48 protein-coding genes, 1 tRNA gene and 2 pseudogenes (1 of these 51 only partly in view) are annotated in these 57,671 nt (G+C 57.9%); 21 read left to right on the top strand and 30 right to left on the bottom strand.

Features of this window, described 5'->3' with window-relative positions; translation table 11 throughout:
* The 9 genes and pseudogenes from RYC17_RS18320 to RYC17_RS18280 all read left to right on the top strand — a co-directional run.
* Positions 1 to 319 carry the 3' portion of an ethanolamine ammonia-lyase subunit EutB gene (locus RYC17_RS18320; protein ID WP_002551875.1) on the top strand. Its footprint begins 1,076 nt before the window's first position, so only the last 319 of its 1,395 coding nucleotides appear in the window; its start codon lies off the left edge, out of view; its stop codon occupies positions 317 to 319.
* Positions 316 to 1,179, top strand: a complete 864-nt coding sequence (eutC, locus tag RYC17_RS18315) for an ethanolamine ammonia-lyase subunit EutC (protein ID WP_316903988.1) — start codon at positions 316 to 318, stop codon at positions 1,177 to 1,179. The genes RYC17_RS18320 and eutC overlap by 4 nt, the downstream gene beginning before the upstream one ends.
* Positions 1,180 to 1,262: 83 nt before the next feature.
* Complete coding sequence (locus RYC17_RS18310; protein WP_316890204.1) at positions 1,263 to 1,721, top strand: GNAT family N-acetyltransferase; 459 nt, start codon at positions 1,263 to 1,265, stop codon at positions 1,719 to 1,721.
* A gap of 190 nt (positions 1,722 to 1,911) precedes the next feature.
* A complete protein-coding gene (locus RYC17_RS18305; protein WP_058407845.1) occupies positions 1,912 to 2,559 on the top strand; it encodes a DedA family protein in 648 nt (215 codons plus the stop codon).
* A 3-nt stretch (positions 2,560 to 2,562) separates the two neighbouring features.
* Positions 2,563 to 3,372, top strand: coding sequence for a zinc-dependent peptidase (locus tag RYC17_RS18300; protein ID WP_316903986.1), 810 nt, complete (start codon positions 2,563 to 2,565; stop codon positions 3,370 to 3,372).
* A 110-nt stretch (positions 3,373 to 3,482) separates the two neighbouring features.
* On the top strand, positions 3,483 to 4,010 hold the full coding sequence (gene ppa, locus RYC17_RS18295; protein WP_002551870.1) for an inorganic diphosphatase: 528 nt from the start codon (positions 3,483 to 3,485) through the stop codon (positions 4,008 to 4,010).
* 356 nt (positions 4,011 to 4,366) lie between these two features.
* The gene (locus tag RYC17_RS18290) at positions 4,367 to 5,098 is read left to right on the top strand and encodes a helix-turn-helix transcriptional regulator (protein WP_058401244.1); all 732 of its coding nucleotides are present in this window, start codon (positions 4,367 to 4,369) and stop codon (positions 5,096 to 5,098) included.
* Between the two features lie 505 nt (positions 5,099 to 5,603).
* Positions 5,604 to 6,674, top strand: coding sequence for an alpha/beta fold hydrolase (locus RYC17_RS18285; protein WP_316903984.1), 1,071 nt, complete (start codon positions 5,604 to 5,606; stop codon positions 6,672 to 6,674).
* A gap of 58 nt (positions 6,675 to 6,732) precedes the next feature.
* A pseudogene (locus RYC17_RS18280) lies at positions 6,733 to 6,941 on the top strand (helix-turn-helix domain-containing protein).
* A gap of 92 nt (positions 6,942 to 7,033) precedes the next feature.
* On the opposite strand, the gene RYC17_RS18275 reads toward RYC17_RS18280, so the two are convergent.
* The 12 genes from RYC17_RS18275 to RYC17_RS18220 form a co-directional block, all read right to left on the bottom strand.
* On the bottom strand, positions 7,034 to 7,885 hold the full coding sequence (locus RYC17_RS18275) for an alpha/beta hydrolase (RefSeq protein WP_316903982.1): 852 nt from the start codon (positions 7,883 to 7,885) through the stop codon (positions 7,034 to 7,036).
* The gene (locus RYC17_RS18270) at positions 7,885 to 10,164 is read right to left on the bottom strand and encodes an autotransporter outer membrane beta-barrel domain-containing protein (RefSeq protein WP_230018788.1); all 2,280 of its coding nucleotides are present in this window, start codon (positions 10,162 to 10,164) and stop codon (positions 7,885 to 7,887) included. Before RYC17_RS18270 ends, RYC17_RS18275 begins: the two co-directional genes overlap by 1 nt.
* A gap of 192 nt (positions 10,165 to 10,356) precedes the next feature.
* Positions 10,357 to 11,400: a WavE lipopolysaccharide synthesis family protein gene (locus tag RYC17_RS18265; RefSeq protein ID WP_316903980.1), complete on the bottom strand. Its 1,044-nt coding sequence runs from the start codon at positions 11,398 to 11,400 to the stop codon at positions 10,357 to 10,359.
* 45 nt (positions 11,401 to 11,445) lie between these two features.
* Positions 11,446 to 12,051, bottom strand: coding sequence for a hypothetical protein (locus RYC17_RS18260; protein WP_058401239.1), 606 nt, complete (start codon positions 12,049 to 12,051; stop codon positions 11,446 to 11,448).
* Complete coding sequence (locus RYC17_RS18255) at positions 12,048 to 13,823, bottom strand: hypothetical protein (RefSeq protein WP_057402873.1); 1,776 nt, start codon at positions 13,821 to 13,823, stop codon at positions 12,048 to 12,050. Before RYC17_RS18255 ends, RYC17_RS18260 begins: the two co-directional genes overlap by 4 nt.
* Positions 13,824 to 13,826: 3 nt before the next feature.
* Positions 13,827 to 14,147 (bottom strand): hypothetical protein, encoded by a 321-nt coding sequence (locus RYC17_RS18250; protein ID WP_058401238.1) that lies wholly within the window; start codon positions 14,145 to 14,147, stop codon positions 13,827 to 13,829.
* Complete coding sequence (locus tag RYC17_RS18245; protein WP_316903978.1) at positions 14,144 to 14,875, bottom strand: glycosyltransferase family 2 protein; 732 nt, start codon at positions 14,873 to 14,875, stop codon at positions 14,144 to 14,146. Before RYC17_RS18245 ends, RYC17_RS18250 begins: the two co-directional genes overlap by 4 nt.
* Positions 14,872 to 15,510: an HAD family phosphatase gene (locus RYC17_RS18240; RefSeq protein WP_316903976.1), complete on the bottom strand. Its 639-nt coding sequence runs from the start codon at positions 15,508 to 15,510 to the stop codon at positions 14,872 to 14,874. Before RYC17_RS18240 ends, RYC17_RS18245 begins: the two co-directional genes overlap by 4 nt.
* A 7-nt stretch (positions 15,511 to 15,517) precedes the next feature.
* Entirely contained in the window at positions 15,518 to 16,132 is a 615-nt protein-coding gene (locus RYC17_RS18235; protein ID WP_058407852.1) for a hypothetical protein, read from the bottom strand.
* Between the two features lies 1 nt (position 16,133).
* Positions 16,134 to 16,895: a glycosyltransferase family 2 protein gene (locus RYC17_RS18230; protein WP_058401234.1), complete on the bottom strand. Its 762-nt coding sequence runs from the start codon at positions 16,893 to 16,895 to the stop codon at positions 16,134 to 16,136.
* 58 nt (positions 16,896 to 16,953) lie between these two features.
* Complete coding sequence (locus RYC17_RS18225) at positions 16,954 to 17,658, bottom strand: ABC transporter ATP-binding protein (protein ID WP_316903973.1); 705 nt, start codon at positions 17,656 to 17,658, stop codon at positions 16,954 to 16,956.
* The gene (locus tag RYC17_RS18220) at positions 17,655 to 18,431 is read right to left on the bottom strand and encodes an ABC transporter permease (RefSeq protein ID WP_316903971.1); all 777 of its coding nucleotides are present in this window, start codon (positions 18,429 to 18,431) and stop codon (positions 17,655 to 17,657) included. Before RYC17_RS18220 ends, RYC17_RS18225 begins: the two co-directional genes overlap by 4 nt.
* Positions 18,432 to 18,743: 312 nt before the next feature.
* On the opposite strand from RYC17_RS18220, the gene yghU reads away from it, so the two are divergent.
* From yghU to RYC17_RS18185, 7 genes and pseudogenes are all read left to right on the top strand, one after another.
* Positions 18,744 to 19,586, top strand: coding sequence for a glutathione-dependent disulfide-bond oxidoreductase (gene yghU, locus RYC17_RS18215; protein ID WP_010211665.1), 843 nt, complete (start codon positions 18,744 to 18,746; stop codon positions 19,584 to 19,586).
* Between the two features lie 200 nt (positions 19,587 to 19,786).
* A pseudogene (locus RYC17_RS18210) lies at positions 19,787 to 20,803 on the top strand (PDDEXK nuclease domain-containing protein).
* A gap of 85 nt (positions 20,804 to 20,888) precedes the next feature.
* Positions 20,889 to 22,055, top strand: a complete 1,167-nt coding sequence (metC, locus tag RYC17_RS18205) for a cystathionine beta-lyase (RefSeq protein WP_058401231.1) — start codon at positions 20,889 to 20,891, stop codon at positions 22,053 to 22,055.
* Between the two features lie 102 nt (positions 22,056 to 22,157).
* Positions 22,158 to 22,403, top strand: a complete 246-nt coding sequence (locus RYC17_RS18200) for an exodeoxyribonuclease VII small subunit (protein ID WP_002551852.1) — start codon at positions 22,158 to 22,160, stop codon at positions 22,401 to 22,403.
* Positions 22,400 to 23,287 (top strand): polyprenyl synthetase family protein, encoded by an 888-nt coding sequence (locus RYC17_RS18195; RefSeq protein WP_058401230.1) that lies wholly within the window; start codon positions 22,400 to 22,402, stop codon positions 23,285 to 23,287. The genes RYC17_RS18200 and RYC17_RS18195 overlap by 4 nt, the downstream gene beginning before the upstream one ends.
* Positions 23,288 to 23,447: 160 nt before the next feature.
* On the top strand, positions 23,448 to 25,340 hold the full coding sequence (gene dxs / locus RYC17_RS18190; protein WP_316903969.1) for a 1-deoxy-D-xylulose-5-phosphate synthase: 1,893 nt from the start codon (positions 23,448 to 23,450) through the stop codon (positions 25,338 to 25,340).
* 72 nt (positions 25,341 to 25,412) lie between these two features.
* Positions 25,413 to 26,627 carry an AGE family epimerase/isomerase gene (locus RYC17_RS18185; protein WP_316890185.1) on the top strand — a complete coding sequence of 405 codons (1,215 nt, stop codon included), beginning with the start codon at positions 25,413 to 25,415 and terminating at the stop codon, positions 26,625 to 26,627.
* Positions 26,628 to 26,669: 42 nt separating this feature from the next.
* Here the strand turns inward: RYC17_RS18185 and RYC17_RS18180 are convergent, their stop codons facing one another.
* The 6 genes from RYC17_RS18180 to RYC17_RS18155 all read right to left on the bottom strand — a co-directional run bounded on the left by RYC17_RS18180 (position 26,670) and on the right by RYC17_RS18155 (position 33,267).
* Positions 26,670 to 27,434: an SDR family oxidoreductase gene (locus RYC17_RS18180; RefSeq protein ID WP_005742971.1), complete on the bottom strand. Its 765-nt coding sequence runs from the start codon at positions 27,432 to 27,434 to the stop codon at positions 26,670 to 26,672.
* A gap of 719 nt (positions 27,435 to 28,153) precedes the next feature.
* On the bottom strand, positions 28,154 to 28,870 hold the full coding sequence (locus RYC17_RS18175; RefSeq protein ID WP_058401227.1) for an ABC transporter ATP-binding protein: 717 nt from the start codon (positions 28,868 to 28,870) through the stop codon (positions 28,154 to 28,156).
* The gene (locus RYC17_RS18170) at positions 28,867 to 29,742 is read right to left on the bottom strand and encodes an ABC transporter ATP-binding protein (RefSeq protein WP_003376366.1); all 876 of its coding nucleotides are present in this window, start codon (positions 29,740 to 29,742) and stop codon (positions 28,867 to 28,869) included. Before RYC17_RS18170 ends, RYC17_RS18175 begins: the two co-directional genes overlap by 4 nt.
* The gene (gene livM, locus RYC17_RS18165) at positions 29,739 to 31,052 is read right to left on the bottom strand and encodes a high-affinity branched-chain amino acid ABC transporter permease LivM (RefSeq protein ID WP_002551845.1); all 1,314 of its coding nucleotides are present in this window, start codon (positions 31,050 to 31,052) and stop codon (positions 29,739 to 29,741) included. Before livM ends, RYC17_RS18170 begins: the two co-directional genes overlap by 4 nt.
* Positions 31,053 to 31,054: 2 nt before the next feature.
* Positions 31,055 to 31,969: an ABC transporter permease subunit gene (locus tag RYC17_RS18160; protein WP_002551844.1), complete on the bottom strand. Its 915-nt coding sequence runs from the start codon at positions 31,967 to 31,969 to the stop codon at positions 31,055 to 31,057.
* A gap of 161 nt (positions 31,970 to 32,130) precedes the next feature.
* Positions 32,131 to 33,267, bottom strand: a complete 1,137-nt coding sequence (locus RYC17_RS18155) for a branched-chain amino acid ABC transporter substrate-binding protein (RefSeq protein WP_058401226.1) — start codon at positions 33,265 to 33,267, stop codon at positions 32,131 to 32,133.
* A 505-nt stretch (positions 33,268 to 33,772) separates the two neighbouring features.
* Here RYC17_RS18155 and RYC17_RS18150 point away from each other — a divergent pair.
* The 3 genes from RYC17_RS18150 (at position 33,773) to nadE (ending at position 36,855) form a co-directional block, all read left to right on the top strand.
* Positions 33,773 to 34,678 (top strand): LysR substrate-binding domain-containing protein, encoded by a 906-nt coding sequence (locus tag RYC17_RS18150; protein ID WP_005742976.1) that lies wholly within the window; start codon positions 33,773 to 33,775, stop codon positions 34,676 to 34,678.
* Positions 34,679 to 34,777: 99 nt separating this feature from the next.
* Complete coding sequence (gene pncB, locus RYC17_RS18145; protein WP_002551841.1) at positions 34,778 to 36,001, top strand: nicotinate phosphoribosyltransferase; 1,224 nt, start codon at positions 34,778 to 34,780, stop codon at positions 35,999 to 36,001.
* A gap of 26 nt (positions 36,002 to 36,027) precedes the next feature.
* Complete coding sequence (nadE, locus tag RYC17_RS18140; protein ID WP_004654655.1) at positions 36,028 to 36,855, top strand: ammonia-dependent NAD(+) synthetase; 828 nt, start codon at positions 36,028 to 36,030, stop codon at positions 36,853 to 36,855.
* A 213-nt stretch (positions 36,856 to 37,068) separates the two neighbouring features.
* Here the strand turns inward: nadE and azu are convergent, their stop codons facing one another.
* The 4 genes from azu to RYC17_RS18120 form a co-directional block, all read right to left on the bottom strand.
* On the bottom strand, positions 37,069 to 37,515 hold the full coding sequence (gene azu, locus RYC17_RS18135) for an azurin (protein ID WP_122258584.1): 447 nt from the start codon (positions 37,513 to 37,515) through the stop codon (positions 37,069 to 37,071).
* A 153-nt stretch (positions 37,516 to 37,668) separates the two neighbouring features.
* Positions 37,669 to 38,562 carry a transglutaminase N-terminal domain-containing protein gene (locus RYC17_RS18130; RefSeq protein WP_011167571.1) on the bottom strand — a complete coding sequence of 298 codons (894 nt, stop codon included), beginning with the start codon at positions 38,560 to 38,562 and terminating at the stop codon, positions 37,669 to 37,671.
* Entirely contained in the window at positions 38,562 to 41,057 is a 2,496-nt protein-coding gene (locus RYC17_RS18125; protein WP_316903966.1) for a circularly permuted type 2 ATP-grasp protein, read from the bottom strand. Before RYC17_RS18125 ends, RYC17_RS18130 begins: the two co-directional genes overlap by 1 nt.
* Positions 41,058 to 41,146: 89 nt before the next feature.
* On the bottom strand, positions 41,147 to 44,425 hold the full coding sequence (locus tag RYC17_RS18120; protein WP_316903964.1) for a transglutaminase family protein: 3,279 nt from the start codon (positions 44,423 to 44,425) through the stop codon (positions 41,147 to 41,149).
* 273 nt (positions 44,426 to 44,698) lie between these two features.
* Here RYC17_RS18120 and RYC17_RS18115 point away from each other — a divergent pair, with 273 nt between their 5' ends.
* On the top strand, positions 44,699 to 47,443 hold the full coding sequence (locus RYC17_RS18115) for an MFS transporter (protein ID WP_316903962.1): 2,745 nt from the start codon (positions 44,699 to 44,701) through the stop codon (positions 47,441 to 47,443).
* Positions 47,444 to 47,494: 51 nt separating this feature from the next.
* Here RYC17_RS18115 and RYC17_RS18110 read toward each other — a convergent pair whose 3' ends face one another.
* From RYC17_RS18110 to rnr, 8 genes are all read right to left on the bottom strand, one after another.
* Positions 47,495 to 49,810, bottom strand: a complete 2,316-nt coding sequence (locus RYC17_RS18110) for a YgiQ family radical SAM protein (protein WP_316903960.1) — start codon at positions 49,808 to 49,810, stop codon at positions 47,495 to 47,497.
* A gap of 107 nt (positions 49,811 to 49,917) precedes the next feature.
* Positions 49,918 to 51,312, bottom strand: a complete 1,395-nt coding sequence (gene dnaB, locus RYC17_RS18105; RefSeq protein ID WP_002551832.1) for a replicative DNA helicase — start codon at positions 51,310 to 51,312, stop codon at positions 49,918 to 49,920.
* 123 nt (positions 51,313 to 51,435) lie between these two features.
* Entirely contained in the window at positions 51,436 to 51,882 is a 447-nt protein-coding gene (gene rplI / locus RYC17_RS18100; RefSeq protein WP_002551831.1) for a 50S ribosomal protein L9, read from the bottom strand.
* A 19-nt stretch (positions 51,883 to 51,901) separates the two neighbouring features.
* Positions 51,902 to 52,798: a hypothetical protein gene (locus tag RYC17_RS18095; protein WP_004666401.1), complete on the bottom strand. Its 897-nt coding sequence runs from the start codon at positions 52,796 to 52,798 to the stop codon at positions 51,902 to 51,904.
* A 39-nt stretch (positions 52,799 to 52,837) separates the two neighbouring features.
* Positions 52,838 to 53,068, bottom strand: a complete 231-nt coding sequence (gene rpsR, locus RYC17_RS18090) for a 30S ribosomal protein S18 (protein WP_002551829.1) — start codon at positions 53,066 to 53,068, stop codon at positions 52,838 to 52,840.
* A 28-nt stretch (positions 53,069 to 53,096) separates the two neighbouring features.
* Positions 53,097 to 53,522, bottom strand: coding sequence for a 30S ribosomal protein S6 (rpsF, locus tag RYC17_RS18085; RefSeq protein WP_002551828.1), 426 nt, complete (start codon positions 53,520 to 53,522; stop codon positions 53,097 to 53,099).
* A gap of 213 nt (positions 53,523 to 53,735) precedes the next feature.
* On the bottom strand, positions 53,736 to 54,497 hold the full coding sequence (gene rlmB, locus RYC17_RS18080; RefSeq protein ID WP_004666402.1) for a 23S rRNA (guanosine(2251)-2'-O)-methyltransferase RlmB: 762 nt from the start codon (positions 54,495 to 54,497) through the stop codon (positions 53,736 to 53,738).
* Positions 54,494 to 57,124 (bottom strand): ribonuclease R, encoded by a 2,631-nt coding sequence (gene rnr / locus RYC17_RS18075; protein ID WP_316903958.1) that lies wholly within the window; start codon positions 57,122 to 57,124, stop codon positions 54,494 to 54,496. The genes rlmB and rnr overlap by 4 nt, the downstream gene beginning before the upstream one ends.
* 225 nt (positions 57,125 to 57,349) lie before the next feature.
* Here rnr and RYC17_RS18070 point away from each other — a divergent pair.
* Positions 57,350 to 57,436 (top strand) — tRNA-Leu (locus RYC17_RS18070).
* Positions 57,437 to 57,671: the final 235 nt, after the last annotated feature.

Genomic DNA, 57,671 nt, shown 5'->3' with positions numbered 1-57,671 from the left:
GCCGATGGGCTGCGACATCTGCTACACCAACCACGCAGAAGCCGATCAGGACGACATGGATACCCTGCTGACGCTGCTGGGGGTCGCGGGGATCAACTTCATCATGGGTATTCCCGGCTCCGACGACATCATGCTCAATTATCAAACCACCTCGTTCCACGACGCGCTGTACGCCCGGCAAAGCCTGGGCCTGCGTCCCGCACCGGAATACGAGGCCTGGCTGGAGAAAATGGGCATCTTCACCCAGACCGATGGCCGCGTCCGCTTCGGTGACAGCCTGCCGCCTGCGTTCCGCCAGGCACTGGCGCACCTCGCATGAGTGATCAGCCGATGAACGAAATACAAGACAACGCCGCACCAGCCAATCCCTGGCTGGAGCTACGCCGCCTGACCTCCGCACGCATCGCGCTGGGGCGAACCGGCACCAGCCTGCCCACCTCCGCGCAGCTCGACTTTCAAGCGGCGCATGCCCAGGCGCGCGATGCCGTGCATCTGGCCTTCGATCATGCCGCGATCAGCGCGCAACTGACCGAGAAAGGTCGTGAAACCATTTTGCTGCACAGCGCTGCTGCCGACCGCGACAGCTACCTGCAATGCCCGGACCTGGGCCGACGCCTGAATGAGGAGTCTGCGCAGGCACTGCGCGAGTACGCGGCGGCTCATCCGGGCGGTCTCGATCTGGCGGTAGTGGTCGCCGACGGTCTGTCAGCCCTGGCCGTGCATCGACATGCAGTGCCTTTTCTCACTCGCCTGGAGGAGCAGGCAAACGCCGAGGGCTGGTCCCTGTCGCCAGTGATAATGGTCGAGCAGGGCCGCGTCGCCGTGGCTGACGAGGTGGGCGAACTGCTTGGCGCGAAAATGGTAGTGATCCTTATTGGCGAGCGCCCGGGCCTAAGCTCACCGGACAGTCTGGGGCTGTATTTCACCTACGCGCCGAAGATCGGGCTGAATGATGCGCACCGCAACTGTATTTCCAACGTGCGCCTGGAAGGCTTGAGCTATGGCATGGCAGCCCATCGGCTGCTGTACCTGATGCGCGAGGCCTGCAGGCGGCAGATATCGGGGGTCAATCTTAAAGACGAAGCGCAACTGCAGACCCTTGAGTCAGACGGCTCTGCCGAGCATTCAGGCAAGCCGATCGGCAATTTCCTGCTCGACGGCCCGGCCGCACCACATTAGATTGTGCTTTCTAAAGTCGCCGGGCAGGATCGCGTAATCATCCCGGCGCACTGCATCAGCCCATAGGGAAGTTGAGGCCAACCATGCGGATTATCAAAGCGACTCTCGAACACCTTGACCTGCTCTGCCCATTGTTCATCAAGTACCGCGAGTTCTACGGTGAGACACCGTTCCCGGACTCCTCACGGGACTTTCTCGAAAAACGTCTGCGTCGTGACGAGTCAGTGATCTATCTGGCGCTGGCCAAGGATGACGAGAGCAGACTGCTGGGCTTCTGCCAGCTGTATCCCAGCTACTCATCGCTGTCGCTCAAGCGGGTATGGATTCTCAACGACATCTATGTTGCCGAGGACGCACGCCGCCAACTGGTCGCCGATCACTTGATTAAACAGGCGAAGAAGATGGCCAAGGAAACGCATGCGGTGCGACTGCGCGTGTCGACCAGCAGCAATAACGAGGTGGCGCAAAAAGTCTATGAGTCCATCGGTTTCAAGGAAGACACGCAGTTCAAAAACTACGTGCTGCCCATCAACCAAGACTGATCACCCCCTCGCCAGCACGCGGCAGCAAAGCCGCGTCAGCGCAACATACTGCTCCAGTCGTCACACATCAAAAACCCAGCGCTTATTCCCAAACCCCTTCTGCGCATTCTGCTTCTATAATGCCGCGCATACTGAACAGTCGTTTCTTCCGCATGCGACCCCGGACAGGGTTCTCGCCTCAGGTGCCTTAATGGATTTCAACCCGCTTGACCTTATTCTGCATCTCGACGTCTACCTTGACCTGTTGGTGACCAACTACGGTACGTGGGTCTACGCGATTCTGTTTTTAGTGATTTTCTGCGAAACCGGGCTGGTGATCATGCCCTTCCTGCCGGGCGACTCGCTGCTGTTCATCGCCGGAGCCGTGGCTGCCGGCGGCGGCATGGACCCGGTCCTGCTGGCCGGGCTGCTGATGCTGGCGGCGATTCTGGGCGACAGCACCAACTACGTTATTGGCCGCACTGCGGGCGAGAAACTGTTCAGCAACCCAAAATCGCGCATCTTCCGCCGCGACTACCTGCTGCGCACCCAGGATTTCTATGAGCGCCACGGCGGCAAGACCGTAACACTGGCGCGTTTCCTGCCGATTATCCGCACCTTCGCGCCATTCGTGGCCGGTGTAGGCAGAATGTCCTATCCGCGTTTCGTGGGTTTCAGCGTACTGGGCTCGGTGATGTGGGTCGGCAGCCTGGTGACACTGGGCTTCTTCTTCGGCAACGTGCCGTTCATCAAGCACAACCTGACCTTGCTGGTACTGGCAATCATCCTGCTGTCGCTGGTGCCGATGATCATTGGTGTGGTTCGCAGCCGTAGCGCGCCTCCGGCAGACGCACGCTGAATCATGTGGTCATTCAGCAACTGGCGCAGGCAGCGTACGCTCGCCAGACACCCGGTTGCTGACGAGCTGTGGCAGAAGGTGCGTGGACGTCTGCCGATCCTCGATGGGCTGAGCAGCGGGCAGCATGCGCAATTGCGTGACGCCTGCGTACTGTTTCTGAATGACAAACACCTCAGTGCACTGCCGGGCGTTGATCTGGATGACGAGCAGCGATTGTTTCTCGCCGCCCAGGCGCAACTGCCTCTGCTGAATCTGGGCGAACTGAACTGGTATCAGGGCTTTCACGAGATCGTGCTGTACCCCGACGACTTCGTCAGCCCGCAGCGCCATCGCGATGCCAGTGGCGTAGAGCACGAGTGGGACGGCGAACACAGCGGCGAAGCCTGGCTGCAGGGCCCGGTGATTCTGGCCTGGCCGGGCGTGTTGAGCAGCGGCGACTGGGATGGCTACAACCTGGTGATCCATGAACTGGCGCACAAGCTCGACATGCTCAACGGCGACGCCAATGGGCTGCCGCCGCTGCACGGCGACATGCAGGTGACCGAATGGGCGAGGGTCATGCAACGCGCGTTCGATGACCTCAATCGGCAACTCGACGAGAACCCTGAGGCGCAAACCATTATCGATCCCTATGCTGCAGAAGACCCTGCCGAGTTTTTCGCCGTGACCAGCGAATACTTCTTCAGCGCACCCGACCTGCTGCACGACAGTTACCCGGCAGTCTACGAACAACTGAAGGCGTTTTACCGGCAAGACACCCTCGCCCGACTGAACCTGCTGTGCCAGCAGGACCCGGCTTACCGGGACAACTGACAACGGCCAAGGCCATGCGTGGCAACCAAAACAGAATATGCCTATAATCCGGACCACTTTTTGGCGGTTCGCGCCAAAATCTGTCTGGTCAACTATGGGGGCAATGCCCAATGAGCTACAGCAAGATTCCGGCAGGCAAAGACCTTCCGAACGACATCTACGTCGCGATCGAAATCCCGGCCAACCATGCGCCGATCAAGTACGAAATCGACAAAGAAACCGATTGCCTGTTCGTTGACCGTTTCATGGCCACCCCGATGTTCTACCCGGCCAACTACGGTTTCATCCCTAACACGCTGGCTGACGACGGCGACCCGCTGGACGTGCTGGTGGTGACGCCTTACCCGGTGTCCCCAGGTTCGGTCATCCGTGCCCGCCCGGTCGGTATTCTGCACATGACTGACGACGGCGGTGGCGATGCCAAGGTTATCGCAGTGCCACACGACAAGCTGTCCCAGCTGTATGTCGACGTGAAAGAGTACACCGATCTGCCAGCCCTGCTGCTTGAGCAGATCAAGCACTTCTTCGAGAACTACAAGGATCTCGAAAAAGGCAAATGGGTGAAAATCGAAGGTTGGGGCAATGCTGACGCTGCCCGCGCCGAGATCACCAAATCGGTTGCAGCGTTCAAAGGCTGATCACTGATCTGGCGTTTCAGGGCACGCCACACACGTGCCCTGAAACACGCTTGACCCCTTCCCTGCCGCTGCTCCCCGCCAATACCGTTCCTTGAAACACACCCATCCGTTTTTTTTGCAGCGCACACGTTTAAAAATGCGTTCGACTTTTAGGCGCTCGATAAACAGTTCGTTAATGCCCGTATAGCAAGGGTAAACGCCCGGTACGTCGTTTAGCCAAAAAAGCGCTATTACGGAATCTGCCTACACGATATTCATTCAATCCGTAGTCCGGATAGCCGCCCCCCCTTGGGATAACGTCGATCTCAACACCTCGTTCATTTAAACGCCCAAGCGACGTCCGTAGACTTCGCTCTATGAATACATCAGGTGATCGACTCCGCATCCTCCTTCGGGAGTGCCATCTCACAGCGACTGACTTTGCGGCCAACCGCAAAATCACGCCGCAACACGTCAATAACTGGTTCAAGCGTGGCGTGCCCATGGCGCGGATTGATGAGGTGGCTGAACTGTTAACCGTAAACGCACGCTGGCTGCGCACGGGCGACGGGCCCAAACATCCCAATGAATCGGCCAATGAAAACACCGGTGACGACACCCGAATGGTCATCCAGCAGACCAGAAACGTGCTGCGCGGCGATGTGGAAATTCAGATCTACACGGAGGTCGAATCCACTCATGGCGTCGGCAAAACCGTCCTCTCCGAAGCCCCCGGGCAAAAAATCCGCCTGCCCCTGCAAGTTCTGCAAACCATGGGCATCGACCCAAAAAACTGCATGTGTGTCGCCATGGTCGGCAACAGCATGGCCGACAAGATCCAGGACGGCTCGATTCTCGGCGTCGACCGCGAACTGACCCAGGTCATCGACGGCGAAATCTACGCCCTTGAGCACGGCGGCATCCTGCGCGTGCGCTACCTCTACCGCCTGCCCAATGGCGGTCTGCGCCTGCGCAGCCATAACGACGCCGAATACCCGGACGAACTGTTCAGCGCCGAAGATATCGACCGGGAGAAAATACGGATTCTGGGCTGGATATTCTGGTGGTCGACACTCAACAGCCGGCGCAATGCGATGCTGCTGTTGTGAGGCGTTTGGGTTTGACAGGCATTCGGGCTGGGCATTGGCGGAGAATTTCAGTATTCTGTGCGCCATCCAGAGCACCTGACGCAGTCATGCGATGCGGTGTTTGAATAGGGCATGTGATCCATTTGCCCTGTTGCCTATTCGCGCTTCTTTAAGAGGCGCACCTGTTGAAGGTGATTGCGGTCTATCAAAAATAGATCGGAACCGCCTACGAGAAGCCGGCCACAAGCCGGCTTTTTATTTGTCCGAAATAAACCTGCCTTGTCGCCCGATCACGTGCGGCTGCTTTTCGCGTGCACCCAAGTCATAGGCACAGTGGTGCGGCGATGTTAAATACTGTTAATAAAAAACAACTTCACATAATCTGATCAATCGGAGAATATCCGTCCAACGCGCATGACGCACTGAAAAAACAGCGTTGCGGGAGTTGAAGGCGCGTGAGGTTACGCACACCCCGGCTGGCGATTGGCACAGGGGCTCATAAAACAAAAATAACAGGATACTTGCCATGCAACGTCTCAGTTCCCTGCCTGTGCTCGGGCTGTTGTTGTCCCTGTCTTTTATCGTCCCTGCCGCGAGCGCCGCGCCGTTACCGGCCGCAACCGAAGGCGACTGGATCGCCCCGCAATTCACCTTCCATACAGGTGAAAAACTCGACAACCTGAAACTGCACTACATCACCCTGGGCGATCCAAAGAACCCCGCCATTCTCTACCTTCACGGCACCTACCGACCTGGCAGCGATGTGTTGAGCAAGGATTTTGGCGGCGAGCTGTTTGGCCCGGGCCAACCGCTGGACGCAAACAAGTACTACATCATTTCCACCGACGGCATCGGCGTGGGCCAGTCAAGCAAACCCTCTGATGGCCTGCGCACTCAGTTTCCCGCGTACAACTACACCGACCTCGTTCAAGCCCAGTATCGGCTGGTGACCGAAGGCTTGGGGATCAAACACCTGAGGCTGGTCATCGGCAACTCCATGGGGGGTATGCAAACCTGGATGTGGGGCGAGACCTGGCCACACATGATGGATGCGCTGGTGCCGATGGCTTCGCAACCGACTGAAATGTCGTCACGCAACTGGATGATGCGCCGCTTGTTAGTGGAATCGATCAAGCAGGACCCGGCGTGGAACAACGGCAACTACACCGTACAACCAGCATCCTTGCGCTTGGCCAACGCGATGTTCAGCATTGGCACAAGTGGTGGCAACCTGGCTTATCAGGTCGCCGCACCGACCCGGGCGCAAGCCGACAAACTGGTAGATGAGCGCCTTAACGCCCCGCAAACCGCCGACGCAAACGACTTCATCTACCAATGGCAATCATCTGCCGACTACAACGCGGCTCAGGGACTGAATAAAATCCAGGCCCCGGTGCTCGTCATCAATTCGGCGGACGATGAGCGCAACCCACCGGAAACAGGCCGGCTGGAGGCGTCCATGAAAGAGCTCAAGCATGCGCGGCTGCTGCTCATTCCGGCCAGCGTTGACACCCGTGGCCACGGCACAACCAGCATGGCGAAGTTTTACAGCAAGGAGCTGGGACAATTTATGCAGGAGACTGAAAAGGCTCGCTAGATTGGCTGGCGGCGGGCGGCTCCGCGCAGCCTTCGTCAGGGCTACAGGCGCTATAGCGATGCTTGATCTTTTGCTGGAAGCGCGCAACGCAGCCGGTATGACACAAAAAAATTGGCCGTCAGGCTAGGGCGACCGCAGTCATTTGTCTCAAAGACCGAGAACGCCGAGCGCAGGCTCGATGTCATTGAGTTCATGGATGTCTGTCGGGGGATCGGGACTGACCCGTATGCGCTGCTCAGTAAGCTGGACTCTATGGCTCGCCTGTAATCGACAATCGCGAAGCTTTGCTGGATGAGCGCTTGCATAAAAAATGACTCATAGCGATTCAATGCAGTGCGTTTTGGTCAGCTGTAGGACTCTCACGGACACACATCTACGTCCCGTCCTCTCCACAGCTTCCAGACCTCCTCCCAACCGTCTTCATGACTCGGACCCGAGACAATAACCAGCTGACTGCACGCACCGTTGCCTAGCTGCTTGATGTAATGCTTTGCCAGTTCAGTCGGGATCATTTCGTCACGCGTTCCCGACAAGTGACGCTGAGGTATCAATGCCAGGCGCTGAATGTAATCGAGTGGGTCCAACGAGCCATTGAGAGGCGAAAGTCCTTTTAGTTCTGCCCACTGGTTCGGGGCGAGATTGCCAGCGATGGTCTGAATCAGGGTGATGTCGTTTCGTTGTCCCGCCAGTAGCAACGCGAGGGTTGCGCCGCCTGAATAACCAATCAGCTCGAACTCGTTATTACCGTAACGTTGTTTCATCTGGTCCAGCGCGCTGCTGAGGCTGGTGACCACTGCCTGGGAGAAACGGCGATTGGTCCAAAGGGCAGCGCTGCAGGCCGGGGCTGTGATGAATTGACAAGGTCGCGCCAGATAGACGTTGGGAGTCGGGTCGTTGATTGCCAGTCCAGGCACCAGCAAGTTACGCGGGCTCGGCTCGAGACTGGGTTGAGTGGCAGTGGCCCAGGCATGGCCGTCGCCTTCCAGATAGACTCGTAGGCGAGTTGTTCTGAAGGTATCTGGCGGCAATAGCGCCGCCAGCGGAAAGGGCTGTACCGGCAGAACCTGCATCTGTCGGCCGTGCTGGTCCGCCAGTTGCTGCAGGGCTGCACGTGGCGACTGACAACCCGTCACAAAAACGCTTAACAGCAACGCTATCAAGACGGGAGGGATACCGCCCCAGCGCTGCTGACCGGGACGGTGATCTCTCATCAGAAGTCGTAACGCACTTTTGCAGAGAACACATCGGCATCGAAGCCCGACTTACCGATGTAGTCGTAGTTGACGCCCAGTGTGACGGCGCCCAGTTTGTAATCGGCACCCACACCCGCTTCGTAACTGTCACGTACGGCTTTGGCACCGCTGGTCACAAACGGCGTACTGCCGAGCAGAAAGGTCGATGTGCTCTGTGCTTCGTCGGCGGCGAAGTCGTGGTAAGCCATCAGTTTGGCTTGTGGCTCCAGCGTTCCTGCGCCCACGAGGAAACTGCCAGCCACGCGCATGCCTGCGCCCAGCTCAATGGTTTCATAACGCTGGTCTTCAACCTTTAACGCAGCCGACGAGCCTTTCTCACGGTAGCCGTCGATGTTCACTTGGCTGTAACGCGCCGCCAGTCGTGGTTCGACCAATACTTGCGGGTTGACGTGATAGGTGTAGCCACCCACCAGATTCAGGCCCAGCAGGTCACTGTCGTAATCTGCCTTGGCACGCGTACCTGCAATGCTGCGTTTGCCCTGGTTGTCGTTGAGGCCGTAAGTCAGGCTTGTATCGACAAAGTAATTGCCTTGCTCGAAGCCGCTGTACAGCGTGAATGCATGGCTATCGACTTCGGTCTTGTTGCCACTTTTGCCATTCACGTCGGTATTGATGAAGCTGTACGCCAACCCCAGCGTCAGGTTGTCGTTGAGCTTGCCGTCAGCGCCCACCGCGACTCCGCTGCTGTACGCGTTATAGCCAGCAATTCCGTCACGCTGGCCTTGAGTGGCGTCGCTGTAGAGCGACTGGACCCAAACCCCGGCATTCTTGAAACCTTCGCCAGAAGACGCGCCGCGTATCGAGCTGGTGCGGCTGCCCGTTACGTTGCTGATCAGACCCTGGCTGGTAGTAGCGGCGCTTCTGGCCCCGCCGTTGACCTCCGGCGACAGCTGCGAGGCCAGCTTGGCAAGCTGCCCGCCGTCAGCGTTCAGCAAAAGCTGTTTGAACGCATCACTGTCGTTCAACTTACTGATGATGCTGTCGCCGGTCAGGTTGACCAGTGTGGTCTGTTCATTAACTGAACCGCCGTTGTTGGCAACTACCTGAGCGACCTCTTCCTTGCCCTTGGCGGTGACCACAGCCACAACGTCTTTGCCGTCAACGGTATAGCTGTCGATTTTAAGCAGCGCCGAGGTACTGACTACATCCAGTTTGCCAGCAGGATCGACCGCGCGCCCATCCTTGGTCAGCAGCTCGATCTTGCCTGCTTCGATAAGCGTGTAAGCAGTGCCGTTGGCATTGAAGTCGTCCCCCTTGGCCGCGAGCTTTACTTGCGCTCCCGGTTCGAACTGAGTGGTCCCGGTAACTTTCAGTACCGCAGTTTTAGCATCAGTGGCCTTACTCAGATTCAGACCGAGCGCCGAATTGCCGTCAACATAAAGATCGCCGTTAATGCTGCTGTGTGCGGACTCGAAAGTCATGGTAGTAGGACTGTCGGAGGTGCCGCCAACGTAAACCGATCCGCCGCTCTTCAGGCGAATGTTGTAGCCGTCTTTACGGCTGTCAGTACCCGTGAAGGAAGTATCCCCCTCCAGCTCGATATTGCTCACGTCGATCAGGTTACCGACAACGACGCTGCCCTTTCTCAGGATCAGCTCGACCGGACGATTGCTTCCAGAAGCGTCGATGGCCCTGTCAGCAGAAATGATCGAACCTTCGTTATAGATATTGAAGTCGCCCCGTTCGATGTACCAAGGCTGAGCGCCGATCATAGAGAATTTGGTGGTGCCCATCACGATAGCAGCGCTCTCGCCGCGGATCGTCCCGGTGTTGGTTATGTCCGCACTATTGCCTATCATGGTGGCCCCGTCGATTCGAAGACCTTGAGACCCCGCGCCGCTAGCGGAGAGGCTGCCATGGTTTTCGAAGAATTTCAGGCTCGTGGCGACGTCCAGGGCCGTCGCGCCTTGACCGGAAACTTCAACCAGACCGTGGTTGATGACGTTGCCGTTGATCTTACCGCCCTCCAGGCTGATGCCTTTGGCTCCTTCACCACTGGCAAAGGTGCCGGAGCCACTGATGTTCCCGTTGAGGATAAGGTTCTTTTCAACGGTCGAACCACTTAGCTGAATCGCATCTTTAACCGCACTCCCCGCATAGGCACCGTTGATCTCAAGATTGCCGGTATGGGTCTGACGCTCGCTTTTGTAGCCAGCGTTGGTCAGTTGGACTGTTTCAGCAAAAGCCGGAACGGCAGTTGCAGCCACAGCCATGGCGAGAAGGGTCTTGCGAAACATCACAGAGTTCACGATTCATTCCTTATGTTGGGGGCGCTGCCATGCTTGGCGAGAACCTGCCGCAGCAAAAAGTGGCGATTGGCCACACAGAAGAGCGCGGCGAGAATAAAGTAACCGACTTGAAATAACATCAACTATTATCGGCACAATCGCACTTCGCTAAAGTTGTGCAAGTGCTCGGGGTCGGGATGGCTAGACCCGATAGGACTCCGCATGCGCTACCTTCCTGAGCGTGCGCCAGTACGAGCGAACGCGCTTGGCAAAGGTCGGCGAGCTGCTGAACAGCACGATGGTCGCAAAGGACACCCACCAGCCGGGCCGCAGGCAGGTCAGCAAGTACTGATTGAGCCATATGCGCGCTATTCTCAGCCTGTAGCGCTTCGGATCAAGACCCTGCAATTGCTCTATCGCGGAGGCCTTGTAGAGTGTGCTCAATACGCGGCGACTGGTTAGAAAGCGTTCCGGGAAGTCTACGCCAGCCTCGGAGTGATTCAGGACTCTGAAGTTGCGCCTCAAGACGTTGTCCCATAACTTCAGATTGCTCAGCCCTACCTCGCAAGGTCGTCCAAGCCGGGCGTCAATGCCCTTCCTGCGCATGACACCCAGCATCAGCGCCTGCTCGGTCACCATGCGTGCAGACGTGTAGCCAATGAAGTTGCCAAACGGGTTGCGAGACGGCTTGTCATTGAAAAGCGCGTCCCTTTCGAATAGTGGTTGCTCCCACATGGCGAGCATCGCATCACGCGTGCCGAACTGAACAAGGTCCGATATGTGGAACAACATCGGTAACCGTTCAGGGTCACGAATGTAGAGCGTCGTGGTGGTAATGGGCGTCTCGAACAGCCGTGTTTCGCCAGGCTCGGCATCATCTGGCTGACCTATGACAGCCAGTGCAGGGCTGGTCAGGTTGTGGTCGGCGCGCATCTTCATGACATACGGTCTTGAGGCGGCTTGAATACCGCACAACGTCGATCGCAGCATGCGATTGATGTTGATCTGATTACCGGCATCGTCGACGAAGGCACCCGGATCATCCGACATGATGAGCTGATCCACCTCAACCGCAGAGGTATCTTCATGACGCCAGGTAGAGACGATAACCTCGGCATGCGGCAGGTGCGCCCTGACCGATGCGATACAGGCGAAGATATTCCGCTGGGGGCTCAGGTTGCGATAAAGAGGCCCTTGGATAACCACGCTGATTTTTCTGGAATCAACGGCCACAAGATGAGGCATGTTCTTAACCTTTAATGGGAGATGACGACAAGAAAAACAGATCAGTCAGGTGAATCTCGCAGCACGCCGAAAAACGCGCAGGAAGAGACGATGCATTCGACGCAGGACTCCGGCCAGCATTGGCAGGCTGATCAGCACCGTCTCAAGACGAGTGACCATGAATAACCTCCCGATTTGAGCCGAATGAGCTGCGGCTGTTGTGCTTGAAGGCAGGTTATTGAACGACGCATTGAGGGTTCGCGAATAGATACCCAGGTGCATGGCAGGCACCATGATCACGATGTTTCGGTTTCGAAGCCTTGGGCTCAAATAGTTGTAGCGAGCCATTTTCTGGATGAAGTCCATGCAGGTAGCCGAGTCATGCTGACCAAAATCAATCAGTACCCATGCGCTCTCGACTTTATCCATATGAAGCGCAACGCTGTTCGCCACGATGCCGCTCAGGCCATTCTCGTGAAGGAAGTCTTCCAGACTGAACTGGACGTGGTCCGTCGGTAGATCGCTGATGGGCAGTTCGGTCAGGTTGTAGCGGTCATCGATGACAACCACCGGGATAGTCTTTCTATACGCGTGCTGGATGTGGGACAGCTGACAGATCAGCTCATGACTGGCCGGCCTGGGGCTCAAATGAGACACGACGAATATCTTCATTTTGAACCTCTGGCATAGGACTTGAAGGGAGTGGAGTTGTAGATAGCCTTCACCGCAGCCCACACGCTTTCAAAATAGAAGATTTTCCCGTTGTTTCTGTAAGTACGAACCGCCGAAATCAAAATACCCGGGAGCGACAGGAGGTGGTGGTGAAAGTAATCATCCTGCTGACGAACAAACCATGCCTGCGTACTGCGTTGACGCAACATATTGCGCACTTCACAGCTCTGGGTGATCAGCGTCTGCTTGGCCAGCACAGGGTCTGCAAGGAAGCGATTGACCAGAAACGCCTGTCGGGTTTGTGTTAGCTGATCGAACAGCATCAGCCGCTCGAAATCAGCAAGAAACTCTTTGACTGCGTCGATATCATTTCTGAACGAGGACTGTTGAGCGATGTGATCGATCAGTTCAATCCAGGCTCGGACAGAGATGCAATCAAGACCGGTTGGAATAATGACCGCCGACGGATTGGCCAGGTATTTGTCAGCGAATTGCCGCAATCTGACCAGTGCGGTCTCGGCAGACAGGTTCAAAAGAGGTTTCTTTTTCAGCAGGGACACATAACAAGGCCCGGATATTCCGAGACATCCGTCAACGGATTCGACCGAAGCCTTGCCTCCCAGCAGTGCTCGGGAGGTCACTGACTGAGTGATACCGAAAGGGTTTATACGGTTCGGAATACCCGCTCGGGACGCTCGTAGCGCATGCTCGATGTCTTCGTATTCCACCCAGTGCAGAGACTCGTCCAGAGGGCAGGCATTCCACACATCCTTACGGCAAATATAGAGGCTGCCTGTGGGGTAACTGGCGTCGCTGTTGTGGCGCATCGGGCTGGCGAAACAGAACCCGGTCCGGTCAACTTCCGAGAATACTGACGGGGCAATAGCCTGCGCATTACCGCTGGTACGGTGCAGCCCCAGCAGCCCCTGCGCAACTTGCTCCATGGCCATGCCGTAATCCGAATAGCGGCGAGGGTGCATACTGAGCCGATTGTCGAAAAACATGCTTTGCAGTGTCATCAACGGATAGCGCGGACCAAAGCGACGTACGATTTCTCCAAAATTCCTGGGCAGAAATACGCGGTCATGCAGGATCACGAGATTGCTGAATCCAGCCTCCAGAGCGAGACGATTTTTCTTCTTGCAGATCTGCACTGGCGGAGCGGTAATGTCCTGCCCCACGAGGCGGACCTTGTCGAAATAGGCGAAGTTGCTTCCCGGCGTGCCGCACAGAAGTATCTCTTTGCGCGGAACATCGATTTCCAGAATGCGCTTCACTACCGCATTCAGAACCGTGGCGTCTCCTGGCCCTACAGGAAGGCAAAAGCTCCAGCCATCAAGATCGTCATCGGATTCCGCCGCCAGCCTTGCTACCTTTTTGTAGGTGACAGAGGTGGCCGAGCGTTCGATTACCTTGAGTGATCCGGCAAAATATTCACGGTCCAGATAGCACTCAAACTCAGTGTCTTCGATAACTGTAATCTTCTCGCCAACATTCAGAAAGTGGGCACCGTCCCACAGCAGCAGTGGCGCCAGCGGTGAATCACTCTGGACACCATAAAAGCAGTAACTACCCGCGCCATACATGGATAACGGACGCTGGGCGGCATGCAGGTTTTTGATTACCCGCTCCGGCTTGCGAAACGGATGGGCGCGGAACGAAACAAAACCTGAACATTCATGGGGCAGCAGCAGGCCCACCGGAAGGTTACGCAGGCTGCCCGCTGCCAGGTAACCAAGGCTTGGATGGTGCTGGAGATGAGTAGTTTTCATGGTTCAGACGACGTACTTGTCGGCAAGCGCGCCGGGCACCTTAACGACAACGGTGGTTGCATCAGTGAGCGCTTCGAACGCCGTAATGTCCCCCGGCTCCAGAACAATGATGTCGCCTGCATGCCAGACCTGATCGCGCATGTTGACGGACCCGGAAATGAGCACGGTGATCTCGGTGGCAACCCTGTGGTAATGGGCTGCTTCCTTTTCGCCTGCCGTGTAAGTCTTGACCCCGACCTCACAGGACTCGGTACTGAAAGCAGCAGGCTCGAAGCCGCCCACAAACCAGCCTTTGACCATGTCTTGCAGTCTTGCCGTTTTCATCGCATTTCTCCTGCTTCGAAAGCGTGAAGCTGACTATTGGTTTTCAGCGGCCGGTACTGATTGGGTTCGATCCGGTAGGCACCGATTCTTTTCTGTAACAGCACCAGCTCATTGAGGGCGGGTGCTATGTAGAAGTTGTCACTGACCCTGGCATCCTTGCGAATCATCTCTTTCGCCGCCGCCACGAACAGCGAGCCGGATTTGAACCAGTACACACCTGCAATGGCGTGGCGACTGATCGGATTTTTTTCGGCAGCCTCAATGACCCGGCAGTTGCTATCCAGACGTGCGAATGAATAGCGAGGGTGCAGTGAATTGAAGATAACCACGCCGGCATCTTCATCGTTGTCCCGAAACGCACGCACGGCATCGAGCAGCTCTATAGCGAGAAAATCACTGACACTGAGAATCAACAACTCATCATCGTTGTCGATTTGCCCGCTCGCCAGAAGCGCCGTGCAGGCGGCACCCCGGGTGACTTTATGAACGGGCAGAACACTGGCCGCTGGGTGCATTTGCTGGACCATGTTGCGAAGGTGCAGCCGGGTGACATCGTCGTTCGAGAATGTGCAGATGATCCTGCGCGGCTCAAGCGCGGCACAGTTGTCGATCAGCGTATGAATCAGTGGCTTGCCATTGCATTCGCACAGATATTCGGGGTACTCGCCGTCGTTGGGCGGCGTCTCTCCCTTCTTTGCCGACAGGAGAATGATGTTCAATGCGCTCACAGGCTAGCCACCTTGTCGACGTTGATCTCTTCGACCTTGCCAAGGATGTTATTGAGGTTTACATCGCAGGTTTCAGCCACGACCAGAACATGGGCGCCGGAATCTCTGGCGGCTTTGATACCATTTTCGTTGTCTTCGACGATCAGACACTCTTCGGGCTTCAGCCCCAGTTGCCTGATGGCTTTGGTGTAGATATCGGGAGCTGGCTTGGCATGTTTGACATCCTCGTTGGAGAGCTGCAAATCGAGGTATCGCTCCAGATCTGCCCTGTTCATCATGACCTCCACTGTGTTGCGAATGGAGTTGGATGCAACCGCCAGCTTGTAGCCCATTGTTTTCAACGATGACAACGCGTACTGGTGCACAAACGTCGGCTTGCACTGGGCGTACACGATCTCCATGGTGTACTGCTGCTTCATCTCGTTGATGAATGCGTGCAACGCCACCGGCAGATCGCGCTCGACGCTCAGCATGTCGAGTTTGCGCGAGGTGGGCAGACCGTCGTAGGCGGTGAGGTGTTCATGGCGACTGATGTTGTAACCGAACAGGCCGAGGGCTTTGTTCAGTGCATCGTAATGCCATTCCTTGGCTTCAATGAGGACGCCATCCATATCGAATATCACTGCCTTGATCATGATTGCCTCACTTGAAGAAAGTGGCTGCGTCTGCGGGAATATCAGTGCAAATCGTTAAACCGTTGTGCGCTTCGAGCTCAAGCAATTGCTGCCATAGGCCGCCATGTTCACGCCCGTGCAACTCGGGAGATACCACACACACCTGCTTGCCCTGAGATAGAAGATCGCCAATAACCTGACTGGAAAACCATTCCCCCTCAAAACCGTCAAGCCAGACACCTGATGCCTGTTCGATCCAGGCTGGGGACGGTTCGACTTCGCTGAGCCGGGTGTAAGTAATGACATTCGCGTGAAAGTAACTGCGCATGTCCGGTACCGCCATATCAAAGGCAAACCAGTTGGTATGACCGTATCGAGCGAAGGTTTTGGCGAGCGCCTGCGCCATGCCATCAGCCTTGATATTGATGGCCAGTGGCAGGTTACGACCCGCCATGATGTCGAGCAGCCCATCAAGCGTCAGCTCGCCGCCGACGGGCATGTCGTGAGAAATAACCAGTTGACCCGCTACATCACGGACATCGGTCTCTGTGCCGAAACCAAGGTCGAATGATCGGTGAAATGCTTCGGGCAAATTGCGCTGCGGCTTTTGCAGCCAGTAGCCGCGATGGCTGATGATGTGCATGTCAGGCCTGTCTTCCCGAGGCTGCCTGCCTGCTCAGCGGCAACGACAGGAATTGGTTCAGGTCTGCCGGTATACCCAGGCCGTACATGCCATGACCTTCTGCACCAATACTGTAATGAATCACCTTGGCACCGCGTCCGATGATCTCGTTGTACGCTGGCGCAACATAGAACTCGCCATTGACGCGAAGATCTTTCATGACCATCGTCTCGATGGCCGATATCAACTGACCTGCATTGCGAAAGTTGTAGATGCCAACAGTGGCTTCGTCAGAGATGACCTCTTTTTCCACTACGCGGGTGATGAGGCCTTCTGCACTGAAGCCCACAAACGACCACTTCGGATCGCTGGCTTTCATCGTCATGATCAAGCCCGCTGCGTCACCCTCGTTCATTGCCTGCAGATAAGCGTTTATGTCCACATCGACATACTGGTCGCTGTTGGCAATCATCACTTGCTGGCTATAGTCGAGCAGGTGCCTGGCGGCATAAACGGAGCACGCGGCGCCCCCCGTCAGCCCACCAAGCTCGACGATGTCGCATCCAGGTGCCCAGGCATTAAGCTTTTCCCTCAGCGAATAGGTTGCGACCTGATCCGCCTGACAGATGAAGATGAATCGGTGCGGACAATCCGGCGTCAGATTGTCAATCACGACCTTGATCATCGGTACACCGTGCACAGGGATCAACGGCTTGGGATCGGTGTAGCCCGCGACCGCAAAGCGACTCCCGGCACCCGCCATCGGAACGATAATTTGCAGCATGAAAATCCCTTTTGAATGGGTAATTTGAAGTTGACGAAGTGGCGCTGACTGCAATGAATCAATAACAACCGTGTTCGATTATCCGGCCACGCTCAAGCGTCAAATAACGCTGACAAAACGCTTTCCCCTCTTCTACCGCGTGAGTAACAAGAATCAGGGCCATGCCGTCATCCTGCAAAGTGCGAATTCGCTCGTGGCATTTGCGTTTGAACTCTTCGTCCCCCACAGCAAGCACTTCGTCAGCCAGCAGGACCTGTGGCTCAACATGAACCGCTACCGAAAAACCCAGCCTCATGTACATACCCGACGAATAGTTCTTCACCGGCGTATCAATAAAGTTTCCAAGCCCGGAAAAATCCACGATCTCGTTGAAACGCGAACGTACTTCCCTGTTACTTAACCCGAACAGGCTGGCATTGAGATAGATATTCTCTTCCCCTGTCAGATCAGGGTGAAAGCCCACACCGATTTCTATTAAAGGGGCTACACGGCCCACCGTAGTCAAACGTCCGCTGGTGGGAACAAGGATGCGTGAAACCAGCTGTAGGAGCGTGCTTTTACCTGAACCGTTATGTCCCACAAGTGCAAGCGACTCCCCTTTATGCAAGGTGAACGACACGTCGCTGACTGCCATGAACGTTTCGGCATGCTCACGGTATCGAGCATCGAACAGGCCTAGAAACTTGCTTTTCAAACCGCCCCTGTTGTGGCGAAGAGTGAACTGCTTGGTAAGGTTTTCCGCCTTGATGACGACGCGGCTCATAAATACTCCACCACGTCGTCGACCTTTCTGAATATCAGCAGGCCGATGAGCAACGAGGCGGCCCCCATCAACACGCAAAGCAGCAGATCACGGGTGTCTGGAACCACACCAGCATGCAAAATGCTGCTGAAACTATCGAAATAAAGAGCTACCGGGTTGTAGGCCGCTATGCTGGCGATACCTTCGGGCAGCGCGGAGGTGACCCACACAATTGGCGTCAACCAGAACAGCAAGGGCAGAAATACGTCGATGAAGTGTTTTGCATCCCTCACCGTTACCTGAATGATGCTAAGCGCCAGACCGAACCCCATGATGAGCGCCATGAACGCAATCAGTACAATGGGATAAAAAAACAGCGCGTGTGAAAACACACCACCCAGCATGGGGAATAACAATACATACACGAGCATGCAGCCCGCCCAGAACACAGCAATCGACAATGCTCCGGAGACGGGTAGCAATATACGCGGGAAGCGTAACTTCCGAATGAGGTTGCCATTATTGATGAGCCATTCCCCGCTCTGTGAAACTATTTGTGCCAGAAGCATCCAGTGGACGACACCTGTTACCAGATGAAGCGCAAAGCGGTCCTGATTGCTGGGCAGGATATAGGTGAAGACCGTGTAATACGTAAGTGTAACAACCAGCGGATTTCCCAATGACCAAACGAAGCCCAACGTCGCCCCCATGTAACGGATTTTAATTTCCTTGGACACGAGATTGATGATCAGGTCACGCCATTTTATAAAGCTTGTGCTGCGAGATGACGACATACGGTATCCAGCTATTGACAGGTAGATCAGAGAACGATTTTGACAATCAAGATCATAAATGGATAACCTTATGGCCTCATGCTGCGGGCATATGTTCTCTTCTTTCATAGAGTTACAGCTATAGGGCGACGCCTTAGTTACTGTAGGAATATTCCACAAACTACCGGCGGCAGCTAAAGGGCCCTTTCGAGGCCTCGCCACGCTCGATCAGAATCGCAAGGCACTTCCATCCGCGCACGTTGATCTATAACGTCAATGGTCATTCGCAATACGACCGGTCCAGCGATCACCCTTGAACAAGCGAGGCTACTCATGACCCAAACCCCTTACACCCCGCCGAAGGTATGGCAGCAGGAAACAAAAGCAGGCGGTACGTTCGCCAGCATCAACCGGCCCGTAGCCGGTCCCACGCATGACAAGGTACTGCCCGTCGGCAAGCACCCACTGCAGCTTTATTCTCTGGCCACACCCAACGGGGTGAAGGTCACGATCATGCTCGAAGAGCTGCTGGCGCTGGGGCATAGCGGCGCGGAATACGATGCCTGGCTGATCCGCATTTCCGAGGGCGATCAGTTCTCCAGCGGCTTTGTCGAGATCAATCCCAACTCCAAGATCCCTGCGTTGCTGGACCGAAGCCATGAAACACCTGTCCGGGTATTCGAGTCCGGTTCGATTCTGCTGTACCTGGCTGAGAAGTTTTCCAGTTTCCTGCCCGCCGACCCGGCAGGCCGTACCGAAACGCTGAACTGGCTGTTCTGGCAGATGGGCGCGGCGCCCTACCTGGGTGGCGGGTTCGGGCACTTCTACGCCTACGCGCCGGAGAAACTCGAATACCCCATCAATCGCTTCGCGATGGAGGCCAAGCGCCAACTCGATGTGCTGAACCGTCGACTGGGCGAGCACCGCTACCTGGCTGGCGACACCTACACGATTGCCGATATCGCGGTCTGGCCATGGTATGGCGCGCTGGTAAGGAACAAGGTTTATTCGGCCGCCGAGTTCCTGTCGGTGCACGAATACCCGAACCTGATTCGCTGGACGGAAGAAATCGCCGCGCGCCCTGCCGTCATCAAAGGCCAGAAGGTCAACCGCACCTGGGGCGAAGAGGCGGACCAGGTGCCGGAGCGGCATCAGGCGTCCGACCTGGATAAATAAGGCGCAAGTCAAGGCCTGCGCAAACAGAAACCTGGTGCTACAAACTCAAAAGAGATTCTGGGTCGGACAGTCGTGATCTGAACGTAAAGTAGCGTCCTTAGCCACTGCCCAAGGACGCGCCCTATGAGCCGGACAACTGCCCATCCAGATTTTCGCTTGCAACTCGACACCGGTTTCCCACGCAGTGGAGTACTTGCAGCATGAGTACTCCCAATGCCCCGCATACGCCTGTAAATGATCGCTTTGATGAAGTGCTCGCAATGATTCAGGGCGCTCGACAGCAAGCTGCACAGGCGGTCAACACTCGCCTGATCGAGCTTTACTGGCAGGTAGGCGCCTACATCAGCCGCAAGATTGAAAACGCCGAATGGGGTGACGCGGTGGTCAGCCAGCTTGCCGAGCATCTGGCTGTAACCCAGCCAGGACTGCGCGGGTTTACGCGCAGCAACCTGTTTCGCATGCGTCAGTTCTATGAGATTTACCGCGCAGAAGAGAAAGTCGCACCACTGGCGCGACAATTATCCTGATCCCATAACCTGATCATTTTCAGCCAGAGCAAGCGCCCTGAAGAACGCGAGTTTTATCTGAAAATGGCAACTCAGGAGAGATGGTCAAAACGCGAGCTGGAGCGCCAGTTCAAGACCGCCTTGTTCGAGCGCAGTATCACCCAGCCAGCCAAAGCCTCGGCAATGCTCAAGGAAACCCGACCGGCAGCACTGGATGTGTTCCGTGATGCCTACATGGTGGAGTTCCTCGAGCTACCATCGGGACACGCCGAAGCCGACCTGCATCGCGGTTTGCTGCAACGCCTGAGGGATTTTCTGATCGAGTTGGGCCGCGACTTCTGTTTTGTCGGCTCCGAGTACACGTTGCAGGTCGGCGGTCAGGATTTTGCACTGGATCTGCTGTTTTTCCATCGCGGCCTCAACTGCCTTGTTGCCATCGAACTCAAGGTCGGCCGCTTTGAGCCAGAATATCTGGGCAAGCTGGACTTTTATCTTGAGGCGCTGGACCGGAAGGTACGCAAACCCCATGAAAACCCGGCCATCGGCGTTTTACTCTGCGCCAGCAAAAACGATGAAGTGGTCGAGTACGCCCTGAACCGCTCGCTTTCACCCGCGCTGATTGCCGAGTATCAGACCCGCTTGCCGGACAGGCAGCTATTGCAGGCAAAGCTGCATGAGTTCTACGCGAGCGCTGCGCTGAACGATCAGTGATACCTGCCAGACGCACGATGCATTACGCTTGTGCGTGCCTGAGCGGCAGTCTGCCTGCTTGCCCTTTCCCTGACTGGAGCCTCCAATGCCGCACGATAAGGACCCTCGCGCCCACACCGCCCTGTCGCAACGCGGCCGCAGCGCCAGCAGCGGGCCTGGGCTTGCGGTCAACCCGCCGGTCGTGCGTCTGAGCACGGTGCTGTTCGACAGTCTGGAGAGTTTGCGCGAGGCAGAAATTCGCACCACAGGGCCAGAGCGCTCGCTGACCTACGGTGCCAACGGCAACCCGACGGCGTTTGCCTTGCAGGATCTGATTTCCGGGCTTGAGGGCGCGCACGGTACTTGCCTGTACCCAACCGGGCTGGCAGCAGTGGCGCAGATGTTTCAATCGTTTCTGCGCCCAGGCGACCACGTGCTGATTACTGAATCGGTGTACGGCCCCGTTCGGCGCCTGGCAAAAACGATGCTGACGGCCTTCGACATCCAGTTCGATTTCTACTCGGCCGACGGCAGCAATGTGGAATCGCTGATCAAGACCAACACACGGATGATCTACGCTGAAGTGCCCGGTTCGCTGACGTTCGACATGTGCGACCTGCCTGCCCTGTCACAGGTGTGCAAGGCAAGGAATCTACTGCTGGCTGTGGATAACTCGTGGGGCTCGGGAATTCTTTACAAGCCGCTGGAGCTGGGCGCGGACATTTCCCTGATGGCCCTGACCAAATACGTGGCCGGGCATTCCGATGTCATGATGGGCAGCGTCAGCACCACCGAAGCGCACTGGAAAACCCTCAAGACCATGAATACCGCCGTGGGCAATACCGTCAGCCCCGACGACGCGTATCTGGTGCTGCGCGGTGCCCGCAGCCTGGCGGCGCGCATGGCCATGCACGAACGCCATGCGCTGCAGATCGCGCAATGGCTGCAGGACCAGCCTCAGGTTGCCCGCGTGCTGTATCCCGCATTGCCGGGCAATCCGGGGCACGCCATCTGGAAGCGCGATTTTCATGGCTGCAATGGCTTGCTCAGTTTCGAATTCCATGCCGTTGACCGGCAGGTGCTGGACCGATTTACCGGCGCGTTGAAACTGTTCGGGATTGGTTACTCCTGGGGCGGTTTTGAAAGCCTGATCACTGAAGTCGAGCAATATGGCCCTGACCGCGGCATCGGCCCGATGCTGCGGCTACAGGTCGGCCTGGAAAGCCCGGAAGACCTGATCGCAGACCTGCAGAACGGGTTCGCTGCGGGTTAATCCTGACAACTGCTGCCCTGGCATTGCTCCGTCGCCGTTATTTGCCCAGAAGCCCTCGCTCTGCTAGTGTCGCGCGGTTTAACCTCTACCGGAAATGCCCCCATGGCCCGCAAGAAAGCTGCACTGGATTTCGAACAGTCACTCGCTGACCTGCAAGCGCTGGTAGAGCGGCTGGAGAATGGCGAGTTGTCGCTGGAAGACTCATTGACCGCCTTCGAGCAAGGCGTACGCCTGACCCGCGACTGCCAGAGCGCCCTCACCCAGGCCGAACAGAAGGTTCAGGTACTGCTGGAGCGCGATGGTGAACTGAGCGAAGAGCCGTTCGACGATGCGGAACTTCCCGAATGATCGCGAGCTATCAAGCGCAAAGCCAGACTCGCGTCAACGCAGCACTCGAAAAACTGTTTCAGGCACCGAGCCCTGAGCTGAACCGCCTTTACGAAGCCATGCGCTACAGCGTGATGAACGGCGGCAAGCGCGTGCGCCCGCTGCTGGCCTACGCGGCCTGCGAAGCGCTGGGTGGCGTAGCCGAAGATGCCAACGGTGCCGCCTGTGCGGTTGAACTGATTCATGCTTACTCGCTGGTGCACGACGATTTACCGGCGATGGACGATGACGACCTGCGTCGCGGCCAGCCGACCACGCACAAGGCCTTCGATGAAGCCTGCGCGATCCTGGCAGGTGACGGCCTGCAAAGCCTGGCGTTCACTGCGCTGCTCGCGCCGCACCTGACCTCACGCGATGCTGAAACGCGTCTGCAGATGGTCAACACCCTCGCAGCCGCTGCCGGCCCGGCAGGTATGGTGGGCGGGCAGGCGATCGATCTGGGCTCTGTGGGGCTGAAGCTTGATCAGGCCGCGCTGGAATACATGCATCGGCACAAGACCGGTGCGTTGATCGAAGCCAGCGTCCGGCTTGGCGCACTGGCCAGCGGTCAAGCCGATCAGCCCCGTCTTGACGCCTTGCAGGTCTATGCGCGCGCGGTCGGTCTGGCCTTTCAGGTTCAGGACGACATTCTCGATGTCGAAAGCGATACTGCGACCCTCGGCAAGCGTCAGGGTGCCGACATCGCCCGCGACAAGCCGACCTACCCTGCGTTGCTGGGCCTGGAAGCGGCCAAGCACTATGCACTGGAACTGCGTGATCAGGCGCTGACGGCGCTGAGCCCGTTCGATGCCGCCGCAGAGCCGTTGCGCGAGCTGGCACGCTATATCGTCGAACGCCGCCACTGATCACCGTCACCGAAGCCGGAAATCTGCTGAATCAACCACGGTTCGTCAGGTCTCAGTCATTAAGCGTGTGAGTCGGCGGACCATCCGCCGACGCACTTCATGGGCAGCTTGCGATGCATAAGGTAAACTGCCGCCTCTTTTACTTATAACGATTCGCCTGATGCCCACGACGTTCAAAGAGATCCCCCGCGAGCGCCCGGTCACGCCGTTGCTCGACCGAGCCGATACCCCGCACGGCCTGCGCCGTCTGGGCGAAGCCGAGCTGGAAACCCTGGCCGATGAACTGCGCCTGGAATTGCTGTATTCCGTTGGCCAGACCGGAGGGCATTTTGGTGCCGGTCTTGGGGTCATCGAGCTGACCATCGCGCTGCATTACGTTTTCGACACCCCGGACGACCGTCTGGTGTGGGACGTGGGTCATCAAGCCTATCCGCACAAGATCCTCACCGGCCGTCGCGCGCGCATGTCCACCCTGCGCCAGAAGGATGGGGTGGCGGCCTTTCCGCGTCGCAGCGAGAGCGAGTACGACACCTTTGGCGTCGGGCACTCCAGCACCTCTATCAGCGCCGCCCTCGGTATGGCGATTGCCTCGCGCCTGCAAGGCAGCGAGCGTAAATCGATTGCCGTGATCGGCGACGGTGCGCTGACTGCCGGCATGGCCTTCGAAGCGTTGAACCACGCGCCGGAAGTGGCAGCCGACATGCTGGTGATTCTCAACGACAACGACATGTCGATCTCGCGCAATGTCGGCGGTCTGTCGAATTACCTGGCCAAGATTCTTTCCAGCCGCACGTACAGCAGTATGCGCGAAGGCAGCAAAAAGGTGCTTTCGCGCCTGCCCGGTGCCTGGGAAATCGCGCGTCGCACCGAAGAATACGCCAAAGGCATGCTGGTTCCGGGCACGCTTTTCGAAGAGCTGGGCTGGAACTACATCGGCCCTATCGATGGCCACGACCTGCCGACTCTGATCGCCACGCTGCGCAACATGCGTGATCTGAAAGGCCCGCAGTTTCTGCACGTGGTCACCAAGAAGGGCAAAGGTTTTGCGCCAGCCGAAGTCGACCCGATCGGTTATCACGCCATTACCAAGCTTGAGCCGCTGAATGCGCCTGTCGCCCCGAAAAAAATCAGTGCACCGAAGTATTCCGCAGTGTTCGGCCAGTGGATCTGCGACATGGCCGAGGCTGATTCGCGGCTGGTCGGCATCACGCCAGCCATGAAGGAAGGCTCGGACCTGGTGGCATTCAGCGAGCGCTTTCCAGAACGCTACTTCGATGTTGCCATCGCCGAACAACACGCTGTAACGCTGGCGGCCGGTATGGCCTGTGAAGGCAGCAAGCCGGTCGTGGCTATCTACTCGACCTTCCTGCAGCGCGGCTACGATCAACTGGTGCATGACGTCGCGGTGCAGAACCTCGACGTACTGTTCGCCATCGACCGCGCCGGGCTTGTGGGCGAAGACGGCCCGACTCACGCAGGCAGCTTCGACCTGTCCTACCTGCGCTGCATCCCCGGCATGATGGTCATGACGCCGAGTGACGAAAACGAACTACGCAAGCTGCTCAGCACCGGTTACCTGCACACAGGCCCTGCGGCAGTGCGCTACCCACGCGGCACCGGTCCGAACGCGTTGATCGAGGCAGGTCTTGACCCCGTCGAAATCGGCAAGGGCGTTGTGCGTCGTCAGGGCCAGGGCGTTGCGATACTGGTGTTTGGCGTGCAACTGGCCGATGCGCTGGTGGTGGCCGAAAAGCTGGATGCGACGGTGATCGACATGCGTTTCGTGAAGCCGCTGGACGAGGCTCTGGTGCGAGAGGCGGCCGCCGGTCACGAACTACTGGTTACGCTGGAAGAGAACGCAGTGATGGGCGGTGCCGGTGCTGCGGTCAGTGAGTTTCTGGCACGCGCCAATATCCTCAAGTCGGTATTGCACCTGGGCCTGCCGGACACCTACGTCGAGCATGCCAAGCCTGCGCAGATGCTGGCTGAGTGCGGGCTGGACGCCCAAGGGATCGAAGCGGCGATCAATGAGCGGCTGGCGTTGATTGGCTGACTGAAAGAGGTTCCTCACGCGCCGAGCGTGAGGAACGATCACCCCGACCCCGCATGCAGCAATCCTGATAACATGCTGCGCACTTCGACACTGCCGCGATGCCAGCCGATGCCCCATGTGACCCGCTCCGCCTCCACGCCTGAATTGACCTCGGTGTTCGCTGCCTTGCAGCAGCACTTTCTGCAGGTCGTCGTTCCGCTCTGGCAGGGCCCTGGCTGGAACGCACAATTGGCATTGCCTTACGAAGCGCTTGACGCCAACGATCAGCCTCTAGCGCCGCAACGCTATCGCGCCATGGCCTGTGCACGTCAGTTGTTTCTGTTTTCCAGCCTTATCGATAACGTCGAAGTGCCGAACGCCCGAGCCCGCGCCGGTGAGCTGTTTCGCTCCCTGCAACAGCACTTCCACGATGCCGAGCATGGCGGCTGGTTCTATAGCATCGATCCACAGGGCAAACCTCTGGATCGCCGCAAGGACCTCTACACTCATGCCTTCATTATTTTCGCTTGCGCACATTACTGGGCGCAGGTGCAGGACCCGCTGGCAGAGTCCGTGCTCAATGCGGCACTCAGTGTTGTAGCGGAGCGCTTTGCCGACGATGACGGGCTGTACGAAGCGCAACTCGATGAAGACTGGTCGACGCTGGGCACCGGCCCGCTCCAGAACCCTTTGATGCATCTGGCAGAGGCCTTTCTGGCGACGCTGTCGGTGCGCGCCGACCCTGCAACCCAGTCAGCGCTGGACGCCCTGGTTATCCACATGCAGCGCCGCTTTGTCGACACCGCCACCGGCGTGATGCTGGAGAAACCCTTGGGCGCTGTGGATAACTGGTACGAGCCAGGTCATCAGTTCGAATGGTTCTTCCTGCTGCAATCGTCGCCAGAGCTGCACGGGCGCGAGCTGCACGAGTCCATGACCCGCGCGTTTGCCTACGCTCAGGCACAGGGCGTCGAGCCAAAGAGCGGCGCAGTGACTGCAATGCTGACACTTGATGGCACGATACGCGATGCCACCCAGCGAATCTGGGCTCAGGCGGAATACCTGCGAGCCATGGCCATGCAGCCAGAGTGCGAGGCGAGTTTAACTGCGCAAATGTCAGCCTTTGCGCAGCGCTTCCTGCATGCCAAAGGCTGGAACGAGTGTGTAGAGCCCGATGGCGCAGTCAGCCGCAGCGACATGCCGTCGACCACGCCTTACCACTTGGCAACCTGTTACATCGGGCTGGCTGACTTTGTCGAGAACCGCTTCGTGAACGCTTTCCCGCCGCCGACGCCTGTAGAAGACTGATCGATCGAACCGCACCACCTGTGCGGCCCGATCAGCAAGCAATCAACCGCGGTTACGATCAATCGCAAAACCGGCCCAGGTCTGGCTGACGGGCATCAGTTCCAGGCTGTTGATGTTGACGTGCGCTGGCGTGTTCATGATCCAGAAGATGGTGTCGGCGATGTCCTGAGGCTGAATCGGCTCGGCACCTGCGTAGGTCGCATCGTACTTGGCCTGATCCCCGCCGAAACGTACCAGCGAAAACTCACTCTCGCACAGCCCGGGCTCAAGGTTGGTGACTCGCACGCCCGTGCCGATCAGATCGTTGCGCAGGTTCAGCGAGAACTGCCCGACAAACGCCTTGGTGCCACCGTAGACGTTACCACCCGGATAAGGATAGTTGCCGGCTACCGAGCCCAGGTTGACGATACTTGCGCCGCGACCATGCGCAATCAGGCGTGGAAGCAACAGGCGTGTGGTGTAAACCAGACCTTTGACGTTGGTGTCGATCATGGTGTCCCAGTCATCCAGATCGCACTTGGGCGCAGGGTCGATCCCCAGCGCCAGACCGGCGTTGTTGATCAACCCGCGAATGCTGCCGAACTCTTCAGGTAAATCTGCGATGGCACTCTCCATTGCCTTGCGGTCACGCACATCCAGTACCAGCGTATGCACCTTGGTCTGCTTCGACAGCTCGGCGCTCAACGCGGCAAGACGGTCCTCGCGACGGCCAGTCAATACCAGCGACCAGCCTGCTTCGGCAAAACGGCGGGCACAGGCCTCACCGAAACCGGAAGTAGCGCCCGTGATGAATACAGTGGAAGTCATTTCGTTCTCCTGACCTGGCGCGAAAAACAGCGCACCTGTTAATAAGTTCTGACGAGGGCAGCAGAATGCCCGTCAGCGGCACGTCGATGCAACAACCCAGTGTATTTGTACAAAAAACAACCAACTCAAGCCGAGCCATACGCCACGGGCCTTGCAGGCAGTTTTGCCCACCTTATCCACAGTCAGACACACAATCTCTGGGGGCAAGTCGGTAACGCTGAAAGTCCCGTCGTTCGGGGCTTGCAGCAGATCCGGAGAAGTTTTCACCTTGACTTTGCCCGATACTGCCAGGACGCCACCAGGCGTCAGAAAACCGTGATGGCCTGTAGCCCAGACGCAGTAACGGCTGGATCACTATTTCCAAGGCTTGTTAACAGACTTATCCACAGGCTGTGTAACTGAAAAAACTGTATGAACGACCAGCTTCAATGCTGTTGACAAACACCCCTGAAAGCCAGTCCAAAACCCTTGATCAAAATTTAATCAATCCTCTACAGGCCTTATGCATAAAGGCCTTCAGGCACATACTCCCAAGTTATTAACAGCCGGTTCCACAGTAAACCTGAACAAGTCAAAACAGTGACAAAACAACCATTTGCAGCGGTTTTATGTCGCACCTGGTAGCGCCGTCAAAATTGTTTTCCACAATTGCAAAAAGCGACGCCCCGGATGTTTACACATTCGGGGCGCGCGTCAAAAACGGCAGGGTTTTGACGAACTCAGTGTCCGCCCAGATAAGCGTTCCTGACCTCTTCATTTACAAGCAATTCCTTGCCCGTGCCGGACAGTCGGATCTCGCCATTGACCATCACATAGGCGCGATCAGACAGTTTCAGCGCATGGTTGGCGTTCTGCTCGACCAGAAAGATGGTCATGCCGCTGGCCGCCAGCTCGCGCAGGGTCGAGAAGATCTGTTTGACGATGATCGGCGCCAGCCCCAGGCTCGGCTCATCAAGCAACAACAACCTGGGACGACTCATCAGCGCGCGGGCGATGGCGAGCATTTGCTGCTCGCCACCGGACATGGTCATGGCGCGCTGGTTGCGGCGCTCCTTGAGGCGCGGGAACAGTTCGAACATGCGCTGCATGTCTTCGGCCGAATGCTTGTCGCCAATCGGGATGGTGCCCATCATCAGGTTTTCCTCGACTGACATGTCGGGGAACACCCGCCGCCCTTCCGGCGACTGAGCAATACCGTTGGAAGCAATGTAATGCGAAGACTTCTGAGTGATGTCAGTACCCTGATAGATGATCTGCCCGCTGGCAGCGCGCGGCTGGCCGAAGATCGACATCAGCAGCGTGGACTTGCCCGCACCGTTGGAGCCGATCAGGCTCACCGTTTCGCCTTCATTGATGTGCAGCGAGACTTTCTTGAGGGCCTGAATCGGCCCGTAAAACACATCGATCTCTTTCAGTTCGAGGATCGGCTTACTCATACCAACTCCTCTTCATCAGCGCCCAGGTACGCGGCGATCACTTTCGGATCGTTACGGATCTGTTCCGGCCCGCCCATGGCAATCACGTTGCCGTGGTCAAGCACCACAATATCGTCGGAAATGCCCATGACCATGCCCATGTCGTGCTCGATCAGCACAATGGTCATGTCGTGTTCATCGCGCAGCAGGCGGATCATGCCGCTGAGCGCCTCGGTTTCCTGCGGGTTGAGACCGGCAGCCGGTTCATCCAGACAGATCACCTGCGGACGCGTGCACATGGCCCGGGCGATTTCCAGGCGCCGTTGCTGCCCGTATGACAGCTCTCCGGCCAGACGGTTGGCGCAGTCCACCAGGTCCACGACTTCCAGCCAGTAGAACGCCGTATTGAGCGCATCCTCTTCGGCCTTGCGATAGCCTTTGGTATTGAGGATCCCGCTGATCAGGCTGCGGTTGACCCACATGTGCTGGGCAACCAGCAGGTTTTCAACGACCGACATTTCCTTGAACAGACGAATGTTCTGAAACGTACGCGCCAGCCCTGCCCTGTTGACCAGATGGGTACCGCCGAACATTTTGTAGTACACCCGGCTGAAGAAGCTTTTCGGCGAAACAAAGTCGGTTGCCTTGAACGGCTCGCCCAGCAGCCTGATCACATTGGTGGTCTTGCCACGAGTATGCAGCTCGATGCGTCCACCTGTGGCCTTGTAGAAGCCGGTCAGGCAGTTGAACACGGTGGTCTTGCCTGCGCCGTTGGGGCCGATCAGAGCGAAGATAGAGTTGCGGCGGACTTTGAGGCTGACATCGCTGAGAGCCTTGATGCCGCCGAAGTGCATCATCAGGTGCTCGACGGAAAGAATCACTTCATTGCTCATCGCGCACCTCCTTCTGTCACCAGCGCACCCTTGCGCGGTTTTACGCCAGTGCGGCTGATGCGGATCAGCCCGCGTGGGCGCCAGATCATCATCAACACCATCAGGATGCCGAACAGCAGCACCCGGTACTCGGAGAAGCTGCGCAACAGTTCAGGCGCAACGGTCAGCACGAACGCAGCGATAACCACCCCTACGGTCGACCCCATACCGCCCAGCACCACAATCGCCAGAATCAGTGCAGACTCGAAGAAGGTGAATGACGTCGGGTTGACGAAGCCCTGATAGCTGGCGAAAAACACCCCGGCCAGTCCCGCCGTCGAAGCACCGATGGTAAACGCCGAGAGCTTGACCAGTACGTGATTGAGGCCCATCGAACGGCAAGCAATCTCGTCCTCGCGCAGGGCTTCCCAGGCGCGGCCGATCGGCATGCGAGTCAGACGATGTTTGATGAACAACACGGCCAGCACGACAAGAAACAGCACGGTGTAGATGAACAGGAATTTCAGGTCCGGGTTGTAATCGAAGCCGAAATATTCATGAATCGGAATGCCACCATCCTTGGCACGACGCCCGAACTCCAGGCCGAAAAAGGTCGGTGACGGGACCGGCACACCATTCGGACCGCCCGTGAACGACAGCCAGTTATTCAGCACCAGACGGATGATTTCCCCGAACCCCAGCGTCACGATGGCCAGATAATCGCCATGCATGCGTAACACCGGAAAGCCCAGAATACATCCGGCCAGTGCCGCCGCAATTGCCGCCAGCGGCAGCGCCGACCAGAAGCCCAGGCCAAGGTACTGATAACCAAGCGCCAGACCATAGGCTCCGATGGCGTAGAACGCCACGTAGCCCAGATCGAGCAGGCCGGCCAGGCCGACCACGATATTCAGGCCAAGCCCCAGCAATACGTAGATCAGCCCGAGAATAACCACGGTCAGAATGTACTTGTTGGCGAAGATCGGAAACACGATGGCAATCACGATCAGTAGCGGAATGATCCAGTACAGGCGGGATTTGTGATCAGGCTTGAGCACATGCACGCCGGAGTCGGAGCTTTCGAAGCTCTGGGAAACACGTATGCCTTTGGGTGTTTGCAGAAACAGGCTGATCAGAAATCGCCCGACCATGACCACGGCCACCAGCCAGGCCACGCGGGTGGGTTGCAGGTTGAAGCTGTAGCCATCGAGCACAATCCCGACGATGGGACCGAACACGATCAGTGCCAGCAGCCCCGCGACCACGGCATCTATCAGGCTTTTCTTGATTTCAACAGGTTTGACGACAGGAGCAGCAACAGGAGCGGACATACTTATACCTTCGCCACGAGTGGGCGACCCAGCAGGCCTTGGGGACGGAAAATCAGGATCAGCACCAACAGGCCGAAACTGAACACGTCTTTGTAATCGGAGTTGATCAGGCCGGAAAACTGCGACTCGGCAACCCCCAGGATCAAACCGCCCAACATGGCGCCCGGCAGCGAGCCGATCCCGCCCAGCACCGCGGCAGTGAACGCCTTGATGCCGATGATGAAGCCGGCATAGAAGTCGAACGTGCCGTAATTCATGGTGATCAGCACACCGGCCAGTGCCGCCATGGCAGCACCGATGATGAACACATAGGAGATGACCCGATCAGTGTTGATGCCAAGGATCGACGCCATCTTGCGGTCCTGCTGCGTGGCGCGGCACATGCGGCCCAGCTTGGTGTATTTGATGATGTAGGTCAGCACGCCCATGCCGACAAAAGCGGCGATGAGAATGAAGATCTTGGTGTAGGTAATCTGCACAAAGCCGCTGCCGATCTCGAAGCGCCACGCACCCTCAAGCAACGTGGGCACGCCCTGCTGGCGAGCGCCCTGACTGATCTGCGCGTAGTTTTGCAGGATCAGGGAAATACCGATGGCGCTGATCAGCGGTGCCAGCCGGGTCGAGTTGCGCAGCGGCTTGTAGGCCACGCGCTCGATGACAAACCCGTATACCCCCGTCACCACGATGGTGAAGACCAGCGTGCCGAGAATCAGGAATGGAAAGGATTCCAGTCCGAAGAAAGACAGAACCGCCAGACCGATAGCGGCCAGGTAGGCGGAAATCATATAAACGTCGCCGTGGGCGAAGTTGATCATGCCGATGATGCCGTAGACCATCGTATAGCCGATGGCGATGAGGCCATAGACAGACCCGAGGGTGAGTCCGTTGACCATTTGTTGCAGGAAGATCCCATCCATCACGCACGCTCACACTGAAAGGCAGCTCAGCACCCTGCCGATCACACCCTCGTGAGGTGCGACCGACAGGTCCGAAAACAATAAAAGAGATGCAGGCTCGCTCATGGGCGAGCCCATCACCGGGTCAGCGTCTGCCGGGCAGAACTGACACGAGGTCTATCTCACTTCTGTTTTTCGAGTTGCTTGTATTTGCCGGTGGCGTCCCACTGGTAAACCACGTAGTCGGAGACTTTCAGGTCGCCTTTGGCATCCCAGGCTTTTTCACCCATGACGGTCTTGACCGGATGCGCCTTGAGCCACTCTGCGGCTTTGTCGCCCTTGTTGGATTTGGCACCATTGAAACCGGCAGCCAGGGCCTGTATCGAAGCGTACGCGTAGAGGGTATAGCCTTCAGGCTCGTAACCGGACTTGCGGAATTCGTCCACGACTGCCTTGCTATCCGGCAGTACGCGCGGGTCGGCACCGAAGGTCATGTACACGCCGTCAACGTATTGCGCACCACCGGCAGTGGTGACCAGTTCGTCAGTCACGATGCCGTCATCGGACATGAACTTGACGTCCTTGAGGCCCTGCTCGCGCATCTGGCGAACCAGTGGACCGGCTTCCGGATGCAGGCCACCGAAGTACACAACATCGGCACCGGTCGAGCGGATTTTCGTTACCAGCGCACTGAAATCCTTTTCGCCACGGGTCAGACCTTCCTCAAGTACCGGCTTCACGCCACGCGCTACCAGTTGTTTGGCAGTGGCATCAGCAAGCCCTTTACCGTAGGTGTCCTTGTCATTGATGACCGCGACTTTCTTGCCCTTGAGCACGTCAACGATGTAATCACCGGCGACCACACCTTGCTGATCGTCACGACCGCACATGCGGAACATTTCCTTCAGGCCACGCTCGGTCACCGTCGGATTGGTCGAACCCGGCGTGATGGCAATTACTCCCGCATCGCTGTAAACCTCTGAAGCAGGAATGGTCGACGATGAGCAGAAGTGCCCGACCACGCCGATCACTTTGTCCTGGTCAACCAGACGGTTGGCCACTGCCACGGCCTGTTTCGGCTCACAGGCGTCATCGCCCGCGACCAGCACGATTTTTTCCCCGTTCACACCGCCCGCCGCGTTGATCGCGTCGGCCGCAGCCTGCGCACCTTTCATGTACTGCTGCCCAAATGATGCGTTCGCGCCGGTCATCGGACCCGCAACGCCGATTTTCACGTCCGCCTGTGCAAACGAAGACACGCCCAATGCAGTTGCCACTGCGATTGCCAGAAAACCTTTCCTGTAAAACGTATGCGACATGAGTGGTGCTCCTGAGGATATTTTTTTAATTAGCAGTGCGGTTACATGATTGCCCGGATACGCGTTTGCTTAGAGCAAGGCCCGTGCCATCACTTTTTTCTTATTGAAAATGTCATGCGTTTCCAGCCATTCAATAATACGACTGCTCAAGTCGCAGGCCGTACAACCGCTTGAGACGCCAAAGGTGCAACCCTCCCCATAAAAAGGGCAACCCAAGCCAGATCAAATAGCAACCCGACCCAATACCTTTGGACAACCCACCTGTAACAACACGCGTCACCGAATTGCACACGCCCGGTGCGCGAACGCTACGAGACGCACCATTTGAGGCTAGCGGATTCAGCCGCAACTGCCGGGATCAACGCCTTAATCTGAAACACACGTCACGCAAGCGCAGTAATAACCTTCCCGCATGCGACCGACAAACGACCTTTAAGCGAGATATCATTCCGATTATTCATAGTGCCCGTGTCTGCACCCTCGCGCCTCGAACAGAGAAACCATCATGCTGAACAAACGTCATCTGCCCTCGATAGCCGCATTGCAATGCTTTGAGGCGGTGACCCGGCACCTGAGCTTCACCCGCGCGGCTGAAGAACTCAACCTGACCCAGAGCGCCGTCAGCAAACAGGTTGCGCAGCTTGAGGAGCTGGTTCAGCACCTGCTGTTTCAGCGCGTCCGCCGCCGTTTGCAGTTGACGCCAGCCGGGGCGCTGTATCTGGCCGAAGTGCGCAAGATCCTGACCCAGATAGAGATGTCCACTCACTTCCTGCGCTCTTACGGCGGAGAAACCGAGGTACTGCGGGTGTCCACACCCTCGACGTTCGGTGCCCGCTGGCTGGTGCCACGCCTGAAGGGCTGGCGCTTGCGTCATCCGCATATTCACCTGGACCTGATCAACGAACAGGAGTCTGACGACCTGATCAAGGGACGTTGTGACGTGTCGTTCTATTTCGGCCAGGCCGCCATACCGGGCGCGGAAAGCGTGAAGCTGTTTGGCGAAGAACTGGTAGCGGTGTGTTCACCCGAGAGCCTGCCGGATGCCCCCCTCAGCGACCCGACTCAGTTGAGCGAACTGGTCCTGCTGCAGAACGCATTCCGCCCCGAAGCCTGGCACGAATGGTTCGAAAGCCAGGGCTATCACACCGACCATAGCTATCACGGCCCGCGTTTTGAGACGTTCTATATGTGCATCCGCGCCGCACAGGTCGGCTGCGGTGTCGCACTGTTGCCACGCTTTCTGGTCGAGGAAGAACTGGCAGAGAACAAGCTGGTAATTGCATGGGATTACGCATTGCCCAGCACTAACAGTGCGTACTACCTGTCCTATCCGGAACACACTGCCGACGTGCCCAAAATCCGGGTTTTTCTGCAGTGGATGCTGGAACAGTTGGATCAACCGGCCCGTTAAGGGCGACAATGCCCACCCATCCGGCCGTGAGCTTTCCGTGGTGACAGACAGGAAGTCGCGGGTCCGACATTATCCGGCTGCTCTGGAGAGCCCGATTCAATGAGCGAGAGCGCCTTTTCAAATCGTATCGTGCAAAGCCTGCTCGACACCGATTTCTACAAGCTGACCATGATGCAGGCAGTGCTGCACAACTACCCCAACGTCGACGTTGAGTGGGAGTTTCGGTGCCGCAACGGGGAGGATCTTCGCCCCTACCTGGACGAGATCAGACACCAGATCGAGTTGCTGTGCGAGCTGTCCCTGAGCCCGGAACACCTGGCTTTTCTGGAGCGCATCACGTTCATAAAACCGGACTTTCTGAGGTTTCTGGGACTGTTCCGCTTTAACACCCGCTATGTGAAAACCAGCATCGAAAACGATGAGCTGTGCATTCGTCTGCACGGTCCCTGGCTGCACGTCATTCTGTTCGAAGTGCCACTGCTGGCGATCGTCAGCGAGGTGCGCAACCGGCACCGCTATCCTGACACCCTGCTCAGTCAGGCGCGGGATCGTCTGTATGACAAGTTCGAATGGCTGACCACTCATGCCACGGCCGATGAACTGGCCGAGCTGAAAGTGGCGGACTTCGGCACGCGCAGGCGTTTTTCCTATCGCGTGCAGGAAGAAATGCTTGGCGTCCTGAAAAACGACTTCCCAGGCCAGTTTGTCGGCACCAGCAACGTTCATCTGGCGCGTCAGCTTGACCTGAAACCGCTGGGCACAATGGCTCACGAATGGATCATGGCCCATCAACAACTGGGACCGCGCCTGATCGACAGCCAGATTGCCGCGCTTGACTGCTGGGTCCGCGAGTACCGCGGCCTGTTGGGTATCGCACTGACCGACTGCATCACCACTGACGCGTTCCTGAATGACTTCGATCTGTACTTCGCCAAACTGTTCGACGGTTTGCGCCATGATTCGGGCGACCCGGTGAAGTGGGCCGAAAAATGCATCTCGCATTACCAGAAGCTCGGTATCGACCCGATGAGCAAGACGCTGGTGTTTTCCGACGGGCTGAACCTGCCCAAGGCACTCGACATCTTCCGGGCGTTGCGCGGACGCATCAATGTCAGCTTCGGGATCGGCACCAACCTGACCGCCGACATACCCGGCATCGCGCCCATGAACATGGTGCTGAAAATGACCGCATGCGCCGGTCAGGCTGTGGCAAAGATTTCCGACGAGCCCGGCAAGACGCAGTGCAAGGACCCGAACTTTGTCGCCTACCTGCGGCATGTGTTCAAGGTGCCGGATTTGCCGAGCCCTGAAAAACCAGCTTGAATTGTCCTATTTACGAGGAGTGAATCATGCACGCCGTACAGCGCCAGATTGCTGAACAGCTCAAGGTCCAGCCACCTTTCGCGGACCAGAACGCGTTGCAGGCAGAAGTCGCCCGCCGCGTCAGTTTCATCAAGGAGTGTCTGCAGAACGCGCGGCTCAAGACCTTGGTGCTAGGCATCAGTGGCGGAGTCGACTCACTGACTGCGGGCTTGCTCGCACAGCGCGCAGTCAAGGAATTGCGCGCGAGCACAGGCGATAACAGCTACCGCTTTATCGCCGTGCGCCTGCCCTATGTCGTGCAGGCCGATGAGCACGAGGCCCAGGCTTCGGTCGACTTCATCGAACCGGACGAGCGCCATACCATCAACATCGGTAGCAGCGTCAAGGCGCTGGCTGCTGAGGTGAAGGCGTTCGATGGGCTGCCGGCCAGCTCGGTGGATTTCGTCCTCGGCAACACCAAGGCGCGTATGCGCATGGTCGCGCAGTACACCGTCGCCGGCGCTTATCAGGGGCTGGTGATCGGTACTGACCACGCGGCCGAAGCGGTGATGGGCTTCTTCACCAAGTTCGGCGACGGCGCATGCGATCTGGCACCGTTGAGCGGTCTGGTGAAAAACCAGGTGCGCGCTATTGCCCGCCATTTCGGCGCACCGGAATCACTGGTCGAGAAAGTACCGACGGCGGACCTGGAAGACCTGTCCCCCGGCAAACCGGACGAAGCCTCGCACGGCGTGACCTACGCCGAGATCGACGCTTTCCTGCACGGTGAACCGGTGCGTGAGGAAGCCTTCAAGATCATCTGCGAAACCTACGCCAAGACCCAGCACAAACGCGAATTACCATACGCGCCTTGAGTGGGTGCGTGCGGAACGAGAGAGCAGCAACACTATCGTGCCCATGCTCCGCGTGGGTACGCCTTTCTGGACGCTCTGCGTCCGCTTCTGAATGTGCGGCGCGGCACAGTTCTGTGACGCAGAGCGTCACCCACGGCATTCCCACGCTGGAGCGTGCGGAACGATAATCTCAACTATCGTGCGACGCTCTGCGTCCTCGTTCGGGGCGTGTCGTTACTTCAGGGTCACAGCGCCTTTCATCATGCTGATGTGCCCGGGGAATGTGCAGAAGAACTGGTATTCCTGTGCCGGGTCCAGCTTCGATACATCAAAGGTCACCGAGTCTTTTTCACCAGCGCCGATGACTTTGGTGTGGGCGATGATACGGCTGTCGTCGGGCTTCAGGTAATCCTTGTCGATGCCTACAGCCATGCCGTCGGTAACGATTGCCTGGGTATCGGACTTCTTGCTCAGCACCCAGTTATGGCCCATGACATTCTTCGGCAGGCTGCCGGAGTGAGTCAGGTTGACGGTGAATTCCTTGCAGCTCTTGTCGATCTCAATGGCTTTGGTGTCGTACATCATTTGATCGGTCGAATCGACTGTGACCGAGCACTCGGCAGCCAGCAACTGGCTACTGGCCAACGACAACAGCGAAATCGCTACAAGCTTGCGAATCATTTGAATCTCCAGGGCAGGACTTGATTAACGTGATAACTGACGTAAGAAGAGAGTGCCCGATCAGGGCCAGGGTTCCAAGGACGTGCGTCAAATGGTCCCTCGGGCGCTCGCGACGGAGCGCCCCACTGAATAACGATTCACGGGAGCAGGTAATTAGGCGCTGACCGGCATTACCGTCACCCGGACATCGGGATCATGCGTGCCACCGCCCAGAATCACGCCGCGCAAAGGCGATACGTCGGAGAAGTCACGTCCCCAGGCCAGGCTGATGTGCTCCAGCGCAGGTTGCACATTGTTGGTGGGATCGAAGTCAACCCAGCCAGAGGCCGGACAGAACACCGATACCCAGGCATGCGAGGCATCGGCACCGATCAAGCGGGGCTGGCCCGGTGGTGGCTGGGTCAGCAGATAGCCACTGACGTAGCGCGCGGCCAGACCTCGAGAGCGCAGGCACGCCAGCATCAAGTGGGCGAAGTCCTGACACACACCCCGTCGCCGCTCCAGCACTTCCACCAGGGGCGTGGCGACCTGAGTCGCCTCTTCATCGAAGGTGAATTCCTCGAAAATCTTTTCCATCAGGGCCTGTACGCACAACAACAAAGGGCGGCCCGGCGGGAAACAGACCTGCGAGAATTCGACGAACGAACGCTTCAGGTGAACATAGGGGGATTCGAAGCGATAGCGGCAGGCCTCCAGAATATCAGCAGTCATCGGCTTGGCGCTGTAGGTCAGCGCACTGCGGGTCACTTCCCATTCCGGCGACAGATTGAAGTCCAGAAACGGCTTCTCCATGACCTCGATACGCAACCGCGCATTGACCTGCAATTCATCATGTGGACGCTCGAACGCCAGTCGGGTCAGCGGGTTGCCGAAAACATCCAGCTCATCACGGCGCGTGGTAGGCTCCGGAAAAATCTCGAGTGCCTGCTCGGTGCAACGCTGCCACGGACTGCTGCGCGGCCAGAGATGCGCCAGTTGCTGAGCCAGCGAAACCGGGCTGTCGTACTTGTAATGCGTGTCATGAAAAATCTGGTAGAAGGCGCTCATCAAACAGATACCGTGCGTTGGCTGACGTCATCGACGTGGGCAAAATGACGCAGCGCCAAGCGGTCGGAGGCCTGCCCACTGCTGTCACCAATGCTCTGCAGCAGATCGGCCAGCCCGTCGAGGACAGCGTCGATGCTGCTCTGACCGAATAGCGGGTTCTCCAGACTGCCAAGGTCAAATGCGGCGAGACGCTGAGCCAGCACCGCCAGGCTGCTGTCACGCGGCGCATCAAACTCGTCGTTCAGGCGGCGTAGCGAACGTTGCACCAGCTTGAGCTGAAATAGCACCGCATGCGGGTTCTGCTCATCAAGCAGCAACAGGTCCAGCACCGGAATCAGGTGCGGCACGGCCATGTACCGCGAACGATAAGTGATGCTGCTGTTGCCCAGCTCCAGCAACCACTCCAGCCCGGCTTTCTCCGAGACTGCCGAACCGCGCAAAAACGCCGCCAGACTGGTGCTGAGAAACTTCAGGCGCTCGATACGTCGCCCGATCATCAAAAAGCTCCAGCCTTCATCGCGGGTCATGTCGTCCAGCGCAAAACCGGAAAGCGCTGCCAGAGACATCACCAGCCGGTTGAGGAAATCCAGCAATTCGCCAAAATCCGGCTCGTCGGTTTCCAGGCTCGAGGCTTCGCGCTGCAATTCGACCAGCGCCTGCCAGTTTTCCCGTGAGAGCTTGCCGCGCACTTGCGAAGCGGCCCACTGCAGACGCTGCAAGTTGGCGCGCAGGCTGAACGGCCACTCGTCGCCCAGCAGAGCAACCAGCAGGCGGTCCTTCAACTCTTCGCCCTCCTCGGCTTCGGGCAGCATGCCCAGGCTCTCGGCGAGCGCGACAGCCGCCTGCAACGCGAGGGGATCGTCGTCATCGACATAGCGCGTCAACATGATGCGCAGCAGACGAGCACTGTCGTCGCAACGTTCGCAGTAACGCCCGAACCAGAACAGGTTCTCCACCACCCGCGACGGCAGGTAAGGATCACGGCGAATCAGGTCATAGACACCCAGCGGGCGCTGCCCCTTCCAGGGCTCGCCAAGGTGCGAGCGTTCGCCCAGCACCCAGGTGTCCTTGCTCGCACCGCCGCGCTGCATCGATACCACGTCGGCATCGGCTTCGGCGGCCACTCGGGTCAGGCCGCCCGGTAGCACGCGATAGCCGTCGAGGCTGGCCACTGCGTAGACACGCATGCCGATGGCGCGCGGCTGCAGACCGGTGCCATCGGCCTGCAGCACCGGTGCATGAGACAACTGCGCCAGCTCCTGAGCAACGTAGGCATAGGGGCGCGACTGCATGCGCAGGGCAAGCGCGTTGCGCTGCTCCTCATTCAAATCGCGACCGAACACCGGGGCGAAGTGCTGCGAAGGAAATGCAGGCTTGATCAACAGATCAGGCAGTTTCTCCAGCGCTTGCGCCAGCACGGGCGGCTCTCCGCACCACCAGGTTGCAACCGATGGCAGGATCAGATCTTCGCCAAACAGGTACTGACTGATTTTCGGCAAAAAGCCCAGCAGGCCAGGCGACTCCAGAACACCACTGCCCAATGCGTTGGCGACCAGCACATTGCCCTGACGCACAGCCTCCAGCAGCCCCGGCACACCGAGCGCAGAATCGGTACGTAATTCCAGAGGGTCGCAGAAGTCATCGTCCAGACGGCGCATGATGGCGTGAACCCGACGCAAGCCGCTGAGGGTTTTCAGGTAGACAGTGGCATCGCGCACGGTCAGATCACCACCCTCGACCAGCGGATAGCCCAGTTGTCGCGCCAGGTACAAGTGTTCGAAGTAGCTTTCGTTGAAACGGCCCGGCGTCAGCAGGACGATCAGCGGTGCCTCGTTGCTGGTTGGCGCCTGACGGGCCAGCGTCTGTTGCAATGCGTCGAAGAAACCCGAGAGGTGCCGGACTTGCAGGTCACGATAGGTTTCCGGCAAGGCACGCGCGACGCTCTGGCGATTTTCCAGTGCATAACCGGCACCCGAAGGCGCTTGGGTGCGGTCGGCAGTCACCCACCAGCGCCCGTCCGGGGTGCGTGCCAGATCGACCGCGTACATATGCAGGAACGTGCCTTCTGGAGGTTTTACTCCCTGACACGGCCAGAGAAAGTTGTTGTGGCCAAACACAAGTTCGGCGGGCAGCAGGCCATTGGCAATCAGCGTCTGCGAGCCATAAAGGTCCGCCAGCACTGCGTTGAGCAGCCGTGCACGTTGGGCAATCCCTGCCGCTACGTGCTGCCACTCATCCGCCGCAATGATGTGCGGCAACAGGTCCAGCTCCCATGGGCGATCCGCGCCTTTGGGGTCGGCGTAAACGTTGTAGGTGACACCGTTTTCCTGGATCTGCCGGGTCAGCAAGGCCTGGCGCTGGATCAGCTGCGCCGAGGTGCTGCGTTGCATGTGTTCGTACAGACGACGCCAGTGCGGGCGGACGGCACCGTCGGCATCGAGCATTTCGTGGTAAGTACCCTCGGACAGCGGGTAATGGTCAAGCAGGTCGGGCATGGAAGGCTCGGCAGGCAACGTAAGGACTTCAGATTAGTGCAGTCAGATGTCACGTCCGTGTGCATCTGACGCACAGAGCCACTGTTTTTCTAATGCAGACGCATATCCAGCGTCATCGGCAGCTCGTCGTTAATGTTGAGCGACGGAACGTCCAGTTTGCCCGGGGTGTGACCGATGCGGAAGAAACGTGAAAGGCGACGACTTTCCGCTTCGTTGGCGTTGACCGGCAAGGTTTCATAGTTGCGGCCGCCCGGGTGGGCGACATGATACGCGCAGCCGCCCAGCGAGCGGTGCATCCAGGTGTCGACCAGATCAAAAACCAGTGGCGCATGGACGCCGATGGTCGGTTGCAAGCAGTTGGCCGGCTGCCAGGCGCGATAACGCACACCCGCGACGAACTCGCCAGCCCGTCCGGTGGGCTGCAAAGGCACCGCGACGCCGTTGCAGGTCAACACGTAACGCTGCGGTGGCAACCCGCTGAGATGCACCTGCAGACGCTCCAGCGACGAATCGACGTAGCGCACCGCGCCACCGGCCGAGCCCTCTTCACCCAGAACGTGCCAGGGCTCCAGCGCCTGCCGCAGCTCCAGCTCGATGCCGTTGACGGCGTAATCACCCACTTTCGGAAAGCGAAATTCCAAATGCGCAGAGAACCAGTCGGCCTGTACCGGGTAGCCTGCTGCGTTGAGGTCGGCGACCACATCGGCGAAATCCTGCTCGATGAAGTGCGGCAGCATGAAGCGATCATGTAATTGCGTGCCCCAGCGTGCCAGCTTGGCCGGTGCATAGGGTTCACGCCAGAAACGCGCCACCAGCGCCCGTAGCAGCAACTGCTGCGCCAGGCTCATGCGCGCATGCGGCGGCATCTCGAAGGCACGCAGCTCCAGCAGGCCAAGACGCCCGGTTGCACCATCGGGCGAGTACAGCTTGTCGATGCAGAATTCGGCGCGATGGGTGTTGCCGGTGACGTCGATCAACAGGTTGCGCAGCAGACGATCGACGATCCACGGCGCAACTTCTTCACCCGGCTCCGGCATCTGTGCGAAGGCGATTTCCATTTCATAAAGCGAGTCGTTGCGCGCCTCATCGATACGTGGTGCCTGGGACGTCGGGCCGATGAACAGACCGGAAAACAGGTACGACAGCGAAGGATGGTTGTGCCAATAGCTGATCAGGCTGCGCAGCAGGTCTGGGCGACGCAGAAACGGAGAGTCCGCCGGTGTCGCGCCACCCAGCACGAAGTGGTTGCCGCCGCCAGTGCCGGTGTGACGGCCGTCGATCATGAATTTCTCTGTGGTCAGGCGTGTGAGACGCGCCTGCTCGTAAAGAAACTCGGTGCGCTCGACCAACTCGTCCCAACTGGCGGACGGCTGCACGTTGACCTCGATCACACCAGGGTCCGGGGTAATGCGGAAGTTACACAGACGCGGATCGCTCGGCGGCTCGTAGCCTTCCAGCAGAATCGGGCATTGCAGTTCTTCAGCGGTCGCTTCGATCACGGCCACCAGTTCAAGGTACTCCTCAAGCTTTTGCAGTGGCGGCATAAACAGGTACAGACGCCCGTCGCGCGCTTCGGCACACAGCGCCGTACGAGTCAGCCAGTCGGCCGACTCATCGATTTTCGGCGAGCGTTCGGCGTCGATATCTGTGGACTTGAGCGCCGAGGTCAGCGAATCGCTGTCGGCAAGCTCGGGGAAGTCCTGGTTATGATCGGTCGGATGAATGAACGGATACTCCGCCGCCTTGACCCAGGGCTGCGATGCCAATGGAAGGCGATAGCCCAGCGCGGAATCACCCGGCACCAGACGGCAGTGTTCGTCACGCAAATACCAGCGGCCACTCTGCCAGCTGTCGCCGCCTGCATTACGGGCCAACGGCAGGACCTGACCAATCATCTTGTCCAGCCCCTGAGCGAATACCTTGCGCAGACGCGCGCGCTCCAGCTCATCACCCAGCCGCGAGTCTTCAGCAGTCACATTGACCGGCAACGCACCTTCGCGCCACAGGTAGTAGAAATTGTCTTCGTAAGCCGGAAAAACGAAACGGGCCGGCAGTTTCAGACGCTCGGCAACGCTGGCCAGAAAGCGCCCGGCCAGCTCGCCGGTAGCGCCGTAATCCTGGGTTTCATCGGCGATCAGCGCATTGTTGCGCCAGACCGGTTTACCGTCCTTGCGCCAGAAACAGTTCAGTGACCAGCGTGGCAACTGTTCGCCCGGATACCATTTGCCCTGGCCGAAATGCACGATCCCCAGTGGCGCGTAATGCGCGCGCATGCGCTGAAACAGCTCGGCAGACAGCTCACGCTTGCGAGGCCCCAGCGCAGCCGTGTTCCATTCGGCACCGTCGCGATCATCGATGGACACGAACGTCGGTTCGCCGCCCATGGTCAGGCGCACGTCGTCACGCGTCAGGTCCGCGTCGATCTGTCGGCCAAGCGCCTGTATGTCCTGCCATTGCGCTTCGGTGTAAGGCTTGGTGACGCGTGGCGCCTCCCAGATGCGCTCGACCGACATTTCGTGGCTGAAATCGGTTTCGCACGGCTCGACCAGACCGCTGATCGGCGCTGCGGAAGACGGCTCCGGGCTGCACGCCAGCGGAATATGCCCTTCGCCTGCAAAGAGGCCGGAAGTAGCATCCAGACCGACCCAGCCAGCACCCGGCAGATAGACCTCGCACCAGGCATGCAGGTCGGTGAAGTCGACATCAGTGCCCGACGGCCCGTCCAGCGCCTCGACATCGGCCTTGAGCTGGATGAGATAGCCCGATACAAATCGCGCCGCCATGCCCAGATGGCGCAACAGCTGCACCAGCAGCCACGCGGAGTCACGGCAAGAACCTGAAGCGTTTTCCAGGGTGAATTCCGGGGTCTGCACACCCGGTTCCATACGGATCAGGTAAGCGACATCCTGACTCAGGCGCTGGTTGAGGCCCACCAGAAAGTCGATGGCGGGTATCGGCTCGCGACTGATGCTGTCCAGATACGCCTGAAATCTCGGGGTCAGCGGCAGTTTTTCCAGGTACGGCGCCAGCTCGCGCTGCTCTTCGCTGGCGTAGGTGAACGGAATGTTCTCGGCGTAAGGCTCCAGAAAGAAGTCGAACGGATTGAACACCGCCATCTCGGCGACCAGATCGACCTCGACGCGAAATTCCCTGGTCTTTTCCGGGAAGACCAGACGCGCCAGGTAATTACCTTGAGGGTCCTGCTGCCAGTTGATGAAGTGGTTTTCGGGCAGGACTTTCAGCGAATACGACAGTACGCGCGTGCGGCTGTGAGCGGCCGGGCGCAGGCGAACGATCTGAGGACCCAGTTCGACCGCGCGTTCGTAGCGATAGTGCGTGACATGGTGCAAGGCAATATGAATCGACACGGCGTGCCTCCTGCGAGCCTGAACGGTAATTGAGCCGCGCAAGACTTATGCCATCCGGTCAAAGTCGTGCGCCAACGAGAGTGACATTCCCCGCCCGATCAGGCGCAGCACCAAAATTGTGCTCGCCTGAACTGAAGGTGCAAGGGTCGCACGGAAACGGGGCGCACAGGGCAATAAGGTTGGACCCGCACGCAATATTTACTTAGTGCCACAGCCAGATTGATGCCTGATTACATCGTCCTCCAATGATTAACCATTATCGGAGCACTTGTAATGACACAGCTAAATCCCGCGCAACAACCGCTTTCAGAACCGGCCCAAGCTGTCGACGCTGACATCGACCTCATGGATCCGGCCGAAAGTGCTGACTACGAGACGACACGAAAAGCATTGCTTGCGGTAATGCAGAGCAGCAATGCCCCTATCAGCCTTGAAGACATTCGGATCAAGCCAGATCCAGCGTCCGGATTCGGCGAATACTGCGCTGAGAAAGCGGCTCTGCCTGCACCGCTCCAAGCCGAAAAGCAGGAGTTGCCGTTTCAGATAGACAGCGATGGCAGCGTCAGCCTGGCATTGATGCTGAGCTACAACTTCGGGTTGTCGCTTCCACCATCGCCTGACAAAACGGCAATCAAAACCCTGCTCAATACGCTGGCAGAACTTCGCGCCAGTCAGGAATTGGGGCTTATTGATCAGTTCGACATCAAGGCCATGCTGACACCGAAAAATCTGCAGGACCTGAAAGGAGCCCGCACTGAGTACCTGGGCAACGAGGGTGGCACGCTGCTTAGCAAGCTGGGTGCTGAAATCATTGCCTCCTGTCCACTGGCAGATGTGCAGGACTCCCCAGTGGCGGTTATGGCCCGGGTTCTCAGATCCGGACCGGCAAGGGCATTGGGACAAACGCTGCTGGCACAACTTGATCGGCCTGAGGAAGAAACGTCCGCGTCCCTGATGACACTCATGGACCGGATTTTATGGCATGCCATCAGCAGCGATCTTCAGCAACCTGAGGATCGAAAGCCTGGAGAAATTGCCGGCTACCCATTCTCCAGAACAGAAAACCTGGGGCGTAGCCACGCTGACATCCTGAACGATATGCACAGCCACCTGATCCACACGGGCAAGGCGGCGTCGATCAACGAAGCAACACTCGCACGCTTCATACTGGCACTGGAGAACTGCCCTGAATGGCTGGTCAACGGTGTTCCCGACGATCTGCCATACGGTTGTACTGAAGTGTGGGTCAATTTTCAGCATGGGGTCACCCTTGCGGAAGCCATCGAGTTTGGTTCTTCACGCTGGATGAGCTTTGACGACCTGATCGAACTGCCAGTGATCTTCAACAAAAGGATGGACACCGAAGAACAGCAAGCCGCCTATGTCACAACCCGCCTGCCCATCCTTCTGGCATGGGCGCAGGCCAACGGTTATATCCGTATTCAGGGCAACCTGCCTTATTCCGAACAAGAGATAGCACAGGCAGTCAGCGCGTTCGAAGAGTCCGAAACCGAATCACTTGAAGCCGTGAATGCACTGGTTCGCACAGCGCCAGAACGCAAGGCGATGGCCATCGTCGCCATGACAGAAGCGCGAAGAACGCCTGCAATTCAACAGATACTTGAGCAGGAAGATTATCCATTCCCGCCCATTGATCTACGCCCCAGGCTGGCGGTGCTACGCAAAAGCCATACGCCTGTCTATCGCGATCATAAAGGCACCCTCTCAGCATCCAATCTGCCCTATAACGCTTACGGCATAAAACACGATTCGTCGTCGTTGCTGGAGGTCTACATGGCCGGTGAAAACATTGATGACTGGAGACTGCCGGGGCGCAACAGCACGGAAGGCCTACTTCCCATAAACCGTGAAATGCAGTTGCTGTACAAGGCGCTGCCAGACATCAATCAACAATTCGAGCATGAGTTTCAGGCTTATCTGGCTGATGCCCGCAAGGCTTACGCGACAATCATTAAAAAGTTGCTGACTCAACTGCCTTTCAAGCATCGCCTGGCCATCGAAAATGGTGCCGTATCACTCTACTCGCTCAGACTACCGACCCAAGACCTGATGGCTGTTGCAGAAAGCGAGAAGCATCGAGAACCACTGCGAGGCCGCGCCGGTTTTATCATTGAGGCTGTCTACGAAGGCAAAACAAGGTTCTACGAAGTTTTCCCGCTGTTGATGAGGGTGCGTTATCGCCCTGATCTGAAGGCGCTTATCGAGAATGGTGTACCCGGGATCGAGTTCTGGACGATTACATCCACAATCCCGACGCCGGTGATTGTCAATAAGGGAAGAACATTGCCGTTTGATCAAAACGCCTACCTGCGCGGCGATGAACCGCGTGATGGCGCGACCGCCACCATGATTGCAGAAATTATTGGCGAGCCATTCGGCCCATCGAACACTGAGACAGCCCTGCATATGCCCATAACCACGTTTTCAAAACGCTGTACCGGCATTGCCAGTATTGTCTGCAGCCAGTTGTTCTACGTTAATGAGGATGACCTTTATGCACAATGCAAAGGCATTACCAAAATAGAAAAGGACAAAAGCGCGCCCGGGGCTATCGAAGAGATAACCAATATCCTGATATCTCTGACGCCCTGGCCCGAATTCAAAAGCCTCCTGTCCGGAGAGAAAAACCGCATGAGGGCAGGAGCACTAGGGCTGACGGTCTACATGATTCCGTACGGTGGCTTCGCCGGAAAGCTGCTTGCAGGTACTGCAAAGGTCGCCACGCGTTTAGGCAGAAATCTGATAGCCCGAGGTGGCAAAGTTCATGTTTCGAAATTGCTCATGAAGACGCGCATTACACTCAGAGGTACCACCTCGATCAATATCAGGCTAGCCCCTGACATGGCGGGGAAAGTATTGACTGGCGTTTCGCAATTCGTCGTGAAGCACGTCACCTGGAAATTTTTGGCGATAAACGTAGGTAAGGGTTACAGTCGCAGACTTCTCACCAGTATGGGCACGCAGGAGCCTCAAGCTGAAGAGCAAAAGGCTACCTGACCTGAAGAACAGCCGGGCCGCAGGTACAAGCGTACCTGCGGCCCATAGCTATCAGCGAGGCACTACAGGCTTGCGGGCTGGCTTGCCGCCTTTGCCCTTGCCACCCTTGGCTGCATCCATGCGCTCCTTGGCGGCCTGCTTGTTGCGCGCCATTGCGGCGGCCTTGGCCTCTTCGCGTTTGTCCCACGGCTTGCTGCCATCGCTGCCACGCGGTGGCAGGCCAGTATGCTGGGTCTGGATCAGCGTAGTCTTCGCGTTCTTGGCAACCTTGTGGCTGCCAGCTGGCGTCGAGTTCTTGCGGCGCGCACTTTGATAGCTGTCGGTCGCCGGCTGATGCAACGGGATCAGTTGATCCTTGCCCGGCCCGATCAGATCGGCACGGCCCATGCGTTCAAGGGCCTCGCGCAACATCGGCCAGCCTTTCGGGTCGTGATAGCGCAGGAAGGCCTTGTGCAGACGACGCTGCGCTTCACTCTTCACAATCGTGACTGCGTCGCTCCTGTAGGTGACCTTGCGCAAAGGGTTCTTGCCGGAGTGGTACATGGCCGTGGCGGTTGCCATCGGCGACGGGTAGAACGCCTGCACCTGATCCGCGCGGAAGCCGTTGCCCTTGAGCCACAGCGCCAGGTTCATCATGTCTTCATCGGTGGTGCCGGGGTGTGCGGCGATGAAGTAAGGAATCAGGTACTGCTCCTTGCCGGCTTCCTTGGTGTACTTCTCGAACATGCGCTTGAACTTGTCATAGCTGCCAATGCCCGGCTTCATCATCTGGTTGAGCGGACCTTCCTCGGTGTGTTCCGGGGCGATCTTCAGGTAACCACCCACGTGGTGCGTTACCAGCTCTTTGACATACTCCGGCGACTCGACCGCCAGGTCGTAGCGCAGGCCCGAGGCGATCAGGATTTTCTTCACGCCCGGCAGGGCGCGGGCACTGCGATACAGCTGAATCAGCGATGAATGATCGGTGTTCAGGTTCGGGCAGATGCCGGGGAATACGCAGGACGGCTTACGGCAAGCCGATTCGATCTCCGGGCTTTTGCAGGCGATGCGGTACATGTTCGCGGTCGGCCCGCCCAGATCGGAAATCACGCCCGTAAAGCCCGGCACCTTGTCGCGGATCTCTTCGATTTCGCGAATGATCGACTCTTCGGAGCGGTTCTGAATGATCCGGCCTTCATGCTCGGTGATCGAGCAGAAGGTGCAGCCGCCGAAGCAGCCACGCATGATGTTCACCGAGAAACGAATCATGTCGTAGGCAGGGATCTTTTCCTTGCCGTACGAAGGATGCGGGACACGCGCGTAAGGCATGCCAAACACGTAGTCCATTTCTTCAGTGGTCATCGGAATGGGCGGCGGGTTGAACCAGACGTCGACCTCTCCATGCTTCTGCACCAGCGCACGGGCGTTGCCCGGGTTGGTTTCAAGGTGCAAAACGCGGTTGGCGTGGGCATACAGCACGGCGTCGTTGCGGACCTTTTCCACCGATGGCAGGCGGATGACCGTCTTGTCCCGGGTCATGCGCGGGCTGGCAAGAATCTGCACCACCTTGGCTTCGTTAGGGTCCTCGACGTTGCCTTTTTCCTGCTCGATGGCGCAGGCCTGCGTGTCCTGGGTGTTGACGTACGGGTTGATGATCTTGTCGACCTTGCCCGGACGGTCAATACGCGTGGAGTCGACTTCGTACCAGCCCTGCGGCGTGTCGCGACGAATGAACGCGGTGCCACGCACATCGGTGATGTCTTCGATCTTGTGGCCATAGGACAAGCGCTGGGCGACTTCGACAATCGCGCGTTCAGCATTGCCGTACAACAGGATGTCGGCGCAGGCGTCGATCAGGATCGAGTTGCGAACCTTGTCCTGCCAGTAGTCATAGTGCGCGATGCGGCGCAGCGAAGCTTCGATGCCACCCAGCACGATTGGTACATGCTTGTAGGCTTCCTTGCAGCGCTGGCTGTAGACCAGACTCGCGCGGTCCGGACGCTTGCCAGCCATGCCGCCAGGGGTGTAGGCGTCATCGGAGCGAATTTTCTTGTCCGCGGTATAGCGGTTGATCATCGAGTCCATGTTGCCTGCGGCGACACCGAAGAACAGGTTCGGCTCGCCGAGCTTCATGAAATCGTCTTTGGACTGCCAGTTTGGCTGCGCAATGATCCCGACCCGAAAGCCCTGGGACTCAAGCAGACGGCCGATGATCGCCATGCCGAAAGACGGGTGATCGACGTACGCATCACCGGTAACGATGATGATGTCGCAGGAATCCCAGCCAAGCAGATCCATCTCTTCCCGGCTCATGGGCAGGAAAGGTGCTGGTCCGAAACATTCGGCCCAGTACTTGGGATAGTCAAATAACGGCTTGGCTGCTTGCATGTTCAGGACCTACGTTTGCACGTTGGAAAAATCGCGGGCGCGGAATATAGCACATTTTTTGATCAAACCCGACGACAGTGGTCGGATTTGATTGGCCTGACCTCGGGTCAATCGTCGTCGAAGTTGTAACTGCCTGGTGCCAGGTTCTCGAAACGCGTGTATTTGCCGATGAATGCGAGGCGCGTGGTGCCGATCGGCCCGTTACGCTGCTTGCCGATGATGATCTCGGCAATACCTTTATGCTCGGTTTCCGGGTGATACACCTCGTCCCGGTAGACGAACATGATCACGTCGGCGTCCTGCTCGATCGCTCCGGATTCCCGGAGGTCGGAGTTGATCGGGCGCTTGTTCGGCCGCTGCTCCAGGGAGCGGTTGAGCTGCGACAGGGCAATGACCGGGCAGTTGAATTCCTTGGCCAGCGCTTTCAGCGAGCGCGAAATCTCGGAAATTTCGTTGGTCCGGTTGTCACCGCTCGAGCCGGGAATCTGCATCAACTGCAGGTAGTCGATCATGATCATGGCGATATCGCCGTGCTCACGTACGATCCGCCGGGTACGCGCACGCATTTCGGACGGGCTGATACCGGCAGTGTCATCGATGAACAGCTTGCGATCATTGAGCAGGTTGACCGCAGACGTCAGCCGCGGCCAGTCATCGTCGTCGAGCTGACCCGCGCGCACCTTGGTCTGGTCGATGCGCCCCAGTGACGACAACATACGCATGATCAGCGATTCACCTGGCATCTCCAGCGAGTAGACCAGAACCACCTTGTCACTGCGCAGCACCGCATTCTCGACAAGGTTCATGGCAAACGTGGTTTTACCCATCGACGGACGTCCGGCAACGATAATCAGGTCGGCGGGCTGCATTCCGCTGGTCTTTTCGTCGAGGTCGGTGTACCCGGTGGACAGGCCGGTGATGGCGTTATCACTGTTGAACAGGGTATCGATACGGTCGATGGCCTTGGTCAGCAGGTCGTTGACGCTGACCGGACCGCCCGTCTTGGGGCGCGCTTCGGCGATCTGGAAGATCTGCCGCTCAGCCTCGTCAAGAATTTCTTCGGCGGTACGGCCTTCCGGGTTGAACGCACTGTCGGCAATTTCGGTGCTGATGCCGATCAATTGCCGCAATGTGGCACGGGCCCGGACAATCTGCGCGTAGGCCTTGATGTTGGCGACAGAAGGCGTGTTTTTCGCCAGCTCACTGAGGTAGCCCAGGCCGCCTACTTGCGAGGTCTGCCCTTCCTTGTCCAACTGCTCAGCCAGGGTGACCACGTCAATCGGGCTGTTCTGGTCGGCCAAGCGGGCGATGGCGCGGAATATCAGGCGGTGGTCATGTCGATAGAAATCACCATCGGAAACTTGATCAAGCACCCGCTCCCAGGCGTTGTTATCCAGCATCAAACCACCGAGCACGGCCTGTTCGGCCTCGATGGAATGTGGCGGCACCTTCAGGGCAGCGGTTTGCAGATCGTATTGTTCGGGGGTGGAAATATCGTTCATGGCCACTTCAATTCGAGGTTTGCAGAATGGGGATGGCACAAAGACAAAGGGCACGACCTGTGAACAGGATCGTGCCCGATGTTAATCCTCTGGCAGCAATGCCGCCAGACGATTACGTATTGCTTAAGCAGCCACTACGACAACGCGTACGGTCGCTTCTACGTCGCTGTGCAGGTGCACGGCTACGTCGTATTCGCCAACGTTGCGGATAGTGCCGTTCGGCAGACGAACTTCGCTTTTTGCAACTTCAACGCCGGAGGCGGTCAGTGCATCAGCGATGTCGTGCGTACCGATCGAACCGAACAGCTTGCCTTCGTCACCAGCGGTGGCAGTGATAGTCACTTCCAGCTCAGCCAGTTGAGCAGCGCGAGTTTCGGCAGATGCTTTCTTGTCTGCAGCCAGTTTTTCCAGCTCTGCACGACGCTCTTCAAACGCAGCCACGTTGGCAGCGGTTGCAGCGGTTGCTTTGCCGTAAGGCAGCAGGTAGTTACGACCGTAGCCGGCCTTAACGTTTACTTTGTCGCCCAGGTTGCCCAGGTTGGCGACTTTTTCCAGAAGGATCAGTTGCATGTGGAAATCCTCTTAACTTTTAACCTTCACCGTTCGCAGGACCATTGCCGGAGTCTTTCGAACTCCGGCGACCGCGAAAATCAATCAGGCTGTCGACAATGGCAATTACCACGAGCAACGGATAGATCAGTTGCATGAACACCAGCAGCGTTATGTACATCCCTACCAGCCAGAACCGGGAAAGCCGCTTTTCAGCAACCAGACCGTGGATCAGAGCCAGCCCCGCAAACACCAGCGGTACGCTGCAAAGCGGTGTAAGCATTGCTATCTGCGGACCGAAATTCGGCCCCACCAGCATGCACACCAACAGCGCCAACGCAGGCACCAGCGGGAGTTTCACAGCGCGAAATTCACGCCCGAAACCACCAGGGTTGTACAACATCGCTTGCCAGTACCGCCCAAGAATCAGGCACAGCACACTGACAATTTGCAGCACAGCCGCTATCAGGCCATTCAGGACGGGTGCAATCAGTGCCCCCAGACGCGCTCGCTCCTCTACGTTCAACTGCTCGTAGAGCCCGGCCAGCATTGTCGGCAGATGCTTTTGCAGCTCCTGCGACATTGCTTCCAGAGGTTCGCGAAAAACCGTGCCCAGAATTACTGCATACACCACGCCCAACGCCACGCTGACCAGCAGCACGCGGACCCAGGACTCGCTGGCACGCAAAACCATTGCCAAACTCAGCGAACCGGCCAGCACCATGGCTGTACGAGGTTCGCCGAAATACCACCAGACCAAAGCCGGCAGCAGAGCCCAGGACAGGACACCAACGGCATCACTGAACCCGCGTCGCAGAAGCACAAGGCACCCTGCGGCAGCACTCAACCAGAACAACAGCGGCAATGCCGCACATCCAGCCACTACAAGAGTGGCCTGCATACGGCCGCGCATGATGAATTCAGCCAGGGCACGCATGCTTTCTATCCTTTGTTACGTTTTGTCGACTACCTGGTCTCAGCGGCCGTGGCTGTCGGTGTAGGCCAGCAGGGCCAGGAAGCGGGCACGCTTGATAGCGGTGGCCAGCTGACGCTGATAACGTGCTTTGGTACCAGTGATACGGCTTGGAACGATTTTGCCGGTCTCGGATACGTAGGCTTTCAGAGTGTTGAGATCTTTGTAATCGATCTCTTTGACGTCTTCAGCGGTGAAGCGGCAGAATTTACGACGACGGAAGAAACGTGCCATGTAATTGGCTCCTCAAAAGGTCCGTGGATTACTCGTCAGCGTTATCGCTAACGTCGCTGTTGTCGCCGTCATCGCCATCGGCGCTGTCGGAGTGCTCAGGACGGTCACGACGCTCACGGCGCTCACTGCGGTTCTCTTCAGCCTTGAGCATCTCGGACTGGCCAGTTACGGCTTCGTCGCGACGGATGACCAGGTTACGGATCACAGCATCGTTGTAACGGAAGTTGTCTTCCAGCTCGGCCAGAGCCTTGCCAGTGCACTCAACGTTCAGCATCACGTAGTGAGCCTTGTGAACATTGTTGATTGCGTAAGCCAGTTGACGACGGCCCCAATCTTCCAGACGGTGGATTTTGCCGCCGTCTTCTTCGATCAGCTTGGTGTAACGCTCTACCATGCCGCCGACTTGCTCGCTTTGATCCGGGTGGACCAAAAAGATAATTTCGTAATGACGCATGAATGCTCCTTACGGGTTGTAGCCTGCCGCTCAAAAGCGGTCAGACAAGGAGTGAATGACACTGTTGGTCTTGCTCAGGGACAGGCACATGCGCGCCTGCCGTGACAGCAAGGGGCGCAATTGTAGAGAAGGGTCGAGGGAGGCGCAAGGCAATTGGTGAATTAATGAGCAGATCGCATGGCGCGACCTGCTCACTCTGGCCAGGCGCCGAAATCAGGCCTTTTTGCCGGCAGCCTTGACACTGCGCTGACGCAGCGCTTCAAACAGACACACGCCAGTCGCGACCGACACGTTAAGACTGCTGACACTGCCCGCCATCGGCAGACGCACCAGATAATCGCAGTGCTCGCGGGTCAGGCGACGCATGCCCTTGCCTTCCGCACCCATGATGATGATGGTCGGGCCGGTCAGGTCCTGTTGATACAACTCGACCTCGGCCTCGCCTGCCGTGCCGACAACCCACAAGCCGCGCTGCTGGAGCTTTTCCAGCGTGCGCGCCAGGTTGGTCACAGCCACCAGCGGGATGACTTCTGCCGCACCGCAGGCGACTTTGCGCACCGCTGGCGTCAAGGTCGCAGACTTATCCTTGGGCACGATCACGGCCAGTGCACCTGCCGCATCGGCGGTACGCAGGCAGGCGCCGAGGTTGTGCGGATCGGTCACACCATCAAGCACCAGCAGCAACGGCGAACCTTCGCTGCGGTCGAGTAGCTCGTCGAGCATTGCCTCGCCCCAGACCTGGCTAGGACTCACATCGGCAACCACACCTTGATGCACGCCTTCGACCCAGGCATCCATTTCGCGACGCTCCGCCTGACCAATGGTCACGCGATTCTCACCCGCCAGCGCCACCAGCGTCTGAACGCGGGGGTCGTTACGACCCTCGGCCAGCCAGATGTGCTTGACGCGTTTCGGGTGATGACGAAGTAACGCTTCTACGGCGTGAACACCGTAGATTTTTTCCAGCTGACTCATGACTTGGCCTTGGGTTTACGAGCGCCACCGCTTTTCGCGGTTGGCGCGGAGCCCGATTTTGACGGACCTTTACGGTGTTTACTGGCCGGCTTGCTCGACGAAGGCGCAGAGCCCGACCTGTCAGACTTTCCCGACGACGCCTTGCTACCACCCTTCGCGTCTGCCAGAAGGGCTTTTTTCAGCTCGCGGCTTTTACGCACTTCTGCGTTTTTCGCCGCCGCATCGCTCGGGCGATACGCTTCGGTACTGCTCTCCTTGGCAGAAGCGCTACGGCGACCGGACTTGGCAGGCGCCTTTTCCTTTTCAGCCGCTGTAGTAGCAGGCGGCGCAGTGTCATGACCACGACGCTTGCGACCAACCGGCGTTGCAGCCGCTGCGGTTTCGGAAATCTCGAAGTCGATCTTGCGCTCATCCAGATCAACACGCATGACGCGCACTTCGACGCTGTCGCCCAGACGGAAGTTACGCCCGGTACGCTCGCCGGCAAGGCGGTGATGCAGGGGGTCGAAATGGTAGTAATCACCCGGCAGAGCCGTGACGTGAACCAGACCTTCGACGTAGATGTCAGTCAGCTCGACGAACAGGCCAAAGCCGGTTACCGCCGTAATCACGCCCGGGAATGACTCGCCCACGCGATCTTTCATGTACTCGCACTTGAGCCAGTTGACCACGTCGCGCGTAGCCTCGTCGGCACGGCGCTCGCTCATCGAGCATTGTTCGCCCAACTGATCGAGCAGCGCGTCGTCGTACGGGTAGATACGCGCCTTCGGAATCGTTGCAGCACCGGCACGGCGTACGTGCGGGGTATCCTGCTTGGAGCGGATAACGCTGCGAATCGCACGGTGCGTCAGCAGATCCGGATAACGGCGGATCGGCGAAGTGAAGTGCGTATACGCTTCGTAATTGAGACCGAAGTGGCCGTTGTTGTCAGAGCTGTAAACGGCCTGGCTCAACGAACGCAGCATGACGGTCTGAATCAGGTGGTAATCCGGACGGTCACGAACGGTTTCAAGCAGCGCCTGATAATCCTTCGGTGTCGGACCTTCCTTGCCTTTGTGCAGCGTCAACCCCAGCTCACCGAGGAATGCACGCAGTTTTTCCAGACGCTCTGGCGGCGGGCCATCGTGAACGCGGTACAACGCGGGAATTTCGTGCTTCTTCAAGAACTGCGCGGTGGCCACGTTGGCGGCCAGCATGCACTCTTCGATCAGCTTGTGGGCATCGTTGCGGGTGGTCGGACGAATTTCGGCAATCTTGCGCTCGGAACCGAAGATGATCCGGGTTTCCTGAGTTTCGAAATCGATCGCGCCACGCACATGACGCGCGCCCAGCAACACCTTGTACATGGCGTAAAGCTGCTTGAGGTGCGGAACCACGTCGCCGTATTCGCCGCGAAGGCTTTTGGCTTCAGCCGTTTTCGGCTGTTCCAGGATCGTGCTGACCTTGTTGTAGGTCAGGCGAGCGTGGGAGTGGATGATGCCTTCGTAGAATACGTAGTCAGTCATCTCGCCGGTCTTGGAGATGGTCATCTCACAAACCATGGCCAGACGATCGACATGCGGGTTCAGCGAGCACAGGCCGTTGGACAACTGCTCAGGCAACATCGGTACAACACGCTCGGGGAAGTACACCGAGTTGCCGCGAACCTGGGATTCAGCATCCAGCGCCGAGCCGATTTTCACGTAGCTCGATACGTCGGCAATGGCCACGTAGAGCTTCCAGCCACCGGAGAACAAGCGCAGCTTGCCCGGCTTGGCTTCGCAATAAACCGCGTCATCGAAGTCGCGAGCGTCTTCGCCATCGATGGTCACGAAAGGCAGGTGGCGCAGGTCTATGCGGTTTTCCTTATCCTTCTCTTCGACTTCCGGCTTGAGCTTCGCAGCTTCCTTGAGTACAGCCTCAGGCCACACGTGCGGAATATCGTAAGTGCGTAGCGCAACATCGATTTCCATGCCCGGCGCCATGTAGTTGCCGACCACTTCGACCACATCACCCTGCGGCTGGAAGCGCGGCGTTGGCCAGTGGGTGATTTTCACCTCGACGAACTGGCCGATCTTCGCATTATTGTTGCGGCCCGGCGTTACCAGCACTTCCTGCTGGATTTTCGGGTTATCGGGTACAACAAAACCAATGCCGCTCTCTTCGAAGTAGCGACCAACGATGGTTTCGTGAGCACGCGAGATCACTTCGACAATAACGCCTTCGCGACGACCGCGACGGTCAAGGCCGGAAACGCGCGCCAGCGCCCGGTCACCGTCGAATACCAGACGCATTTGCGCCGGGCTCATGAACAGGTCATCGGAACCGTCGTCCGGCACCAGAAAGCCGAAGCCATCGCGATGCCCGGAGATGCGACCCAGGATAAGGTCAAGCTTGTCTACCGGTGCATAAGTGCCACGACGGGTATAGATCAACTGGGCGTCGCGCTCCATCGCGCGAAGGCGACGGCGCAGGGCCTCGAATTGATCTTCGGTGGTCAGGCCGAATTCTTCGACCAGTTGCTCGCGACTGGCCGGCGAACCGCGCTCGGCAAGGTGCTGCAAGATCAGCTCACGGCTGGGAATAGGGTTTTCGTATTTTTCCGCTTCACGAGCGGCCTCGGGATCGAGGGACTGCCAATCGGCCATTAGATAGTTTTCACCTTGTATATATAGGGGTTAGTTTGGCATAGACCTCATGAAACGGGAAATTTCACGCTCAAACCACTCGACAAAAAGCCTCCCTGACCACGCTGCAACACCCGAAACACACCGCCCGCGAATTTTTTCGACTTTTTTTCATCGCCGGGGTTTACAGCCTAAAAAGCGCTCCGTATAGTGCGCGCCATCGGCAGGTTGATGCCTTCCGATACTGCCCAGATGGTGAAATTGGTAGACACGCCAGCTTCAGGTGCTGGTGACCGCAAGGTCGTGGAAGTTCGAGTCTTCTTCTGGGCACCAATTCAGGCAACAGACTACAACAGTCTCAAGCCTCACAAAAACCCGCGAAAGCGGGTTTTTGCATTTTCAGGTTTTGATTATTAAATCAAAACAGGGGTTTACAGAGCAAAATGATCGCCGTATAGTGCGCCCCATCAACGGCGGAGACGCTGCTGATGCTGCCCAGATGGTGAAATTGGTAGACACGCCAGCTTCAGGTGCTGGTGACCGCAAGGTCGTGGAAGTTCGAGTCTTC

It is taken from the genome of Pseudomonas syringae group sp. J248-6, assembly GCF_032586995.1.
Taxonomy (GTDB): domain Bacteria; phylum Pseudomonadota; class Gammaproteobacteria; order Pseudomonadales; family Pseudomonadaceae; genus Aquipseudomonas; species Aquipseudomonas amygdali.
Note: the sequence above shows the minus strand (reverse complement) of the source record. Positions and strands in the feature narration are given on the sequence as shown.

Bases quoted from the DNA above. Each gene is read 5' to 3' on its own strand.
- RYC17_RS18175 (WP_058401227.1), bottom strand. From the start codon at position 28,870: ATGAGTAAGCCGATCCTCGAACTGAAAGAGATCGATGTGTTTTACGGG.
- RYC17_RS18110 (WP_316903960.1), bottom strand. From the start codon at position 49,810: ATGCAAGCAGCCAAGCCGTTATTTGACTATCCCAAGTACTGGGCCGAA.
- RYC17_RS18130 (WP_011167571.1), bottom strand. From the start codon at position 38,562: ATGAGCGCCTTCTACCAGATTTTTCATGACACGCATTACAAGTACGAC.
- RYC17_RS18270 (WP_230018788.1), bottom strand. From the start codon at position 10,164: ATGTTTCGCAAGACCCTTCTCGCCATGGCTGTGGCTGCAACTGCCGTT.
- RYC17_RS18285 (WP_316903984.1), top strand. From the start codon at position 5,604: ATGCAACGTCTCAGTTCCCTGCCTGTGCTCGGGCTGTTGTTGTCCCTG.
- dnaB (WP_002551832.1), bottom strand. From the start codon at position 51,312: ATGAACGATATTTCCACCCCCGAACAATACGATCTGCAAACCGCTGCC.
- pncB (WP_002551841.1), top strand. From the start codon at position 34,778: ATGAGCGAGAGCGCCTTTTCAAATCGTATCGTGCAAAGCCTGCTCGAC.
- rnr (WP_316903958.1), bottom strand. From the start codon at position 57,124: ATGGCCGATTGGCAGTCCCTCGATCCCGAGGCCGCTCGTGAAGCGGAA.
- RYC17_RS18300 (WP_316903986.1), top strand. From the start codon at position 2,563: ATGTGGTCATTCAGCAACTGGCGCAGGCAGCGTACGCTCGCCAGACAC.
- RYC17_RS18230 (WP_058401234.1), bottom strand. From the start codon at position 16,895: ATGCTGCAAATTATCGTTCCGATGGCGGGTGCCGGGAGTCGCTTTGCG.
- RYC17_RS18250 (WP_058401238.1), bottom strand. From the start codon at position 14,147: ATGAAAACGGCAAGACTGCAAGACATGGTCAAAGGCTGGTTTGTGGGC.
- RYC17_RS18305 (WP_058407845.1), top strand. From the start codon at position 1,912: ATGGATTTCAACCCGCTTGACCTTATTCTGCATCTCGACGTCTACCTT.
- RYC17_RS18275 (WP_316903982.1), bottom strand. From the start codon at position 7,885: ATGAGAGATCACCGTCCCGGTCAGCAGCGCTGGGGCGGTATCCCTCCC.
- livM (WP_002551845.1), bottom strand. From the start codon at position 31,052: ATGTCCGCTCCTGTTGCTGCTCCTGTCGTCAAACCTGTTGAAATCAAG.
- RYC17_RS18185 (WP_316890185.1), top strand. From the start codon at position 25,413: ATGCTGCGCACTTCGACACTGCCGCGATGCCAGCCGATGCCCCATGTG.
- rplI (WP_002551831.1), bottom strand. From the start codon at position 51,882: ATGCAACTGATCCTTCTGGAAAAAGTCGCCAACCTGGGCAACCTGGGC.
- rpsR (WP_002551829.1), bottom strand. From the start codon at position 53,068: ATGGCACGTTTCTTCCGTCGTCGTAAATTCTGCCGCTTCACCGCTGAA.
- rpsF (WP_002551828.1), bottom strand. From the start codon at position 53,522: ATGCGTCATTACGAAATTATCTTTTTGGTCCACCCGGATCAAAGCGAG.
- RYC17_RS18260 (WP_058401239.1), bottom strand. From the start codon at position 12,051: ATGAAGATATTCGTCGTGTCTCATTTGAGCCCCAGGCCGGCCAGTCAT.
- RYC17_RS18125 (WP_316903966.1), bottom strand. From the start codon at position 41,057: ATGCCCGACCTGCTTGACCATTACCCGCTGTCCGAGGGTACTTACCAC.
- RYC17_RS18290 (WP_058401244.1), top strand. From the start codon at position 4,367: ATGAATACATCAGGTGATCGACTCCGCATCCTCCTTCGGGAGTGCCAT.
- dxs (WP_316903969.1), top strand. From the start codon at position 23,448: ATGCCCACGACGTTCAAAGAGATCCCCCGCGAGCGCCCGGTCACGCCG.
- RYC17_RS18095 (WP_004666401.1), bottom strand. From the start codon at position 52,798: ATGCGTGCCCTGGCTGAATTCATCATGCGCGGCCGTATGCAGGCCACT.
- metC (WP_058401231.1), top strand. From the start codon at position 20,889: ATGCCGCACGATAAGGACCCTCGCGCCCACACCGCCCTGTCGCAACGC.
- RYC17_RS18150 (WP_005742976.1), top strand. From the start codon at position 33,773: ATGCTGAACAAACGTCATCTGCCCTCGATAGCCGCATTGCAATGCTTT.
- RYC17_RS18225 (WP_316903973.1), bottom strand. From the start codon at position 17,658: ATGAGCCGCGTCGTCATCAAGGCGGAAAACCTTACCAAGCAGTTCACT.
- RYC17_RS18155 (WP_058401226.1), bottom strand. From the start codon at position 33,267: ATGTCGCATACGTTTTACAGGAAAGGTTTTCTGGCAATCGCAGTGGCA.
- RYC17_RS18310 (WP_316890204.1), top strand. From the start codon at position 1,263: ATGCGGATTATCAAAGCGACTCTCGAACACCTTGACCTGCTCTGCCCA.
- RYC17_RS18235 (WP_058407852.1), bottom strand. From the start codon at position 16,132: ATGCACATCATCAGCCATCGCGGCTACTGGCTGCAAAAGCCGCAGCGC.
- RYC17_RS18180 (WP_005742971.1), bottom strand. From the start codon at position 27,434: ATGACTTCCACTGTATTCATCACGGGCGCTACTTCCGGTTTCGGTGAG.
- nadE (WP_004654655.1), top strand. From the start codon at position 36,028: ATGCACGCCGTACAGCGCCAGATTGCTGAACAGCTCAAGGTCCAGCCA.
- azu (WP_122258584.1), bottom strand. From the start codon at position 37,515: ATGATTCGCAAGCTTGTAGCGATTTCGCTGTTGTCGTTGGCCAGTAGC.
- RYC17_RS18200 (WP_002551852.1), top strand. From the start codon at position 22,158: ATGGCCCGCAAGAAAGCTGCACTGGATTTCGAACAGTCACTCGCTGAC.
- yghU (WP_010211665.1), top strand. From the start codon at position 18,744: ATGACCCAAACCCCTTACACCCCGCCGAAGGTATGGCAGCAGGAAACA.
- RYC17_RS18160 (WP_002551844.1), bottom strand. From the start codon at position 31,969: ATGGATGGGATCTTCCTGCAACAAATGGTCAACGGACTCACCCTCGGG.
- rlmB (WP_004666402.1), bottom strand. From the start codon at position 54,497: ATGAGTCAGCTGGAAAAAATCTACGGTGTTCACGCCGTAGAAGCGTTA.
- ppa (WP_002551870.1), top strand. From the start codon at position 3,483: ATGAGCTACAGCAAGATTCCGGCAGGCAAAGACCTTCCGAACGACATC.
- RYC17_RS18170 (WP_003376366.1), bottom strand. From the start codon at position 29,742: ATGAGCAATGAAGTGATTCTTTCCGTCGAGCACCTGATGATGCACTTC.
- RYC17_RS18240 (WP_316903976.1), bottom strand. From the start codon at position 15,510: ATGATCAAGGCAGTGATATTCGATATGGATGGCGTCCTCATTGAAGCC.
- RYC17_RS18115 (WP_316903962.1), top strand. From the start codon at position 44,699: ATGACACAGCTAAATCCCGCGCAACAACCGCTTTCAGAACCGGCCCAA.
- RYC17_RS18195 (WP_058401230.1), top strand. From the start codon at position 22,400: ATGATCGCGAGCTATCAAGCGCAAAGCCAGACTCGCGTCAACGCAGCA.
- RYC17_RS18255 (WP_057402873.1), bottom strand. From the start codon at position 13,823: ATGAAAACTACTCATCTCCAGCACCATCCAAGCCTTGGTTACCTGGCA.
- RYC17_RS18220 (WP_316903971.1), bottom strand. From the start codon at position 18,431: ATGTCGTCATCTCGCAGCACAAGCTTTATAAAATGGCGTGACCTGATC.
- eutC (WP_316903988.1), top strand. From the start codon at position 316: ATGAGTGATCAGCCGATGAACGAAATACAAGACAACGCCGCACCAGCC.
- RYC17_RS18265 (WP_316903980.1), bottom strand. From the start codon at position 11,400: ATGCCTCATCTTGTGGCCGTTGATTCCAGAAAAATCAGCGTGGTTATC.